Genomic DNA, 57474 nt, shown 5'->3' on the forward strand with positions numbered 1-57474 from the left:
GGTTCCGTCTCACGACGGAACCGACCCTCGGTAGAGCGACGAGATCGAAAAGAGATCAGAACAGCAGGTCGGTGACACCCAGGAGGTCGCCGCCGGGCAGGTGCGCGTCGTGGACGGTGTCCGTGACGTTGCTCACCACGCCGCCGAGCCCGGTGGCCGACGCCAGGTCGCCGCCGACGGAGCCCAGGGTGTCCGCGCCGAGCGGCGCGGAAGCCGTGAAGGCGACGTCGTCGAGACCGCCCAGGTCGAGCGTGTTGCCCAGGTTGACGCCCTCGGTGAGGCCACCGGTCACGCCGTCGACGACACCGTGGAGCGTGTCGACCGAACCGAACACGGAGCTGGTCAGGCCTTCCGTGCCCGGCAGCAGCGAGCCGGTGACCCCACCCGCGGTGGCGGTGGCGCCGTGGAGTGCGCCCGTCGCCGAGTCGGCGAGGTCGTCGACCTGGCCGTGCGCGGTGTCCAACGTCCCGTCCAGGGAGCCGGTCACGTCGTTCACCGCGGAGAAGTCACCGGGAAGAGTGATGTCGGCCGCGCCGGACGCGTCCGCCAAGCCCCACGCCGAGAGGCCGGTGAAGGCCTCCAGGCCGTTCTCGTCCGCCGCGATGGCACCCGTGGCGGCGAGGTTGACGTCCGTGGTGCTGACACCCACGAGCTGGGTGACGGCGTGGAGCTGGCTGATAGCGGCGGCGGGGCCGTCCACGTCGATGTCGAGGGGCAGGTCGTCGAGCACGGAACCGTCGAGGGCGGGCAGGCTCCCGGCGGGCACGTAGTCGAGGACCAGGGGCAGAACCTCCTGGACGTCGAGTGCACTGATGTCGCCCAGTCCGGCCGCGCCGAGAACACCCTCGGCGTCGTTCTGGAAGTCGGCCAGCGCGGTCGGGTCGCTGAGCAGACCGAGGACGAATTCGTGCAGCGTGTTCGAGCTCACTGGTGTTCTCCAAGGGTCATGCGGGGTGTCGGGGAGCCGGGTGTACTGCGGGTCCCGGCACTGGGGAAAAACCTACGAGCTGGGGGACGCCCCGCCATCGGGGATGACTCCCAGTAGATGCCGTATCCACGATGGGGTGATTTTCGTTCACCCCCTAGGGGATTAGGGGACGCGCTTGTGAGCCAATGAGCACCGGTGTACGTACAGAGGACTGGTACGAACAGGTGAGTGAGGAGTCCCGGAGTTGCCCTATGTCCTTGGGGTCGATGTGGGCACCACCCGCACCGCTGCCGCGATCTGCCGCCTCGCCCGCGTGGGCAGGCCGGAGGTCGAGCTGGTCGGCCTCGGCGGGCCCGGCGGCGGCGTCGCGTCGACGGTGCGGATCACCGAGGACGGCGAGTACGCCGTCGGTGAGGCGGGTGACCCCTGGCTCACCGCCACCGGCTTCGCGCGGCGGATCGGCGACGAGGTCCCGGTGCTGCTCGGTCAGGACTGGGTCACCCCGGAGGACCTGACGGCGCTGCTGGTCGTGTGGGTCGTCGGCCAGGTCGCCGACCGCGAGGGCGAACCGGCCGCGCACGTCGCCGTGACCCACCCGCCGGAGTGGGGAGCGCACCGCAAGGAGCTGTTCCAGGAGGCGCTGCGGCACGTCGGCCTCGACCGCTGCTCGCTGGTCGCCGAACCCCTCGCCGCGGTGGAGAACCACTTCGCCGCGGGCGGGAACGGTGACGTGCAGGCGGTGTTCAGCCTCGGCAGCCACGCCGTCTCCTGCTCCGTCGTCCGGCGGTCGCTGGACTCGGCGCCGGAGCTGGTGGGCACGGGCGAGGGGCACGACCACCCGGCGGGCGTCGACTTCGACGACGAGGTCCTCGGGCACGTGCGGGCCGCACTCGGGCGGGAGCTGGCGGACCTGGACCCCGCCGACCCGTGGACCGCGCAGGTGTTCGCCCGGCTGCGGTTCGACGGCGAGGCCGCCAAGCGGGCGCTGTCGGGCGTGGCCGAGGTCGTCGTTCCCGTGCACCTGGCCGAGGGCGTTCGCGAGGTCGTCCTCACCCGACCCGGCTTCGAGGACCTGATCCGCCCCGCGGTGGAGCTCGCCGTGGACACCCTGGTCCGCACGACGGTGGCGCACGGTGAACCGGACGTGGTGCTGCTCGTCGGCGGCAGCGCCCGGATCCCGCTGGTCGCCGAGGTGGTGTCCGGCGCGCTGCGCGCCCGGATCGCCATCGAGGCGGCCCCGGAGACGTCCGTGGTCAAGGGAGCCGCCCTGCTCGCCCGCCGGGTCGTCGAGGGACCGGACGCCGAGCCCGAACCGCGGGAGACGTCCGTGCTGCGCCGCTTCGACGACCCGTCGCTGCGGTTCCCCGTCGGCGAACTGGGCCTGACCGACGACGAGTTCGCCGCTCCTCCACCCCGACCACCGGTGGACATCACCCCGCTCGACCTGCCTCGACGTTCCGTGAAACGCGTCGTGCGGGGCCTCAAGCCCGCCGGATCGCGCCGGAGCGCCCACCCTGCTGACGACGAGGACGGCCGTTGAGCCCCCGATCGACCACGCACCCAGCCCTGTTGCCCGACGAAGCGACCCGCCAGGTCCTCGCCGAGATCACCGCCGATCCTGGCGCGCCGATGCGGCTGGGGGTGGTCGCGCCCGGCGGGTACGGGAAGTCGGCGATCCTGCGGGAGGTGGAGCGGGTCTACCAGGACGCCGGGGAGTCCGTGCGCCTGGTGGACGACGCCCACCTGCTGGACGAGACCCGGCTCCGGGAGGTGCTGGACGCCGACGAGCCCCGGCTGGTGGTGGCCTACCGGCCGTGGCCCCGGCAGCGCGTGCTGGCCGAGTCGGCCGGGCGGTGGCGGGCGCTGATGCCGTCGGTGTTCTCGAAGGAGCAGGTCAAGGAGTTCCTGCCCGCTTCGGCCGGCCGGGCGGTGGTGGACTTCGTGCACCAGCAGACCGGCGGGGTGCCCCGGTTCGTGGAGCGACTGGCGGGGATCTCGTCCGCCGAGGTGCCCGCCGACGCCGTGGCCGCGTTCCGGCCGGAACTGGACTGGTTGGACGGCGACCTCCAGAAGTTCCTGCTGGCGGCGGAAGCCGGGGCCGGGTTGCGGCTGGACCTGCTGGGCGCGTTGCTGGGCAAGGACTTCGACGAGGTCGGTGAGGTCATCGAGGCCGGGCGGGCCACCGGGCTGCTCGGGCAGGACGGGACCCTGGTGCCGTTGGCCCGGCGGGCGGTCGCGGTGCTGAGCCGCGCCGAACGGCGGATCGCCGTGCGGCAGCGGTTGGCGGAGTTGCAGCTCGCCTCCGGCGGGCCGGTGCTGGACCTGGTGCGGCCGCTGATCGGCACCGGGGTGGGAGGTCCGGGCATCGCCGCCGCGTTCGAGGCGGCGGCCGGGGAGGCGATGGGCGCCGATCCCGCGCTGGCCGCTCGGCTGCTGGCCGCCAGCGCGTCGGGTGCGCCGCGGCCGGAGATCGCCGCCCGGTGGGCCGCGGCGTCGGCGATGGCCGGGGACCTGGACGCGGCGCTGAGGTTGGCGGACCAGGTGATCACCGGACCCGAGTCGCCGCACCGGGCGGCCGCGGCCGAGGTCGCGGCGGTGGCCCTGGCCCACCGGGGTCAGTTGGCGCGCAGCACGGAGCTGTACCGGTGGTCGGCCTCGTCGTCCGCCGGGGCGTTCGCGGTGGTCGGGCGGATCGGGACCGGCCACGCGCCGGAGGAGTTGGAGCTGCCCACCGCGCCCCCCACGTCGTTCGACGGGGCCGCGGCGCTGATGGCGCAGGGCATGAGGGAGTCCGTGGCCGCCGAGCCGATGGCCGCGCTGTCCACGCTCGTGCGGGCCTCCGGACTGCTGGAACCGGTGGGGAAGGCGGCCCTGCTGCCGGACAGCCCGGCCGCGTTGGCCGCGCTGGTGGCGCTGCACTGCGGTGAGTCGGGGGTGGCCGAGTCGGTGCTGGAGCGGGCCGCCGTCGCACGGGTCGGCGGGACGTTGATGACGGTCCGGCACGTGGTGCTGCGGGCCTGGATCGCGATGGTCCGCGGGCACCTGGTCGAGGCCAAGGAATGCCTGGTGGCGTTGAAGAAGACCGGGAAGAGGCTGGAGCCGCGGGACTGGCTGTTCGCGGTGGCCCTGGAGATCGGCGTGGCGCGGAGGAACTCCGACCTGGCGACGGTGAAGAGGACGTGGGAGCAGGCTTGTGAGGCGGTGCTCCGGCACCCGGTGGACCTGTTCACGTTCCTGCCGTTGGGGGAGTTCGCCGCTGCCGCCGCCCGGCTGAGGGACGAGCACCGGCTGGCGCCGCACCTGGACGCCGCTCGGGTCCTGCTGCGGGAGTTGGGGGATCCGCCGTTGTGGGCCGTGCCGCTGCACTGGGGCGGGTTGCACGCGGCGATCATCGCGGAGCAGACGGGCGTGGCCGAGGAGCACGCGGCGGCGTTGGCCGTGCACCGGGGGCGCACGCGGTACAACGCGATCGTGTCGGACGCGGCGGAGAGCTGGTTGGACGTGCTGGCCGGGAAGGTGGAGCCGGACCGGGTGGAAGAGGCGGCTCGGGGGTTGCACGCCGCGGGGCAGTGGTGGGACGGGGCCCGGTTGGCCGGGCAGGCCGCCATCCGGACCACGGATCGGCAGGCGATGGTTCGGCTGCTGGATTGTGCTCGGTTGTTGCAGGGGCGGCCTGTTGGGGGGAAGAAGGCTGAGGCTGTTCAGGTGGCTGAGGTCGGGCAGTTGAGTGATCGGGAGAGGGAGGTGGCGGAGTTGGTTGTGGGGGGGATGACTTATAAGCAGGTGGGGGATCGGTTGTTTATTTCGGCGAAGACTGTGGAGCACCATATGGCTCGGATTCGGCAGAGGTTGGGGTGTAGTAGTCGGGGGGAGTTGTTGGCTCAGTTGAGGGAGATGGTGGGGTAGGGGTTGGTTGGGTTGGGTCCGGTTGGGGGTCCGGTTTGGGGGCCGGGTTTGGGTGGGTGCCGGGTTTTGTTGGTGGGGTGGCCGATTTGACTTGGGGCCCCTAGATTTGCCCCTTCGTCGGACAATAAAGGGCAGAGGGTGAAGCTGCCGTCCGACGCAAGTTTAAGGGGCAAATCCCCCAAGTAAAATCGGCCACGGTTGGGTGGGCGGCGTGCGGTTTGTGGGTGGTTGGGGGATTGGCTGCCGGTTTGTGGGTGGGGATTATGGTTGCCAGAGCCAGAATTCTATTCCCTGGTTGTCTGTGCATTCTGCTGATTGGCCGTATGGTTGGTTTTCTGGGTTTCCGGTGGTTCCTCCGTGGGTCCTTACTGTTTCTAGTGTGGTTTCCAGGTTTTGTACTGCGTACATCAGTTTCCAGCCGGTTGGGCCCTGGCCGCCCCATAGGCCTGCCATGTGGCCTGCGCCTTCGATTTGCCAGCCGTTTTCTACCCTGCCTGGGGTGAAGTGCCAGCCCAGTACGGCTCCGTAGAAGGTTTTTGCGGCTTCTGCGTCTGGCACTTGGAAGGTGTGGTAGCCGAGTTCGCCGTGGGTTGGGGTTGGGTTTTTTGGGGGTGTGGTCTCGGCTAGTATCCAGCGGTGGCCGAAGGGGTCCAGGATTGTGCCGCCGCGTCCGTGGCCTGTGTCGGCCACTGGGCGTAGTATTTTTGCTCCTTGTGCTGTTGCTCGGGTTATCGCTGTGTCTACGTCGGGTACTTCCAGGCGGTATGACGGGTGGCTGGTGGTGGGGGCTTTGTGGCCGATTTCTGGGAATTCTTCCGCCAGCATGATGGTTGTGTTTCCGAAGGTTAGTTCGGCGTGGCCTATTTTTCCGTCTTCCATGATGATCGGGTCGCCGTGTTGTACGGCTCCCAGCGCTTCTACGTAGAAGGTGATGGCGGCGCGGGCGTCTGTCACTGCCAGGTAGGGCGTGAGCGTGGACTGTGTGGGGGGTGTGGTCATCGTTGTTGGCTCCACTCCTAGTACGGCCTGCTCCAGGCGCGCGCGCAAGGTTGCGGCGAAGGTCGGGTCCGGGGTTGTCGGGGTGTTCGGCAGGTGTAGGGCGTTGAACGGGTCGGTCATTGTCGACCCCCGTTGTGTGCGCGTCTGAATGCGGTTCTGGCCCTGGTGAGCAGGGCTTCTGCGGCGTGGACGGTTCTGCCTAGGTGGGTGGCGACCTCGGCGACGGGCAGGCCGTCCAGGTAGCGCAGGGTGAGGGCGCTCCTGTGGTGGGCGGACAGTTGGGCCAGTACCGCGTGGGCGTGCAAGGCGTCCACCTCGGTGTCCCAGGGGTCGGTGAGGGGGTCTTCGTGGAGTAGTCGCAAGCCTCGTCGTTCTCGTTCTCGGCGGCGCCAGTGGTCGATGAGCTTGTGCCTGGCTATGCCGATCAGCCACGGCGTGCTGACCTGGCCGCCGTTGCGGGCGGCCTGCACCGCGGCCAGGAAGGTCTCGGAGGTCAGTTCCTCCGCCTGTGCGCGGTCGCCGCACCTGGGCAGCAGGTACCCGTAGACCTGCGGTAGCGCTGCCTCGTAGAGCTCCAGCAGCGCGAACGCCGGATCGGGGTGCGCCCGCGGTTCGCTCACAACCCATAGTCGTCCCGGACGGGGCAACTCCGTCGGGTGAAGGCCAAGATTGCTCGGGCGTGCTAGGTTTTGCTCATGCGAGCAAAGTCCAGCTCAGGTGAGCTGACGGTGACGGAGCAGGCGCGGCGGGCGCAGATCGTCGGTGCCGCCATTCGGACCGTGGCCGAGCTGGACTACGCGAGCACCTCGTTCAAGCGGATCGCGGAGCGGGCCGGGTTGAGCAGCACGGGGTTGATCTCCTACCACTTCGCGGGCAAGCAGGAGCTGGTCGACGAGGTGTTCAGGGAGGTCCTAGCGGTCTTCGGGCGGTTTGTGCTGGAGCGGATGAACCTGGGCGGGTCCGCGGCCGGGGAGTTGCGGGCGTTCCTGCTGGCGAACGTGGAGTTCATGCGGCTCCACCCGGATCACCTGCCGGCGCTGGTGCGGTTGCGGGAGCACGTGACCGTTGGGGACGGTGCGGACTCGGACCACGTGGCCCTGGCCGCCCTGCTCCGGGAAGGGCAGCGGCTCGGGGAGTTCCGCGAGTTCGACGTGGACGTGATGGCGCTGTTCATCATGGCGCTGCGCAACGGGATCGTCGTGAGGGCGGCCGTGGTCGACCTGGAGGTGTGCGGGGCCGAGCTGGTCGAGGTGGTGGAGAGGGCGACGAAGGAGGGCTGAATCGTGCGTCGGGGGATGGTGGCACTGGTGGCTGTTCTGCTGGTCGGCTGCGGGGAGGCTGTTGTGGAGGACGACGTGGTCCGGGTCGAGACCGGTGAGGTGCGGGGGTCTCGGCAGGGGGATCTCCGGGTGTTCCAGGGGATCCCGTACGCGGCGCCCCCTCGCGGGGAGCTGCGGTGGGCGGAGCCCCGGCGGGCGGAGCGCTGGGAGGGGACCAGGGACGCGACCCGGCCGGGAAGTCCGTGCCCTCAGGTCGGGTCGTCCTATTCGGACACCCGCAGCACGAACGAGGAGTGCCTGTTCCTCAACGTGACCGCGCCCCGGTCCGGTGGTGGGAAACCGGTGATGGTGTGGATCCACGGTGACGGGGCGATCGGTGCGGGCCACTTCTTCGACGCGGCGCGGTTGGCTTCGCGCGGTGACGTCGTGGTGGTGACGGTCAACTACCGCATGGGTGTCTTCGGCGGGTTCGGGATGCCCGGTCTCGCGGGCTCCGGGACGTTCGGGCTGATGGACCAGCGGGCGGCGTTGGAGTGGGTGGGGCGGAACGCCGCGGCGTTCGGCGGTGATCCCGGCAACGTGACGCTGTTCGGCGTCTCCTACGGGGCGACGTCCGCGGTCGCGCACCTGGTGTCGGAGCGGTCGAGGGGGCTGTTCCACCGGGTGGCGCTGCACAGCGCGTTCGCGCTCGCGGACGTGCCCGCGGGAGCGTGGTTCCCGGACCTCGGGGCGCTGCCGTCGTTGGCCTGGCGGTCGGTGTCGGAGGTGGAGGGGCTCGGCGCGGCGGTCGCGGGGGAGTTGGGTGCGGCGGACGTCGACGCGCTGCGGCGGCTGCCGGTGGAGCAGGTGCTGGACCACCCGCTGGTGATGAACATCTTCCAGGCGTTCGGGTACGGCGGTGAGGTGCTGCCGAAGCTCCCCGGTGACGCGCTGGCCGCGGGGGAGTTCGCCCGCGTGCCGGTCCTCGCGGGCGCCACCCGTGACGAGCACCGCAGCTTCGTCGGGTTGTTCCGCGAGCTGGCCGGTCGGCCCGTGACCACCGAGCAGTACCCGGAGCTGCTGGCGACGGCGTTCGGGGCGGACGCGCCCGCCGTCGAGGCCGAGTACCCGCTGTCGGACCACCCGTCGGCGAGCGCGGCGTGGGCGGCGCTGCTCACCGACCGCGTGTGGGCGAGGGCCACGATGGGGCAGCACCGGCTGCTGGCCGCGCACAACCCGGTCTACGCCTTCGAGTTCGCCGATCGCGGCGCACCGTCCGAGGTGGAGGTGCCCTCGCTGCCCATGGGCGCGTCGCACAGCTCGGACATCGGCTACCTGTTCCCGACGGCCGAGTTCGACGCCCGGCTGACGGCCGGGCAGCGGGCGCTGTCCGACACGATGATCGACTACTGGACGCGGTTCGCCCGCACCGGCGACCCCAACGGCGAGGGGCTGCCGGAGTGGCGGCCGTTCGGGGACGGCGAGTTCGTGAACTCGCTCGCGCCCGGCGCGGTCCGGGGCGTGGACTACTCAGACGAGCACCGGCTGGCGTTCTGGGCCGGAAGGTGACCGCCGAGTAGGTGAAATCCACTCGCACGGGCGACATTCGTAGGTTGTGGGTGGGTCTCGCGGGTAATGTTCCGCGTCGGCTTGGGCCTGGTGAGACGTGTCCTTGCGTGGAACCGGTGTCCAGGGACGAGGTGGCATGAGCGCGGCCCTCCCCGGTGGTGAGCGGATCGCTCCTGGCGTTGGGCGTCGGGAGCGGCGGAAGCTTGCGCGGAAATGGGCGGTCGCCGTGAGGGCCACGGCGTACGTTCCGCTGCCTGCTGAGGAATTGGTGCACGACCTTCGCCAGTTGGTGCACCGGTTGCACGACGCGGTGCTCTCCGAGCCGTTCGCGCCGGAGCAGGCGTTGGTCGTCGGTGCGCGGCTGGTCGACCTGCGTTGCACCGGCGCCGCCAGTTTGGGGAAGTCGTTGCCGTTGTTGGGCGGTGCGTTGTTGGCGTCGCCCGAGTTGCAAGGGGTTGACGGGCACGCCAAGCGGGTGATGGCGGTGTTGGGGGCGGTTGCCGCCGGGTATGTCGAGGCCGTTCGGGTGTTCGTGCTCGACCAGCAGGAGAGCGTGAGCCAGGCGTTGCTTCAGGCGGCGAAAGCCGCGCAGTGGAATCTCAACGTGAGTGAGGCGTTGGCGGACGAGGTGTTCACGTCGTCCGCCAGCGGTATCGCCGTGACGGAGTTGGACGGCTCTGTGGTGCGGGCCAACGCGGCGTTGGCGGGAATCCTCGATCGTGAGGCCGGTGCGTTGGAGGGGGTCGACCTCTCGTCGCTCGTGCACGAGGAGGACGTGGAGGAGTTGCTCGCCGCGTTCCGCGACCTGCTCGACGGGGTGCGTCGGCGGGTGCCGTTGCGGCCCAGGTTCGTTCGTGCGGACGGTGAGGTGGTGCGCGGCACGCTCGCCGTGGCGCTGCTGCGGGACGCGGAGGGCGAGCCGGGGCGGTTCGTCGTGGTCGTCGAGGACGTCAGCGAGTTGGCGCTGCTCGGCAGCAGGCTCACCCACCAGGCGCTGCACGACGCGCTCACCGGTCTGCCGAACCGGCAGTTCTTCACGACGCGGCTGGAAACCACGCTGCCGCTGGCGAACCCGGCCTTGGGGGTGACGCTGTACCACCTGGACCTGGACGTGTTCTCGGTCGTGACGGACGGTCTCGGCCGCCGGGTCGGCGACCACCTGCTCAAGTCGGTCGCGAACCGGCTGCGCGCGGTGTTCGCCGCGGAGAAGGCGATGGTGGCGCGGCTGGACGGTGACGAGTTCGCGGTGCTGGTGGAGAACGGCGAGGGCACGCCGAACGTGGTCACCACGATCGGCCGGATCAACGACGAACTGGCCGAACCCGTGTACGTGGACGGGCAGGGCATCGCCGTGTCCGCGTGCGTCGGCGTGGTCGACCGGCCGTCGCCGGGGTTCGACCCGGCCGAGCTGCTGCGCGCCTCGCACATGGCGTTGCGCCGGGCCAAGAAGAGCGGGCGCAGGCAGTGGGGGCTGTACGACGCCTCGCGCGACGCGGCGGACCGGGCGCGGCTCGCGCTGGCCGCCGTGATGCCCGGCGCGTGGGAGTCCGGCGAGATCGACGTCGTCTTCCAGCCGGAGCGCTCGCTCGCCGACGGCACGACCACCGGTCTCACCGCCCTGCTCCGCTGGACGCACCCCGAGCACGGCGAGATCGGGCACGACCGGTGCGTGGAACTGGCCGAGGAGACCGGGTTGATGCTGCCGCTCGGCACGTGGCTGCTGCGCGGCGCCGCCGAGCAGCTCCGGTGGTGGCGCCAGCGCACCGGCGAGGACCTGCCGCTGTCGGTGGGGCTCTCGGTGGGCCAGGCGACCGACCCGGACCTGGTCGGCGACGTGCTGCGGGTGCTGGAGGACACCGGGCTGCCCGCGGGCGCGCTGCGGCTGGGGGTCCCGGCGGCGCTGCTGGTCGCGGACCACGAGGACGCCGTGGACAACGTGGTGGTGCTGGCCGACGCGGGGGTGCGGACGGCCATGGGCCGCTTCACCGGTGCCGCGGGCGAGTTCGCCTGCCTGGAGGCGCTGCCGGTGCGCGAGGTCCGGATCCCGAGGTGGGCCGTGTGCGCGGAGCGGAACCCGATCACGACCAGGGTGCTGGCCGACCTGGTCGCGGTCGCCCACCTCGCGGGGGCGACGGTGCTCGTCGACGGGGTGGACACGCCGGAGCTGGCGGACTGGTGGCGCACCTCGGGCGCGGACGCCGCGACGGGCTCACACCTCGGGGGCCCGTCGGCGCTGATCGACCTGTGAGCCCCTCGCCCGCGAAGGCGAGGGGGAGGTGGGTCAGGCCTTCTCGCGACTGGTCGCGTACACCAGGACCAGGCTGATCCCGGCGATGATGAAGTTCTGCAACGCGGCTTGCAGGCCGTTCCAGGACTTCGACTGCCACATCACGAACCACTCGCCGCCGATGGCGATGAACCCGCCGCCGAACAGCAGCAACTGCATCACCAGACCGGCGGACGACCACTGCCTCGCGGTGGTCGCGTCCCGACCCCGGAAGATCACCCCGATCCACGCGGCGACACCGGCGGCGAGCACCAGCGCGGTCACCGCCTCCCACGCGATGATCAGGACGTACGCGATCGTGACGAGCGCGGGCGAGGTGATCGCGCGCCACGTCGTGTCCGGCGACTGGAACGTGGTGTCCATCGCGAAGACGTGCTCCACGAACGCGCGGTTCGTCCCGTAGTCGGTGATGTTGCCGAACACGACGAGGAGCAGGTAGAGCGCGGTGATGGCGGTGACGACCGCCGCCACGGTGTGCGGGCTGCCGACCCTGGCAAGAAGACGCATGATCCGGACCCTACGCAGACGGCTTGAGCCCGACCGCTATTCGGACTGAAGTGGCTTCGGCACCCGTTCGGCCCAAGATCACCTCACTGTGGGTGAGGGGCCACTCGCGCTAGGTTGGAAGAGCCGTGTGCCGTCCAGCCGGAGGAAGCTCATGCCCCTGTTGTCCGTGCTCACCACCGCCCAAGCCGGACGGGCCGGGTTCCTGGTGGAGGCGGGCGAGAGCCTGGCCGCCCAGGAACTGCCCGAGGGCTGGGAGTTCGAGTGGGTCGTCCAGGAGGACGGGCCCGAACCCGCGCTCGCCGACGTGCTCGCGCCGTTCCCGTTCGCCCGCTACTCGGCCAACGGTGAGAAGCTCGGCATCGGCACCACCCGCAACGTCGCGCTGGTCCGCGCGGGCGGCGAACTGGTCCACGTGCTGGACGACGACGACCGGCTGCTGCCGACCGCGTTGGCTTCGGCCATCACCGTCCTGGCCGACCACCCGGAGGTGGCCTGGGTGGCCACGCAGGCCGACGACCTGTTCCAGGGCGACCTGCGCCTGCCGTACCCGCCGTCGCTGACGCCGGGCGTCGTGGACCGCGGCGTCGTCGGCACGTTCGTGCTCGACCACGGCCACACGCCGGTGCTGTGCGTCGGCCTCACCGTCCGCACGGACGCCGTCCGCGCGCTCGGCGGCTGGGTCGCGCTGCCGCGCGGCGAAGACCTGTCACTGGTGGTGGCGCTCAACGAGCTGACGCCGGGTTACCTGCTGCCCGAGGTGACGTACCTGTACCGCAGGCACGCGGACCAGATCACCCGGCAGGCTTCGTGGCCCGCGCTGCACCCGGAGTCGATGACCGCCGTGCGCCAGCGGCTCGCGGCGCTGCGGGCGCTGGCGGCGGGCGCGTGACGCGTCGGGTCGTCGACCCGGTCCTGGGCATCGACCTCGTCGCCGAGCGCACCCTCGACCGGCGCAACGCGACGGTCAGCGTCGTGGTGCCCGCGCACGACGAGCGCGCCACCGTCGCCTCCGTCGTCGCGGACGCCCGCAAGGGGCTCGCGGACCTCGGGGTCGAGGGCGAGGTCGTGGTCAGCGCCAGCGGCTGCCACGACGACACCGCGGAGGTCGCCGCCGCGGCGGGGGCCCGCGTGGTGGAAGCGCCCGTGGGCAAGGGGAACGCCATCACCGCAGGCGTCGCGGCGAGCACCGGCGACGTCGTCTGCCTGGTCGACGGCGACCTGAGCTACTTCGGCGACCGGCCGCTCGTCGCGCTGCTGGTCGAGCCGATCCTCTCCGGCGTCGCCGACGCGACCGTGTCCGACCTGCACTGGCGGCCGATCTACCCGCAGCTCTGGCTCAACGGGTTCTTCCTGCCGCTGGCCGGGCTGCTGTACCCGGACCTGGTCGTCAGGGTCGGCTCGACGCCGTGGTCCGGGCAGCGCGCCGCGGTGCGCGAGCTGTGGCCCGCCGAGCTGCCCGCCGACTTCACCGCCGACCTCGCGCTGCTGCTGCACTGGAACGCGCACGCCCAGTGCCTGCGGCCGGTGCTCGCCGACGACTGGACGAACCCCCAGCGCCCCAAACCGGACCTCGTGGCCACCGAGTTCCGGTTCCTCGTCTCGCACGCCGTGGCGGACGGCCGGATCACCGAGGACCTGGTGCCGGTGCTGGACGAGTGGTTCGAGGGCGCGCACGACCGGATGGCCGACTACCGGCACGGCCACCACGAGCCGCGGCGGTTCGAGCGGTGGTTGCTGCTGGACTCGTTGCGGGAGCTGCGTTCCGGGTTGAGCGGGGCGTAGCCCGCGCTACGGGCAGGGCGGGTCGTAGTCCAACTGCGGCAGGTACTGCCGCCACAGCTCCTCGGTGAGCACGCCCCTGGTGTTGGTGCAGATCCGGGTGATCGCCTGGTTCTCGTCGAGGTCCCACAGCCGGACCGTGGCGTCGCCGCTGGTCGACGCCAGGCTGCGCGCGTCGGGGCTGAACACGATGTCGCTGACGACGGCGTCGTGCCCGGTGAGCGACTGGCCGATCGGCGTCGCGCGGGCCGGGTCGCGCACGTCCCACAGCCGGATCGTCTTGTCGTCGCTGGTGCTCGCCAGCCTGGTCCCGTCCGGGCTGAACGCGACCGCCACCGACGACTCGACGTGCCCGGTGAGCGGCGCGCCGAGCTGCCGGACCCGGCTGCGGTCGCTGATGTCCCACAGCCGGATGGTCTTGTCGTCGCTGGTCGTGGCGAGCGTGCGGCCGTCGGTGGTCATGGCGCCGTCGCGGATCGGCGCGGTGTGGGCGGGCACGACCTGGCCGAGCGGGCGCACCGAGTTCGGGTCGTGCACGTCGTAGAGGCGGATGCCCCGGTCGGCGCTGGCGGTCACCAGCGTCCGACCGTCCGGGGTGAACTCGGCGTACGCGACGTACCCCTCCGCCCCGGTGATCGGGTCGCCGAGCTTCCTCGGCCGTTCGGGATCGGTGATGTCCCAGAGCTGCAACGAGATGTCGTCGTTGCCGGTGAGCAGCGTGCGCCCGTCCGGGCTGAACCCGACGAGCGACGTGTACCGGGTCTGCAACGCCAGCGGCGTCCCGACCGCCCGCGGCCGGGTCGGATCGCTGACGTCCCACAGCCGCACCGTCCTGTCCTCACCGCCGGAGGCGAGCAGCCGCCCGTCGGGGCTGAGGGCGAGCTGCCACACGGCCGCGTCGTGCGCGGCGACGGGCGGCCCCAGCGGACGCGGGGCCGACCGGTCGGAGAGGTCCCACAGCCGGATGGTGCGGTCCTCGCTCGCGGTGATCAGCAGCCGCCCGTCGGCGCTGTAGGTCGGCGCGCTGGTCTGCCCGCTCTGCCCGACCAGCACCGACGGCGGCAGCGACCACAGCCGCACGGTCTGGTCCGCGCTGCCGGTGGCGAGGCTGCGGCCGTCCGGGCTGAACCCGACGGCGAACACCGTGCCGTTGCGGCCGGTCAGCGGTTCGCCGAGCGCCTGGGGCTGGGACGGGTCCGTCACGTTCCACAGCCGGGCGGTGCTGTCCGCGCCGCCGGTGGCCAGCAGCCGCCCGTCCGGGCTGAACGCCACGGTCCAGACGCTGCCCTTGTGGTCGGTGAGCGGACGGCCGAGCAGTTTCGGGTCGGTCGGGTCGGCGACGTTCCACAGCCGCACGGTCCGGTCGTCGCTGCCGGTGGCGAGCGTCCTGCCGTCCGGCGAGAACGCGACCGAGTGGACGGTGGCGTCGTAACCGGTCAGGGTGCCGATCATCGCGGGCGCGGTGAGGTCCGCGACGTTCCACAGCACGATCGTCGCGTCGTCGCCGCCCGCCGCGAACAGCCTGCCCGTCGGGTCCCAGGCGATCGAGCGGACGCGGGCGGTGTGGTTCCCGAGCGGCGCCCCGAGCGGCTTCGGGTGCTCCCGGTCGGTCACGTCCCAGAGCCGGGAGGTCATGTCCTCGTTCGCGGTGGCCAGGGTCTTGCCGTCCGGGGAGAACGCGAGCAGGTAGATCGTGCCGTTGCCGCCCTCCAGCGGAGCGCCCAGCGGTTTCGGGTCGGCGAGGTCCGAGAGGTCCCACAGCCGCACGGTCCCGTCGTCGCCCGCGGAGGCGAGGGTCTTGCCGTCGGGGGAGAACACGGCGGAGCTGACCCAGCTCTTGTGGCCGAGCAGCGGAGCGCCCAGCAGCCGGGGGTTCCGGCGGTCGGCGACGTCCCACAGCCGCACGGAGTTGTCGTAGCTCGCGGTCGCCAGCGTCCGGCTGTCCGGGCTGAACGTCGTCAGGTACACGGCGCCCGTGTGCCCGGTGAGCGGGATGCCCAGCGGTGACGTCTCGGTCGACACGAGCCGCGTGTAGACGTCCAGGTCGTCCGGCCGCATCCGGTGCGCGACCAGGTCGAGCTGCGCGGACAGCGACGGATCGGTGTCCTGCAAGCGGTTCGCGTCCGCGACGATCCCGCGGAACACGGCCTCGTCGCGTTCCCGCACGGCGACCACGGCGGCCGTGACCGCGATCAGGGCGAGCACCACGACCACGGACACGGCGGCGCGGCGCAACCACGTGGACCGCTTGCGCTGCTGGCCCGACACGGCGAGGAAGGCGCTCGCGGTCGCGGTGAGCGAACCGGGCCCGGCCCCGTCGGCCCAGTGCCGCGCGGTCTCCAGCCGAGCGCCGCGGTAGAGCAGCGAGGAGTCCTTGTCCTCCGTTGCCCACGTGCCCGCGTCCTCTTCGAGGCGTTGCCGCAGCAGCGCGCCCTCGCGGTCCTGGTCGACCCACACCCGCAGCCGCGGCCACGCCTGGAGCAGGGCCTCGTGGGTGATCTCGACCGACCCGGCGTCCAGCGTGACGAGCCGGGCCCTGGCCAGCACCTCCAGCGCCTCCTCGGCAGCGGACCGGTTGGCGGCCTGCTCCACCAGTTCGTGCCGGGTCGAGCGCCTGCGGGTGTCCTGGGTGTCGTCGCCGACCCGGACCAGCCGCAGCAGCAACGGGCGCGCGGCCCGCTGCGCCGCGGGGGCGAGGTCGGCCCACGCGCGTTCGGCGGTGGCCGCGACGGCGCCCTGGATGCCGCCCGCGGCGCGGTAGCCGCTGATCGTGAGCTTCCCGCCCTGCCTGCGCTGCCACGTGGCGAGCAGCGCGTGCGACAGCAGCGGCAGCGCGCCCGCGTCGTACGCGCCCTGCCCGCCCTGCGGCCGTCCGCCGCGCACCCCGAGGTCGCGCAGCATCAGCTCGACCAGGCCCGGCTCCAGTTGCAGCCCGGCCGCCTTCGCGGGCCGCGACACCGCTTCGCGCAGCTCGGCTGACGTCATCGGGCCGAGCACCATCTGCCGGTTCTGCAACGCGTCGGCCAGCTCCGGGTAGGCGAGGCAGCGGCCGTAGAAGTCGGCGCGGACGCCGAGCACGACCAGCACCGGCGGCGTGCCACCGGGGACCGTCGGGGTGCACGCGGCGTGCAGCGCCTGCACGAACAACTGGAGCCTGGTCTCGTCGCCGCCGAGCGTGAACGCCTCCTCGAACTGGTCCACGACCAAGACGAGGCGCTCGGCGCCGTGGTCGCGCGCGTAGGCCGCGAACGCCGCCCGGATCTGGGCGGAGAACCGGACGATCCCCATCAGGGTGTGGTTGATGAACGAGTCCAGCCCGGCGGCCACGTCGTGGTCCAGGCCGTCGTGGTCGAGCGCGAGGTCGAGCGCGTCCGACAACTCCGGCACCTGGTGGGCCAATTCCTTGAGCGGGTCGGCGCCCGGCGTCATCAGCACCACCGGCCAAGCCGCGGAACCGTCGACGCCGAGATCGCCGCGAGCGATCGACGGAATCATCCCCGCCCGCATCAGCGACGATTTACCGGCACCGGAAGCGCCGACCAGCATCACGATTCCACTGGTGTCCGCGGCATTGCCCAAACGACTCATCAACGCGGCCGTGCTGCGTTCCCGGCCGAAGAACCACCCGGAATCCTCGGGGCGGAAAGCGGCCAATCCGCGATAAGGGCAAAGACCCGATTCCCCGATGTGGGAATCGTCGTATGAGGAATCGGCGACGCCGACCGGGCTCGCCTGAGCCTCCTCCCACAGCGCCCGCCACGCGGCCATGTCGTAGAGGTCCGGCACCGCGGGTGTCGACCGCACTTTTCGGGCTTCACCGATCAAGATCTCCAGGACCACGGACAGCGCGGCGAAGCGGGCCGGCACGTTGCGACCACGGCGCCAATCGCTGACCCGTTGTGCCGTCGCGCGCACGGGCCGGTCCTTCTCGTCGGTGCGGCGGGCCCGCGTGACCGACTCGGTGACCTTCTTCAGCGGCGGGTCACCCGCCTCCGCGTAGAGCAGGGCGAACCTCTCGGCGAACACCCCGCGCGGTCCAATCGCCGGACCGGAACTGCTCATCCGCTGGCCTGCCATCCGTTGTGGATCCGGACCGGAAAACCCGACGAGTACATGTGATCAGGTCTTTTGTCGGCCGTGGAAACTCTGGGCACTCCAGCCTATCGACTTCCCCTGTCAAGCTGCTCCACGACGTTCCGCCCATCCGTCGGCAGTGCGAAGGAGACCTGATACCAGTGGTTTCGAAGTCGGCCGTCGAATGCGGCGGGTCGTTCTCCGCTGAGGGGTCCTGGGGGTCTTCTCAGCGGGCACGTGCCACGCGACCCGGTCGCTGGCACGGTGCGGCCACCTGACCGGAGGCCGCTCGGTCCTGCGGCGGTCCTACCCACCGCCGACGGAGCTCGGGTGTGCCCGGTGCTCCGGCTCGTCCTGGATTCGCGGACCCGTGGACGGGTCGACATCCCGTTGGCGCGGTTGGCCCGTCTGGCCACCGCGCGGTGAACGCCGGAGTGTCCGCTGTGGGAACCCCCGTGTTCCCGCAGCGGCCCCGGCGACTTATCGGCCGTTCCCGACGACCGCGTCGACCGCGAGCGCGAGGCTGTCGCCGGTCGCTTTCGGGTCGTCCAGATAACCGCCCACCATCGCACCGTCGCGCAGCATGACCACCGCGCGCGCCGCCCGTTCGGGATTGGGATGCCCAATGGCCCGGACGAGTTCGGTAACAGCGTTTATGAACCAGGTGCGGTGCTCCGCCACGACTTCCCGAACGGGGTGCGCGGAGTCCGGGTACTCGGCCGCCGCGTTGATGAACGGGCAGCCGCGGAAACCGGGCCCGCAGATCTGGCCCTCCAGGCCGACGACGAGCAGCCGCAGCGCGTCGGCGGGGTCCTCCGCCGTTCTCGCCGCCTCCCCGACCCGTGCGCGGATGGACCGGTCCTCCTCCTGGAGGTAGGCGCGGACCAGGTCGTCCTTGCCGGGGAAGTAGCGGTAGAAGGTGGCCCGGCTGACGTCCGCCTCGACGATGACCTCGTCGACGCTGATCCCGTTGATCCCCCTGGCGTAGAAGACCCGGCCCGCCGTCTCCAGCAGGCGTTCGCGTGCCGCTGAGCGGCGGCCGGTGGTGCTGGTGCCCATGAGATCAGGATAACAGAACGTTCTGTCTCGTCTTGGCTTGACGACGTGGTCGCGACGGGTCTACCTTCACGTCCAGACGAAACAGAACGTTCTGTTTCATGAAGGTTAACGGGAGCGCCAGCCATGAGTGCCGAAACCATCCGCCCGACCGCGGAAGCCGACACGATCGTCCTGGTCCACGGCCTGTGGATGACCCCGCTGAGCTGGGAGAAGTGGATCGAGCGCTTCGAAGGCCTCGGGTTCACCGTGATCGCCCCGTCGTGGCCCGGCCTCGAGGGCGGCGTCGAAGCCCTCCGCCAGGACCCCTCGCCGCTGGAGGGCCTGGGGATCGAGGAGATCGTCGACCACTACGAGAAGGTCATCCGCGCGCTCGACAAGCCGCCGATCATCATGGGCCACTCGTTCGGCGGCGTGTTCACGCAGTTGCTGCTCGACCGCGGCCTTGGCGTCGCCGGTGTCGCCATCGACTCGGGCCCGGTGAAGGGCGTCCTGCGCCTGCCGCTGTCCACCCTGAAGTCCGCCTCGCCGGTGCTCGCCAACCCCGGCAACGTGAAGCGCGCGGTCCCCCTCACACCCGCCCAGTTCCACTACGCGTTCACCAACTCGCTGACGGAGGCGGAGTCGCGGGAGGTCTACGACCGGTACCACGTCCCGGCTGCGGCCCGCGTGCTCTTCCAGGGCGCCTTCGCGAACTTCAACCCCAAGGCCCCGACGAAGGTCGACTTCACCCGCCGCCGCGCGCCACTGCTGCTCATCGCGGGCGGCGCCGACCACATCGTCCCGCCCGCGCTCAACAAGGAGAACGTCCACCGCTACCGCAAGTCCCCGTCGGTGACGGAGTACGTCGAGTTCCCCGGCCGCACGCACTACACCGTCGGCCAGCCTGGCTGGGAAGAGGTGGCCGACAAGGCCCTGTCCTGGGCAGTGGAACACGCCGGTGAATAATGGAGTGGTTGAAGCTGGGCTCGCGTGACCACCATGTCGTTTTCTCGCGAGCCATGCCCCCTGACCTCGCGCAGACTGGTCGTCATGCACACCGACCGCGAGCGTTGCGTCCGCGCCGTCCAGTCCAAGGACGAGCGGTTCGACGGCTGGTTCTTCCTGGCCGTGGTGACCACCGGGATCTACTGCCGCCCCAGTTGCCCGGTGGTGCCCCCCAAGGTGGAGAACATGGTGTTCCACCCGAGCGCGGCGGCGGCGCAGCAGGCCGGGTTCCGGGCGTGCAAGCGGTGCAGGCCCGACACGTCGCCGGGCTCGCCGCGGTGGAACGAGCGGGCCGACCTGGTCGCGCGGGCGACGCGGCTGATCGGTGACGGGCTGGTCGACCGGGAAGGTGTGCCGGGGCTGGCGGCGCACCTCGGGTACAGCGTCCGGCAGGTCGAGCGGCAGTTGCTGGCCGAACTCGGCGCGGGCCCGCTGGCGCTGGCGCGGGCACAACGGGCCCAGACCGCGCGGCTGCTGATCGAGACCACCGCGCTGCCGATGGGGGACCTGGCGCACGCGTCGGGGTTCGCCAGCGTGCGGACGTTCAACGACACCGTCCGCGAGGTGTACGCGCTGACGCCGAGCGAACTCCGGGCCCGCGCCCGGAAGCCGGGGGAGCAGACGCCGGGCGTGATCTCGCTGCGGCTGCCGTTCCGCCGCCCGCTGTGCCCGGACAACCTGTTCGGCCACCTCGTCGCGACCGGTGTGCCGGGGGTGGAGGAGTGGCGCGACGGCGCGTACCGGCGGACGCTGCGGCTGCCGCACGGGCACGGGATCGCGTCGCTGCGGCCGGGACCGGAGCACGTCGACTGCAAGCTCGCGCTGACCGACCTGCGCGACCTGGCCACGGCCATCAGCCGGTGCCGCTGGCTGCTCGACCTGGACGCCGACCCGGTGGCTGTCGACGACCAGCTCGGCACCGATCCGCTGCTCGCGCCGCTGGTGCTCAAGGACCCCGGCAGGCGGGTGCCGCGCACGACCGACCCGGAGGAGTTCGCGATCCGCGCGGTGCTCGGCCAGCAGGTGTCGACGGCCGCCGCCCGCACGCACGCGGCCCGGCTGGTCGCGGCGCACGGCGAGCCGATCACCGACCGCGACGGCGGCCTGACCCACCTGTTCCCGACCACCGACGCGCTGGCCGAACTGGACCCGGAGTCGCTGGCGATGCCGCGCACCCGCCGGGTCACCCTGCTCGGCCTGGTCGCCGCGCTGCCGGACCTCGACCTGAGCATCGGCGGCGACTGGGAGCGGGCCAGGGCCGAACTCGTGGCGCTGCCCGGCATCGGCCCGTGGACCGTCGAGACGATCGCCATGCGCGCGCTCGGCGACCCGGACGCCTTCGTGGCGACCGACCTCGGCGTGAAGCTCGCGGCCGAATCGCTCGGTCTGCCGACGAAGCCCGCCGACCTGGTCCGCCGGTCGGCGCGGTGGTCGCCGTGGCGCGCCTACGCCGTCCAGCACCTGTGGGCCACCGGCGACCACGCGGTCAACCGGATGCCCGCCTGAGCCTGGGCCAGACCGTTCGGTGCAGCTCAGGGGGCGCCCGCACGGGTTACGGTGGTGGCGTCGAGCGGCCTGGCGAACCGCTGACCGACCGAGCCGCGGGGTCCTCGGGGGAAAAGTCCGCGAGATTTTCTCGTTATCTCCGATCGCCGGGGACATCTCCTGGTCAGAGGACCTGGAAACCCGGCGAGTGAGGTGGGCATGGCGGTACCCGTGGAACCCGGTGTCGTGACGGTGGTGGCCGCACGCGACGGTGACCAGCGCGCCCTGGACGAGCTGGTCGCCGGGTACCTGCCCCTGGTCTACAACATCGTCGGCCACGCGCTGGGCGGTCACGCCGACACCGACGACGTCGTCCAGGAGACGATGCTCCGCGCGGTGAACGGGCTGGGTTCGCTGCGCGACCCGGCCGGGTTCCGGTCGTGGCTCGTGGTGATCGCGATGAACCAGATCCGCGAACGCCACCGCGCCCACCAGCGCGTCCCCGTCACCGGTGAGGTGCCGGAGGACCTGGCCGACCCCGGCGCCGACTTCGTCGACCTGACGATCATGCGGCTCCAGTTGTCCGGCCAGCGCCGCGAGGTCGTCGCCGCGACCCGGTGGCTCAGCGAGGACGAGCGCGAACTGCTGTCGCTGTGGTGGCTGGAGGCGGCCGGTCGGCTGACCCGCACCGAGGTGGCCGACGCGCTGGACCTCACGCCGCAGCACACCGCGGTGCGGGTGCAGCGGGTCAAGGGCCAGCTCGACGCGGCCCGGATCGTGGTGCGGGCGCTGGAGAAGCAGCCGCGCTGCCCCGAGCTGGCGGAGGTCGTCACCGACTGGGACGGCGACCCGAGCGCACTGTGGCGCAAGCGGATCGCCCGCCACACCCGCGGCTGCCGCCGGTGCGAGCGCGTGATGAGCGACCTCGCCGCCGTGGAGGGCCTGATCGCCCGGCTGCCGCTGGTGCCGCTGCCGGCCGCGCTCGCGTTCTCCCAGCCCCTGCTCGCCGCGACCACCACGTCCACCGTCCTCACCCAGGTCGGCACGGCACCGGTCGTCACCGGCAAGGTCGCGCTGTTCCTCCAGGGCGCGCTGGTCAAGCCGATCGCCGCCGCTGCCGCCGCCGTGCTGGCCGCGGGTGTCGCCGTGACCGTCGTGCTGCCGTCGGGCGAGGAGCCCGTGGCGCAGGCCGTGTCTGTGTCCGCCAGCGCCCCGGCCCCCACGAGCCTCCTGCCCGCCGAGGTCGCGCCGCCCGAGACCAGCTCGTCCGCGCCGCCGACCACGACCACGACGACCGCCCCCGCCCCGCCGCCCCCGGCCGAACCCGTGGTGGCGTCGGTGAAGAAGGGCGTCAGCACGTGGAACTTCGACGGCGTGACCAAGGCGCTCGGCGACGTGCGCGCGGGCTGGTACTACACCTGGGGCGCGACGCCCGAGGGTGTCGCGGCGCCGCAGGGCGTGGAGTTCGTCCCGATGATCTGGGGCGAGAAGTCCATGGACCAGGCCAACATCGACCGGGCGAAGGCGAACGGGAAGGTGCTGCTCGGCTTCAACGAGCCGGACTTCCCCGAGCAGGCCAACATGACGCCGGAACGCGCGCTCGACCTGTGGCCGAAGCTCCAGGCCACCGGGCTGCGGCTCGGCGCGCCGAGCGTCGGGCACAGCGGTGACAAGGAAGGCGCCTGGCTCGACCGGTTCATGACCGGCGCGGCCCAGCGCGGACTGCGCGTCGACTTCATCCCGATCCACTGGTACGGCCAGGACTTCAGCGCCGCGGCCGTCGGCCACCTGAAGAACTACGTCGAGGCCGTCCACGCCCGGTACGGCAAACCGGTGTGGCTGACCGAGTACGCGCTCATCGACTTCTCGAGCGGCACGCCGCGCTACCCGAGCCAGCAGGAACTCGCGGCGTTCGCACGTGGTTCCAGCGCGATGCTGGAAGGCCTCCCGTACGTGGAGCGCTACGCCTGGTTCGCCCTCCCCGCGGAGAAGCCCGGCACCGGTCTCTACGCGCCCGGCGGCACCCCCAACCAGGCGGGCGAGGCGTACCGCGACGCGGGCTGAGCCCTGCGCTTTCCCCTCCACACCCCCGAAGTACGTCATTCCTCCGGCATTCCCCCGTGCCTGTCGAAAGGACAGCCATGACCCACGTCCTGCCCCCGTCGAACTTCAAGCGCTGGCGAGTTCGCATCGCCGTGCTCTCCGCCGTGGTCGTCGCGGGTTCGGCGGTGACCGTCAACGCGATCTTCGCCGCGACCGCGCCGCCACCCCCGGACCTGCTGTCCAAGGGCAAGGCCGTGACCGCGTCCTCCATCGAGGGCGGCTCGTTCGCCGCCAACCGCGCCGTCGACGGCGACACCGGCAGCCGCTGGTCCAGCGCGTTCCAGGACCCGCAGTGGATCCAGGTCGACCTCGGCTCCGACGCGACCATCTCCAAGGTCGTGCTGAACTGGGAACGCGCCCACGCCAAGGACTTCACCCTCCAGACGTCCGCCGACGGCGCCAAGTGGGCCACCGTCGCCACCGTCGCGGACAGCAGGGGCGGGGTCGAGACCGTCGACGTCTCCGCGTCCGGCCGGTACGTGAAGCTGCACGCCACCAAGCGGTCCAGCCAGTACGGCGTGTCGCTGTGGGAGTTCGAGGTCTACGGCAAGGCGGGCGCCGTGAGCGGTCCGACCACGCCGCCGGCTCCGACGGGGTCGTCCTCGGCCGCGCAGTCGACGACTGCGGCGCCCACGACCACCACCACGACGACGTCGTCCGCGGCTCCCGGCACCACGACGGGCAGCCCGACGGTCCCGACCCAGAAGCCGATCCCGCCGAACGCCGTGCGCGTGGCGGAGTTCGTCGCGGAGTGCGGGTTCAGCCACCGGCTGCCCGACGACCCGATCGTCTTCCCGAAGCTCGCGGGCGCCTCGCACCTGCACACGTTCTTCGGCAACACCTCGACCGACGCGCACTCCGACACGGACTCGCTGATGGCGGCCGACACCAAGTGCAACCCGGTCGAGGACAAGACCGCCTACTGGACGCCGACCGTGCTGGTCGACGGTCAGCCGGTCGACCCGCCCACGTCGACGTTCTACTACCTCGGCGAGGGCGTGAACGACGAGGTGACCAAGCAGATCCAGCCGATCCCGCCGGGCCTGCGGATCATCGCGGGCAACGCGAAGGCCACCAGCGCCGAGGGCACCAGGACCCGCTGGGACTGCAACGGCGCGAACGTGGCCCCGTCCAGCGACTTCGTGAGCTGCCCCGCGGGAGCGAAGCTCCAGTCCTACCTGGACTTCCCGCAGTGCTGGGACGGCAAGAACCTCGACTCGGCCGACCACAAGTCGCACATGGCCTACCCGGTGCACCCCGGTGTGTGCCCGCCGACGCACCCGGTGCCGCTGCCCAAGATCCGCCAGGTCGTGAACTTCCCGATCTCCGGTGTCGACGCGTCGCGGATCAAGCTCTCCTCGGGTCCCGGCTACACGTACCACATGGACTTCATGAACGGCTGGCCCGCGGCGGAGATGGAGCGGCGGGTGCGCGACTGCATCAACCGCATCGTCAAGTGCGGCCACAACGGGAACCCGTGATGCGGGGGCTCAGCGCGGTGGTCCTGCTCTGCCTGCTGGCCGCGGGATGTGTTGGCACGGCGGAGGAAGCGGGCCCGGCGGGCGTGTCGAGCGCCGTCAGCACCCCGCCGTCCGGTGAGCTGACGCCGACCGACGTGGCGTTCGTCGAACTGGCGATCCCGCAGAACGAGTCCGCGCTGGCCGCCGCCCAGCTCACGCTCAAGCGGTCCGGGTCGAACCCGTCGCTGCTCGCGCTCGCGCAGCAGGTCGACAGCGGCTACCGGGCCGAGTTGGAGCGGCTCAACGGGGTCCTGACCGCCGCGGGCCTGACCAGGAGCGACCAGCACGACGGCCACGACATGCCCGGCATGATCACCGCCCTCGAGCTGGAAGCGCTGGACAAGGCGCAGGGCAAGGCGTTCGACGACCAGATGGGCGCCGCCTTCCGCGCCCACCTCCAGGAATCGCTGACGGTCGCCCAGTCGGAGCTGTCGGCGGGCACGGCCAAGCCCGTGCTGGAACTCGGCGCTGACATCGAGCGCACGCGCACGGAACTCCTGGGACGACTGGGAGCTCCGTAGGGGAAGCCGTGAGCGGTCGGGATTCACCCCTCGACCGCTCACGGCCCCTCCACCGGAGGCCTACGGCGAGCGTGTGTAGCGGTGCTTCACGCCGATGGGGAAGTACTCCGGGTCACCCGCCGGCTTCAGCACCACCTCGGGCGTCTGCCGTTCGGCGGGGACGTAGTGCGCGAACTCGCTGTTGAGCCGCACGAGCTGCCGCCGCACCGAGTCCGCCACCACCGCCGGGTCGCCCGTCCGGTCGGGAGCCAGTTCGACCGTGATCCGCAGCCGGGTGTTCTCGTCGCTGTCGGCCACGGTCTCCAGCACGAACTTGCCGGTGACCCAGTCGCTGATCCCCGGCTGCTCCAGGCCGACGGTCACGTTCTCCGGGTAGACGTTCGCGCCGAAGAACGACACGGTGAACAGGGACCGGCCGAACACGAACACGAACGGCAGGTCGTTGTCGGCCTCGGGCGTGAAACCGTTGCGGGCGCAGAAGTCCAGCATCTCCGCGGACGTGAGCACGCCGCCGTCGTCGGCGATGTGGTAGCGGATCAGCGGCACGCCGTTGTCGCCGGAGAACAGCAGGGTCCCCCCGTCGACCTCGAAGAAGCGGCTCGCCGGGTCGTACTGCACCAGCGTCGGCAGCCGGGAGTCGCCGAACAGCTCCCGCGCCAGGTCCGGGCGGGAAGCCAGGAAGCGCCGGATCGAGACCGACAGCGGGGTCTCGTTGCCGAGCACGCCCGCGTCCGCCGTGCCGTAGAGCGAGGCGGAATCCCGCACCGGGTCGGCCATCCCGGCCCGGCGGCCGACCAGGTCGCGCCACTCCTCGCTGAACACCTCGCCCGCCAGCACCAGCTTCACGGCGTGCCGCGACCAATCGAACCCGGCCGCCACGCCGGTGTCGACGACGTCCTTCACGAACGGCGGGTAGCCCAGCAGCACGACCTGGTCGAAGTGGTCGGCCAGCTCCGGCAGCACCCGCAGGATCTCGGCCTTGTTGTTGCCCGGCGCGACGACGGTGATCGGGTAGCCCTTCGCCGCCAGGTGCCGCGTGCAGGCCAGCGTGAACAGCCCGCCGACCCACGTGCCCAGCGGGAAGCAGACCACGGCCAGCGTGCTGCGCTCGTGGGCCTGGAAGCCGTCGCGGAAGACCTGCTCGAACCGGCGGGCGATGGCCAGCTCGTCGACCAGCGACCGCGGCCACACCGTCGGCCGCCCGCTGGAGCCGGAGGACACGGCGATCACGTCGCACCCGTCCAGCCGCCCGTCGCGGCACAGCTCGGGCAGGGGGTAGCGGCGGTGGTAGCTCTCCTTGTCGATCATCGGCAGCGCGCGGAAGTCGTCCATCGTCACGACGGACGCGGGGTCGACGTCGTGCTCCGCCAGGAACTTCCGGTACGCGGGCACGGTCGCCGCCACGCGCCGGAACAGGTCCAGCACCGATTCCTCGGGACGATCGTCCGCGAAGAACGACTCGAACCCCTCGACCACCCGCGCCCCGCGCTCGACGTCCACCCGACCACCCTAGGGTGAGGTCGATGTGGCGGCGGATCCCGATCGACGACCAGGTGCTCGGCAAGCCCCGGAAGGTGCGGGGGATCGCCAGCAGCCCGCGCTCGCGGGTCTGGTCGGCGGAGTTCGACGGCACGCCCGCCGTCGTCAAGCAGACCGTCGGCGGCCCGGACGCGGGACAGCGGTACGAGCGGGAGCTGACCGCGCTGCGGCTGGCCGCGCGGGCCGAGCCGCAGCTCGCGCCGACGGTGCTTGCGGCCGACCCGGACCGGCGGGTCGTGGTGCTGCAACGCCTGCCGGTCCGCCACCGCACGATGCCGGACTGGGTCGTCTACGCCGAGGGCCTCGCCCGCCTGCACCAGGTCACGACGGCGGCCGACGCGGGCGCGCTGCCCGCCGCGGACGTGCCCACCGACGCCGACCTGGCCGCGTTCCGGGCGCTGTGCGCCGACTTCGGCCTGACCACCCCGGACGACGAGCTCGACCCGCTGCCGCGGCGGCTCGCGGGCGGGCACCAGCTCGTCCACGGCGACCCGTGCGTCGGCAACGCGCTGCCCGTCGACGGGCGGACGTGGTTCCTCGACTTCGAGCACGCGGCGTTGGGCAACGGGCTCACCGAGCTGGCGTACCTGCGGATCGGGTTCCCGACGTGCTGGAACCTCAACGTCGTGCCCGCGGACCGGCTGGCCGCGGCGGAGGCCGCGTACCGCGCGCTGCGCCCGGACGTGACGGGCACGGTCGCCGAGCACTGCGTCGGCTGGCTGCTGCGGGGTGACGCGCTGGTCGAACGCGCCCACCGGGACGGCCGCGACCACCTCGGCAGGCTGCTGCGCGAGGACTGGAAGTGGGGTTTCGTCGGCGCGCGGGCCCGGTTCGCCCACCGGCTGGGCGTGGTCGGGTCGCTGACCGAAGCCGAACTCGCGGGCACGGCGCGGCTCGCGCGGACGTTGCGGGACCGCGTGCTCGCGCGGTGGCCGGAGGCCGCCCGGCCACCGCGCAAGGCGGCTCAGACCTCGGTGTGATCCAGGATCGCGGGCACGACGACGTCCCACGACGACTTGGGCAGCTCGTGGCCGACACCGCGCAGGACGACCAGGGTGGCGTCCGGGATGAGGTCCACCAGCGCGTCGGCGTGGGGAAGGGCGAAGAGCGGGTCCCGGTCGCCGTGCAGGACGAGGGTCGGAGCGGTGACGGCCTCCAAGCGCCCCTCCCAGTCCGGGCCGCCGTGCAGCAGGTCGTGGTTGCCGGCCGACTGGAAGCTCGACGTCCGGTCGTGGTCGTGCTCGATCGCGGCCCGCACGGCGTCCTCGTCGAACTCGCCGACCGTGAACCAGCGCTGCACGCCCACGAAGTGCTCGACCACCGACGCGCGGTCCGACCAGTCGGGCTGGGACAGGGTGGTGAAGTACTCCAGCGCCTCCGGTGAGAGGCCCGGGAGGTCGCCCGCGCCGGGCGCGGCGGGGCTGGTCGCGATCAGCGTGAGCGTGGTGACCCGGTCCGGGTGGTCCACGGCCACGACCTGGGCGATGCCGCCGCCCATCGAGAGGCCCACGACGTGCGCGGAGGCCACGCCCAGCGCGTCCAGCACACCGACGGCGTCCCCGACCAGCTCGGGGAACCCGTAGCCCGGTTCGCCCGGCGGGTAGGTGACCGACCGGCCGGTGTCGCGGTGGTCGTAGCGGATCACGTGCCTGCCGGTCAGCCGGGCGCAGAACTCGTCGGGCCAGGACGTCAGCGAGCTGTTCGACCCCGCGATCAGCAGCACCGCGGGGTCGGCCGGGTCGCCGGAGGTCCGGACGCACAGCTCGACCCCGTTGACGGGGAGCAGTCGTTCGACGGTCATGGGGCAGAGCTTGGCCGACGACCCGGTCGGCCGCATTGACAAGTCTTATTTTTATGTACAAACTGGTTTTTGCGATGAGAGACGTCCTGTACCTGGATCGGCTGGAGCAGGCCGAGACCCTGCTCAAGCCGCAGCGCGTGGAAGTGCTGCGGCAGCTCGCCGAGCCGCACTCGTGCGGCGAGGTGGCCGGGCAGCTCGCCCAGACCCCGCAACGGGTCTACTACCACGTAAAACGCCTGGTCGAAGCCGGTCTGGTGACCCAGGTGTCCGAGCGCAAGGTGCGCGGCGTCCAGGAGGGCGTCTACCAGGCGGCAGCCCGCTCGTACTGGCTGTCGCCCCGCCTGGTCGGCGTGCTCGGCCCGCGCCGGGCGCAGGACGAGCTGAGCCTCGGCCACCTGCTGACCCTCGTGGAAGAGGTGCAGGCGGACATCGCCGACCTGGACCGGACCGCCCCCGAGTTGCCGTCCATCGGCGTGTCGGGGGAGATCAGGGTCCGGCCTGACCAGCGCCAGGAGTTCCTGGACGACCTGAAGACCGTGCTGCGCGACCTGTTCACCCGCTACGGCGGCGCGGAGGGCGACGCGTTCAAGCTCGCCGTCGCCTGCTACCCGAAGGGAGACCGTGATGACTGACCCGATGAGGATGACGGCCCGCGTCGAGGCGCCCCTGTCCGACGTGCGCGCGGCGCTGACGGACCCGACGGCGTTGCGCACCTGGCTGGCCGAGCACGCCGAGGTGGAGCTGCCGGGGACGTTCGAGTTCTGGGGCCGCTACACGCCGGAGGGCGACGCGCCCCACCAGCGCCTGCTGCACGTCGACGACCGCACGCTGCGGTTCTCGTGGCTGATCGGCGGCGAGGACACCACCGTGGAGATCGCGCTCGCCGAGGAGACCGCGGACACCACCACCGTGACGCTGACGCAGTCGCACTTCCCGGACTGGGAGGTCGTCATGGCGGGCACCAGCCCGCTTGGCGTGCTGCACACGTTCTGGGCGCTGTCGATCGTGAACCTGGTCGACCACGTCGAGGGCCGCGACCTCACCCCGAAGTGCGACTTCACGTCCACCGACCTGAGGGCCGAGCTGTTCGTCGACGCCTCCCCCGAGGAGGTGTACGCGTCGCTGGTCGACCCGGTCGCCTTCAGCAGGTGGTTCGGCGCCAAGGTCGACATCGAGCCGCACGTCGGCGGCCGGTTCGCCATGGGCGGCTTCGACCTGGAGGACAACCCGGCCAAGATCCTCGACCTCGACCCCGGCCGCCGCGTCCAGCTCGCGTGGGACGGCGGCGACGGCGTCGTCGACACCTGGGAGCTGGCCGAGTCGAACGGCGGCACCAGGCTGACGTTCGTGCAGAGCGGCTTCGACGAGCCCGACTTCGGCGCGTGGGCGGGCTGGCTGGGCGGCGTGGCCGAGCTGCGCCGCTACCACGAGCTGCCGGACTGGCGCCCCCTCTGGCTGTCCGTCGAGGTCGCCGGACTGCCGGAGGGGATGCTCACCATCGGCGAGTAGCGGTCAGCTACGGCTGGAGAAGCGGATCGAGTTGCCGGACGGGTCGCGGAACGCGCAGTCCCGCACCCCGTACGGCTGGTCGATGGGCTCCTGCATGACCTCGGCGCCGGACGCCCGGATCTTCTCGAACGTCCCGTCGAGGTCGGTGGTGGTGAAGATGACGGTGCTCAGCGAGCCCTTGGCGAGCAGCCCGCGCATCGACTCGGCGTCCTTCTCCGGGCGGCCCATGCCGACCGCCTCCAGGACGATCTCCACGTCCGGCTGCTCGGACGGCCCGACGGAGAGCCAGCGGTACTGGTCGAAGGGCTGGTCGACGCGCAGCTCCAGGCCGAGCACGTCGCGGTAGAACACGAGCGCCTCGTCCTGGTCGTGAACGGGGATGAAGGTGTGCGAGAGCTTGAGGTCCATGCCTGAGAACGTAGGTCGGGACCACGGGTTCGCGCTTCTCAGATCCTGCTCGGTCTCGTCATGGTCTTGGAGTAGCAGGCGGGAACCGGGGCCGCGGCCGTGTGGTCGCGGGTCCGGTAGGCGCTGGGCGTCTCGCCGACCAGCTCGGTGAACCGGGAGCTGAACGACCCGAGCGACGTGCAGCCGACCTCGACGCACACCTCCGTCACGCTCAGGTCCCCGCGCCGCAGCAGCGCCATGGCCCGTTCGATCCGCCGGGTCATGAGGTAGTTGTAGGGCGTCTCCCCGTACTCGGCCCGGAACCGCCGGGAGAAGTGGGCGGACGACATCAGCGCCGCCCTCGCCATCGTGGGCACGTCCAGCGGCCGCGCGTACTCCCGGTCCATCAGGTCGCGGGCCCGCCGCAGGTGCGCCAAGTCCTCGAACGCCACCGGGACAGCATTCCACCAGCGCCGCTCGGACGACCCGTCGGACGACCGGGCGACTGCTAAATTCCGATCGTGACCTTCCAACGGGCTCGCCGACCGGAGCAGGTCCAGGCCAGGCGAGAGGCCATCCTGGACGCCGCCTCGGCGATGCTCGCGGAACGCCCGGTGGCGGACATCAGCCTCCGCGAGCTGAGCGCGCGGGTGGGCCTGGCGAAGTCGAACGTCATGCGCTACTTCGACAGCCGGGAAGCGATCTTCCTTGAGGTCCTGGACGTCACCTGGCGGGCCTGGCTGGACGACGTCGACGTCGAGCTGCGCGCCCTCGTCGTGGAACCGGGCGAGTACGCGACGGAGACGGCGGTGGCGCGGGCCATCGCCGCGTCCCTGATCGGCAGGCGGCTCCTGTGCGAGCTGATGAGCACGATGGGCGGGGTGCTGGAGCGCAACATCTCCCACGAGTTCGCCAGGGTCTTCAAGCGCCGGGCCGTCGACAACACCGCCCGCCTGGCGGGGCTGCTGGTCCGCGAACTCCCCGCGCTGGGCGAGGAGCGGGCCACCCACTTCGCCGGAGCCGTCCTCGTGCTCGTGGCGGGCCTCTGGCCGTACGCGAACCCGACGGCGGAGGTGGCGGCCGTGACGGCGGAGATGGGCATGCCCCACGGCGCCGACCTGTTCACCTCGGCGCTGTCCGACGGCCTCGTCTACCAGCTCATCGGCCTGATCGCAGCACCAGGACGCTGATCTCGCTCGGCGCGAAGACCCGGAACGGCGGACCCCAGAAACCGGAGCCGCGGCTCGTGTAGAGCTGCGTGCGGTCGCCGTGCCTGCTCAGGCCCTGAAGCACGGGCTGGTCGGTCAGGACCAGGTAGTGGAACGGCCAGATCTGCCCGCCGTGCGTGTGGCCGGACAACTGGAGGTCCACCCCGGCCTCGACGGCGGCGGGCACCTGCTTGGGCTGGTGGGCCAGCAGCACGACCGGGTCGTCGGGGTTCGTGCCCGCCAGCGCGGCGGCGATGTCCGGCCCGTGACCGGTCAGCGTGGACCCCGTCCCGGTGGGGTCGTCGACGCCCGCGAACACCAGCCGGTCGCCGCCGCGCTCGACGACGCGGTGCCGGTTGTGCATCGGGTCCCAGCCGAGGCTCTCCATGTGGTCGAGCCAGCCCTGTGCCTCGTTGTAGTACTCGTGGTTGCCGGTGATGTAGAGCTTGGCCGTGGACGCCCGCACGGTGCCCAGCGCGGCGACCTGCCCCCGGCGCTGCTCCACCATGCCGTCCGCCAGGTCGCCGGTGTGGCAGACGACGTCGGCGTCCAGCTCGTTGATCTTCGCGGCGAGGCCCTCGGACCACCTCGTCCGCTCCAGCGGCCCGTAGTGGGTGTCGGTGATGACCACGACCCGCAGCCCGTCGAGCCCGCGCCCGAGCCGGGGGAGCACCACCTCGGTCGTCCGGACCCTCGGCACCCGCATCGCCTCGACGTACCCGTAGACGAGGAGCGCCGCCACGACCACGAGCGTCACCACGACGGCGATCCGCGCCCGGTCGGGGTTCTCCACGCCCGCCAGCGCCAGCACGGGCCGCAGCAGCAGGCCGAGCAGCGTCCACACGAACAGCACCCAGACGGCGCCGAGCGTCGTGTCGGCGATCTTGGCCGCCCAGTCCGCGTGCCGCCGCCCGTGGCCCCTCATCATGAGGAAGGGGAACCCGACCAGCGCCACCGCGAACAGGGCCGTGCCGAGGGCGAAGACCGGTGTCGGCCAGTCCGGGCCGACCGCGACCAGCGCGGCCCACGGCGTCCCGAACAACAGCGCCAACACCAGGACGAGCACCAGTCCGCGGCGCATGGGTTCCTCCGGCTGAAGTGGACGTGTGGAGACGTCCACACACGTCCAACGGTACGGAAGGCGCGAACCGCTCCAGACCCCTCGCCATGCCGTCCAACGGTGAATTGTGAACCGCCGGGCGCACCGCTCCGTAGTAACCGTCGTGGACCAGCAAAACCCGCAGGTAACGGCGATCTTCCGGTCGTGGAGGGTCGACGCACGCTCAGTAGTGGACCCTAGGTCAAACGTGACGAGCGTCACCTATAGGGTGTCGACCGGTTGCCTTAGGCAGTGACATCAGGTTACGTTCCCGGCCGCAGGTCACGGTTCGGTCACTGAATGGACACGGCAGTCGCCCCCCGAAGCGGCTCCACCTGGATCCCCCGCCAGGAGTCCTCTCGGCCGAACTCCCCGACGCAGGAGGATCGTTTGTCCCGGCATGGAAAAGCCGCTGGGCGCACCGTCTACACGGTCGCTCCCCAGCCAGCGGCCGCAGTCGCTTCCCGTCCTGCCTCGCACCGCGTGGAAACCGACTGGGCGCCCCTCGGCACCAAGGTCTCCGCGTTCGTCGTGGCCGCGGGCGTGCTAGCCGGCGCGGGTGCCGCCGCCAACGCGATGACCAAGGTCGGCGGCCCAGCTTCCGGCGCCGCGATGGACCTGTCCGCGAGCCCGGAGATCCAGACCCTCTCCTCCGACGTCCACGCGAAGACCGCGTCGCTGAAGACGATCCAGATCGCCAACCCCGCGATCGAGGTCGGCAAGCTCCTCCAGCTCGACAAGCGCCAGGCGATCCAGCAGTTCCAGACGGTCGGCAAGTCCGCAGCCGACCAGGTCGAGACGAACCGCAAGGCCGAAGAGGCCCGCATCGCCCGCGAGAAGGCCGACGCGGGCAAGTCCCCGCACCAGCGCCAGGTGGAGGGCTGGATCCGCGAGGCCATCACCATCCTCGCCGCGAACGGCACCGCCATCGACGAGAACAGCGTCGACGAGATCTACCTGATCATCCAGAAGGAATCCGGCGGCAACCCGAACGCCGTGAACAACTGGGACTCCAACGCCGCCAAGGGCACCCCGTCAAAGGGTCTGATGCAGTGCATCGACTCGACGTTCAACGCCCACAAACTGCCCGGCCACAACGACATCTTCAACCCGGTGGACAACATCATCGCCGGCGTCCGCTACACCTACGACCGCTACGGCGGCTTCGAAGGCCACCCCGGCCTGGCATCGATCAGCGTAGGCGGCGGCTACCAGGGCTACTGACGGACAACGTCAGAGGGGCGTGAGGGGCAGTTCCACTCCCTCACGCCCTTTTCTGCTGTCACAAGGCTGACAGCTCCCAGCCGATTGCCCGTCACACGGACCCACCCGCGCATCTTTCCGGGCCCCCGGCCTCAACCGGCACACGACCTCACGCGACGCCCCCAACTGGGCCCCCGGCCTCAACCCGCCCCGGGCCCACCCGCACATCCCAACTGGGCCCCCGGCCCCAACCGGCCCCCAGCCTCACGCAACGTCCCCGACTGGGCCCCCGGCCTCAACCGGCACACCACCCCACCCAAGCGCTCCGTCAGCCCTTCCAACCCCACCCCCGGCCGGACCCCGATTTCCAGCGCACGTCATGCCCGCTGGGGTTTGTCAAGGCATCTTTCCCGCCTTGACAAACCCCAGCGGGCATCGACACACTCGCGCATCGGGGTCTCCCCCTCCGGACCCCACCCACCCCTACCGAGAAGACCCGACCAACTGATACCCCGCATGCGCCGAGAAGTCGGCCGTGAGCGCGAACCGATCCCCCCGCACCACCGTGTGCCGCCACTCCACCGCCCTCCCCTCGGCAAACCCCAACCGGTTGATCGAAAACGCCGCGGCCCCCACCGGACACTCCAACCACCCCCGCTCCGCCGCGGTCGGCACAACCGCGTGCACATCCTCCCGCCCACGATCCAGCCGCACCCCGGCCCGCTCCCGCAGCTCCGCGTACAAACTCGTGTGCGTGAAGTCCGCCGACACCAACGGCGCAGCCAAATCCGCGGGCAACCAAACACGATCCAGCGCCAACGGCACCCCACCCGCCAGCCGCAACCGTTCGAGGTACACCAGCGGGGCGGACCCCTCCAAGTCCAGCCGCTCGGCAACCACCGCGTCCGCCCGCACGTCGAGCCTGCGCACCACACTCCGCTGCGCCAACCCGGACGCCTCAACCGACGCGAACAGGCTGTACAGCGCACCCATCGGCTGCTGGATCTCCGGTGGTGCCGCGACGCGCGGGCGACGGCCACGCTCGGCCACGACCACCCCGTCGGCCCGCAACCCGCTCAACGCCTGCCTCACGGTGTGCCTGCTCACGCCGTAGTGCTCGACCAGCGCCAGCTCGCCGGGGAACCGGTCGGTGAACTCGCCCGCTTCCATGCGGGTCAGCAGCTCGCGTTGCAGTTGCCGCCACAGCGGCGTCGATCCGCCGCGGTCGAGCGCCATGTCCCCTCCTCGGGTCGGGCCGAACGCTACCGGTTGAGAAATGTCCGTACATATCGTACTTTCCCGGTACGGACATTGAGGGGTGAACGGTGCTGGTTACGAGGGAGTCCCGCCTCCTGCGCACGGCACCCGGCCTCCTCCTCGCACTGGGGATCGCCGCCGTAGCCACCGGGCTGGGCAGGCTGGTCCCGGTCGTCGGCGGCCCGGTCTTCGCGATCGTGCTCGGCACGCTCGCCGCCACCCTCTGGAAGCCCCTGCGCGACCCCCGCCTGACCCCCGGCTACGCCGCCGCGTCCACCACGGTCCTGCAACTGTCCATCGTGGTCCTCGGCACCGGGCTCCAGGTGCGCCAGGTGATCCAGGTCGGCACCGAGTCGCTGCCCGTCCTGCTCGGCACCCTCGCCATCGCGCTCGGCGGCGCCTGGCTGCTCGGCGGGCTCCTCCACGTCCGCGGCGACACCCGCACCCTCATCGGCGTCGGCACGGGCATCTGCGGCGCGTCGGCCATCGCCGCCACGACCGCCGTGATCAAGCCGAAGCAGACCCACGTCGCCTACGCGCTCGGCACGATCTTCGCCTGCAACATCGCCGCCGTCCTGCTCTTCCCGCCGCTCGGCCACTTGCTGGGCCTGAGCCCGCACGCGTTCGGCCTGTGGGCGGGCACGGCGATCAACGACACGTCGTCCGTCGTCGCCGCCGCGTACGCCTACGGGGGTGACGCGGGGGAGTACGCGCTGGTCGTGAAGCTGACCCGGACGCTGACGCTGGTCCCGATCGTCACGGTCCTGGCGATCCGGGCCAACCGCCGCGGCGCGCTGCCGTGGCATCGCCTGGTCCCGCCGTTCCTGCTCGGCTTCATCGCCGCGGTCGTCCTCGGCAGCCTCGGCGTCCTCCCGGCGGGCCTCTCGGCACTGGGCCCGTTCCTGATCACCACGGCACTCGCGGGTTTCGGCCTGTCGCTGCGCCCCGACGACCTCCGCCGCGCGGGTGCCCGCCCGCTGCTGCTCGGCGTCCTGCTGTGGCTGGCCGTGGCGGCGGGCAGCCTCGGGCTGCAAGCGCTCACCGGCACCCTCTGACGGCCTAGCCCGCCGCGGGTTCGCGGCGCGCCAGCTTCGCCGTCAACTCCTCCGCGTCCGCGAGCCGGAGTTCCCGGTAGAGCCGCGCCGCCGACTGCCAGTGCGGTGTGGCGACGTGGATCCCGCCGATCTGCTCCAGCGCGTCCCCTATGGCCCGGTGGCACGCCGCCGCCTGGTACTGGTCACCCAGTTCCTCGGCGAGTTCCAGGCCGTCCACCTGGAACTGGAGGGCCTCCGCGGTCCGCCCGAGCTGCCACAGCGCCGACCCGGCGGTGTGCAGCGCGGTCACGTGCGACGTCGACAGCGCCACCGACGCGAGCAGCCACAGCGCTTCCTTCATGCACTGGAGCGCTTCCTCGGCCTCGTCCATCCCGAGCAGCACGTTCGCCAGGTTGTTCAGCACCGTGGCCTGCGCGCGGACGTCGCCGATGTCGCGGGCGATGGTCAGCGCCTCGGTGGCCCGGTCCCGAGCCTTCTCGTACTCGCCCGCGGCGAGCAGGCAGTAGCCGAGGCTGTCGAGCGCGGCGCACTGGAGGTGCGGGTCGCCCGCGGCGAGCTGCACGGCGCGTGAGCTCTCCCACACGGCGTCCTCCAGCCGTCCGAGGTCGGCGAGGGTGGCGCCCATGCGCAGCAGCAGCGTCGCCTCCGCGTGCTCGTCGTCGAGCGCGCGAGCGGCGTGCAGGCCGACGCGGAACGCGTTGAGCCGGTCGACCCGGTTGCCGCGCCGGAAGTAGAACGCGTCCAGGCACAGCGCGAGCTTCCACGTCCGCTCGTGCTGGCGGCTGTTGGCGGCGATCTCCAGCACCAGCCGGAGGTTCGCCTCCTCCAGCGTGAACCACCGCACGGCCTCGTTGTGCGAGGTGAGCACCGGGAAGCTCGCGGGAGGGTGGACGGGGTCGCCGAACGGCCGTACGTGGTCGGCGAGGTGCGCGCGGGCGGTGTCGGCGACGTGCAGGTAGTAGTCGAGCAGCCGTTCGGTGCTGATCGCGTTGTCCTCGCCGGACTCGGTGATGACGAGGTGCCGGGCGAACAGCCGGACCAGGTCGTGCCGGGAGTACCGGTCGGGCGTCGACTCGTGCAGCAGGTTCGCGTAGGCCGCCGTGCGCAGGTGGGTGCGGGCGGTGGCGACGTTGATGTCCAGCAGCGCGGCGGCGGCGTAGCAGTCGAGGTCGGTGCCGGGGTGCAGGCCGAGGCGGCGGAACATCCGGGCAGCGCCCTCGGGGAGTTCGCGGTAGCTCACGGCCAGCGCGGCCCGCACGCCCCGCCGGGCTTCGGGCAGGGACAGCGCGGCGAGCCTGCTCTGCTCGTCGTGCAGTTCGTCCACGAGCGACCGGATCGTCCAGCGTGGACGGGAGGTCAGGCGGGCCCCGGCGATGCGCAGCGCGAGCGGCAGCCGGTCGCACAGCTCGACCAGTTCCGCGGTCGCCTCCGGCTCCAGGTCGGTGCGCCGCCGTCCCAGCATCCCGACGAGCAGGTCGGCGGCGGCGGATTTCTCCAACGTTGCAACGGGCACGACGGAGGCGCCCTCGGTGACGACCAGGTCGTTGAGCCCGTGCCTGCTCGTGACCAGCACGAGGCAGTGCGCCGAGCCGGGGAGCAGCGGCCTGACCTGCCCGACCGACCGGGCGTTGTCCAGCACGACCAGCACCCGCTTGTCCGCCAGCAGCGACCGGTACTGGGCCGCCTGCTCGTCCAGGTCGGTGGAGATCTGCGAGTCCGCCAGCCCCAGCGTGCGCAGGAATCCCATCAGCGCCGTGCGCGGGTCCACCGGCTCGGTCTCGTCGAACCCGCGCAGGTCGAGGAAGAGCTGGCCGTCGGGGAACTCCGACGCGACCCGGTGGGCCCAGCGCAGCGCCAGCGCGGTCTTGCCGACGCCCGGCGGCCCGACCAGCAGGCCGATCGCGGAGTCCTGCCCGGTCAGGCAGTCGTCGAGGTCCGCCAGTTCGGTGTCGCGCCCGACGAACCCGCGGTGCTCGCGCGGGAGCTGAGCGGGGCCGCCGGTGATCTCCGGCAACGCCTCGACGGCCAGCACGGACTGGTAGGCGGCTCGCAGCTCGGGGCCGGGGTCGACACCCAGCTCGTCGACCAGCCGCTTCCGCGTGCGGTGGAACAGGTCGAGCGACTCGGCCTGCCGTCCGGCGCGGTGCAGGGCGACGACCAGCTTGGACACCAGCGGTTCGCGCAGCGGGTAGCCCTCGGCCAGCGGTGCCAGCGCGGCCACCGCCTCGGTAGGACGGTCAAGGCGCAGCAGCCGCTCGGCCATGTCCTGGACGGCCACCAGCCGCAGTTCCTCCAGTTTGGCCGCCGTCGCCTCGCCGAGCCCCGGCGACGGCACGTCGGTGAGGAACGGGCCGCGCCACAGCTTCAGCGCGGCGGTCAACTGCTCGACGGCGGCCTGGTCGTCCGCTTCGCGGGCGTCGCGCACCAGGTCCTCGAAGACGAAGACGTCGACCGCGCTCCGCTCGCCCTCCAGCAGGTAGCCGGGCGCGCGCGTGACCAGGTCCAGCCCCGGTCCGAGCACCTTGCGCAACTGGGCGACGTGCCCCTGGAGGGCCGCCTTCGCCTGCGGCGGCGGTGAACCATTCCAGACGAGTGCCAGGAGCCGATCACCTGAGACGACCCGGTTGAGTTCGAGCGCCAGCGCCGCGAGCACCGTGCGGCGCTTCGCGGCACCCAGTTGAACCGGGTCACTGCCAGCGGAAACGAGCTCAACAGTGCCGAGCAGGTTCACCCGCATCCGGAAATCCTATCGGCCATAGATGAAGTGCTGACGCAATATTGGCACAGCCGAACCCACCGACCGCGCGTTGGAGACACGTTGGTGGGGCGTTGGCGGTTCAACGGAAGCTGGACCCACCACCGGAGAACCGTGCCCGCAGGGGGACACCCGCATGCAGAACACGAATGACGCCTCACCCCCGATCACCGACGCCCCACCCCCGACCCCGACCATCAACGGTCAAGCTATCGAGTTGAGCGAGAACATCAAGTCCGGCAAGGTCCTGCTGGACCCGGCCACGGGCGAGGAGCTGCGGAAGCTGCTGCTCGAGCAGGTCGAGCAGGTCGACTCCTGGCTCGCCCGCGCGGGCAGGCTGGCGCGTCCCGCCCCGCTGGGCGCGAACCCCGTCGGCGACGCGATGGCCTCGAAGTTCGAGGGCCGCGCCGAGGGTGAACCTCACTCGTTCGTGAACGTCATGTCCGCGTACCGCACCGTCTTGCAGGACACGCACGACCAGGTCAGCGCGGCCATCACCAAGTACCAGCAGGTCGACGAAGACCACCGTGCCGCACTGACCAAGCTCGAAGGCATCTGAGGCGAGAGGCGCACCGCACCATGACTCCCGAGGTCGACCCGGTCCCCGTCCTCACGGACACGCAGAACTGGGACTCGCACTCCCACCGCACGCTCTACGAGTCCGTGCACATCAACAACGATCCCGGCCAGTCCGGCGAGATCAGCGCGGAGTGGGCCCAGTTCGCCACCGAGCTGGCCGAGTCGGCGCAGGTCATCACGGAACGCATCGTGGCGACCGAGAGCGGTTGGACCGGTGACTCGGCCGACGGCGCGCGGATCGCCGTCAAGAAGCTGTCCGACTGGATCTCCGGCACCGCGCAGACGGCGGGCCAGGTCGGCGACCGGGTCGCCGACCAGGGCCGGGTCATGCAGGACGCGCGGGCGAGCATGCCGGAACCGGTCGACTTCTCCTGGAGCGGCTCGACCGGCGTCATGGTCGGCGGCGGGATCTCCACGCTGCTCGCGTCCACGGCGGACATCCAGGCCGCCAGCGCGAAGTCGCAGGCGGCGAAGGAACTGGCCGTCACGGTGATGACGAACATGGAGTCCAGCTCCCGCGCCATCGACCAGTCGACGCCGGTGTTCACCGCTCCGTTCAACCCGACGACGGGTCGCACCGAAGAACCCCAGATGGTGGCGCTGCGCAGCGTGCAGGCGCCCACGGCTGGCGGTGCGGTCGACGGCCTGGCGATGACGGGCACGCAGGGGACCGCCGTAGGCACCCTGCAAGCGGGCGACATGCAGTCGCGGCAGGCGCTCCAGGGCATGGACGCCGGTGTGTCTCAACAGGACGCGTACGCGAGCGGCCAGACCACGGCCGCGGCGGCCGCGATGGCCCCGCCCGTCGTGCCCGGCACGTCGTTCGACGCGGGCTCGTACGGCGGCGGCGCGGGTTCCGGCGGGTACTCCGGTGGCTCTGGTGGCTCCGGTGCCGGTGGCGGCTTCGCGGGCGGCGGTGGCTTCGCGGGTGGTGGCGGTGCCTACTCGGGCGGCTCCAAGAGCACCGGCGGCGGGTTCTCCAACGACGACGTCGACGAGTTCGGCCGTCCCAGGGGGACGACCAGCGCCTCGGACGTGGCCGCGTCGATCCCCGTCGCGAACGGGTACCACCCGCCGGTGGTCGGCGGTGGTGGCGCGGGCGGTGGCTTCGGCGACTCGTCCGGCTACGGCGGGGGCGGCACCGGCTACGGCGGTGGTTTTTCGGGCAACGGCGGGAAGGGCACTGCCCCTTCGCGCAATCCTGCCCCCGGTTCTGCAGGCAACCCTGCCGGTTACCTCGGCGCCCCCGGTTCGAGGCCTCCCGGTGTGCCGATCGAGGGCATCGGCGGTTCGACCGGACGCGGCCCGGGTGGCTTCGGCGGCGTTGGCGGCGGTGGCGCGGGCGGTGGTGCAGGCGGCTTCGGTGGCGGCGGCGTGGGTGGTGGCGGCGGCGGGGTCGGCGCGGGTGGCTTCGGCGGTGGCGCGGGAGCCGGTGCCTTCGGCGGCGGCTCGGGCGGCGGTGTCGGTGGTTCCGGTGCCGGTGTCGGTGGTGCCACCGGCGGTTCGACCGGTGTCGTGCCCCCCGGCGGGCGTGGCCCGATGCCGACCGGCGGGTTCCCCCTCGGCGCCGCTGGTGCCGCGGGTGCCGCGGGCATGGCCGGTGCCCCGATGGGTGGCGCCCCGATGGGCGCGGGCGGGCGCACCGAGGAGGACAAGGAGCGCAAGTCCGCGTCGTACATCATGGGCGGCGACCTCTTCGACGTGCCGGGTGAGAACCTGCCGCCGTCGGTGATCGGCGGGGTCAAGCCGAAGAAGAAGAGCGGTGAGCAGTCTTGATCACCCCGGAGTTCCTGCTGAGCCCCGCTGAGCTGGACGTGCTCTGGCACGACCTGGAACTCGGCAGGATCCCGTACCCGCTGGACACCCCGAGCCTCGGCAGCACGATGGAGGAGCGGGCGCGGCTGCGGCTGGACGTGCTGGACGGCCTGGCGCAGCGCGGCTTGGCGAACGACCGCAGGCTCCAGGACCTCCTGCGGCTGCTGGGCGACCACGAGGTCGCGGTCGACGCCGTGGCCAACCTGGAGCAGCGGCCCGTCCGGGCCGTCGCGGCGTCCGACGGCCGCCAGGCGGTGCTCGCGGTCGTCGACGAGGACCAGATCGGTCTCGTCGAGGTCAGGCCGACGTCGCTGGCGAAGTCCATCGTGGGGGTGCTGACCGACGGCTCCGCCGGTCCGGGCAGCGCGCTGTCGCTGAGGCTGGAGACGTTGGCCTCCGCCGTGGCGATCCACGACGAGCCGGACGAGTCCGACGACCCGTGGGGCGACGAGGACCTGGACGAGAAGCAGGCGCTCCAGCGCGCGGGACTGTCCAAGCAGGACGCTTCCGTGATCAGCGAGCTGGCGGAGAACCGCGTGGCCGGTGGGCAGTTCGGCGTCACCAGCCGCGGGGGCAACCGGTACCGCACCGAGCGCGCCGGGGTGTTGATCAACTGGTTCGACACCCCGCAGGGGCGTTACCTGATGGTCCGCGAGAACGGCTGGCTCAGCCTGTCTCCGACCGACAACGAGCGGATCGCGAGTCGCATCGACTCGGTGCTCGCGACGGTCTGACGCGCGGCCTGCCGAGCCTGTTCGACACGAGAGGGAAGACGTGGACCCGGATCAGTGGCTGAGGGACGTGGAGACCAGGCTCTCCGACCTCAAGCAGAAGTCCGCCGACCTGGCGGAGAACCTCGCGACGGCCACTGTCGCGGTGACGTCGGACGACGGCGCCGTGAACGTCACCATCTCGCCCAGCGGCGCGTTGCAGAACCTGGAGCTGACGCAGCGCGCCGCGGGCATGAGCCCCGGCAGGCTCACCGCGTCGATCATGGAAGCCATTCGGAGGGGGCAGCGGGCGGCGTCGGCGAAGATGCTCGACGCGTTCGCCCCCCTCGGCGAGGGCGTGGAGTCCACGACCCTCGTGCAGAGCTTCCTGCCGCAGGAGGAGGACGAAGGTGAAGAGGAGTCCGAAGAGCGCGACCTCAAGGCCGTCGACGCCCTGGACGAGGAGTCCGCGCCGCCGCCGTCCTACCCGCCGCGCCCGCCCGCGCCGCCGCAGCCGGCTGCTTACCAGCAGTTCGTGCCCCCGGCCCCCGCGCAGCCGACACCGCCTGCTCGTCCCGCGCGCGGTCAACCGGACCTCGAAGAAGACGAGAACCACCCCTGGTGACCGACCGCCGCCGCGGCGCTCGACGCCCCCGGTCCTGTCACCACCCCTGTTCCCCGGAAAGGTCCTGATCATGGTCGATTCGCCCCCCGGCATGGAGATCACCGAGGAGAACAAGTTCAAGGGCTCCTTGTTCATCTCCGCCTACGCCGACCTGATCGAGTCGGTCGGCAAGGACGCCGAGTCGGAGACCGAGCAGGTGCTGGACATCACGTTCGCCGCGATCGGCGCGGCGTCGTCGACGGCGATGCTCGCGATCGACCCGTTCGGCACCCTCCTCGGCGCGGGCATCGGCTGGCTGATCGAGCACGTGAGCTTCCTCAAGGAACCGCTCGACCAGCTCATGGGCGACCCGGACGAGATCAAGGCCAACGTCGAGGCGACGAAGAAGACCGCGGCGGAGATGGCCGTGCTGGCCGAGACCCACCGCAACACCCTGGCGCAGCCGCAGGGCTGGACCGGCCAGTCGTCCGAGGCGTTCAAGGCCAACATGGAGACGCTGGGCCAGGAACTGGACGCGCTGGCGGGCGCGGTCGAGAAGAAGGCGAAGATCGTCGCGATCTGCGGCGTGCTGGTCTCGGTGCTGCGCGACATCATCCGCGACCTGATCGCCCAGTTGCTCGGTTCGCTGCTGGCGGGCGCCATCGCCGCCGCCGCGGCCGCGTTCTTCACGTTCGGCGCCTCCATCGTCGCGTTCGTCGGTGTTGCGGTCGGCAAGGCCGTCGCGCTGGGCGTGAACATCGCCTCGCGCATCGCGCGGCTGGTCGGGGCCATGTCCCGGCAGATGGGCCGGATCAAGAACCTGGACGAGATCACCGACAACGTCGGCAAGGGCTGGAAGCGCTTCGAGGGCGCCGCGGACGTGGCGGAGGTCAGCTACGAGTCGTGGAAGGCCCAGAACCAGGTCGACAAGGCCGTCGACAAGGCCACGGCCTAGCCCCCTCCTCCCACTTCCCCTGCGACCTCGAAGGTTCGACATGGCGCGCTCAGGACCAGGCAGTCCGGACACCAACACGAACACCAATCCCGGCAGCACGCCGCCTGCGGCGCCACCGCCCCCTCCGCCGTCGGCGCCGACCGGCCCGACCGGGACCGCGGGCTTCTCGCTCGGCGAGTCGTCGATCGCGACGCTCCAGAAGCACGCCAACGACCTGGAATCCCGCTACGAAGGGGTTTCGGCGCAGTTGTCGTCGCAGACGCTGGCCTTCAACGCCCTCGGCATGTTCGGCATCCCGATGGCGGCCGCGGTGAACGGCTCCAACTCGAACTCGGTCGGCAAGGCCAAGGAGGCCGCGGCGACGATGGCCAAGGTCAACGACGGCCTGAAGGCGACCGCGGAGACGCACCACAAGACGGACCAGTTCATCGCCGACCAGTTCGCCAAGATCGTCCCGGACTCCGGCGCGAAGAACCCGAACGGCAGCCCCGGCCCGGCCCCGAAGCCGCAGACCCAGGACGGCCCGCAGGTGTCGAAGGTGGACCCGGTGCCCGGCGCCCCGGCCGCACCGCCACCCGCCCCGCCGACCCAGGACGGCCCGCAGGTGTCCAAAGTGGACCCCGTGCCCGGTTCGCCCGCCGCTCCGCCGGTCGCTCCGCCGACCCCGGAAGGTCCGCAGGTGTCCAAGGTGGACCCGGTTCCCGGCTCCCCGGCCGCACCGCCGCCCGCCGCGCAGACCCCCGACGGCCCACCGGTGTCGTCCTTCACCCCGCCCCCTGGCGCGACCGCAACGCCGCCACCCGCCTCGCCGTCGCCCACGGGTCCGCCGGTCTCGTCGTTCACCCCGCCGCCCGGCAACGCGGACACCACCACGACGACCGCCGCGACGCCCCCGCCCGCGCCGCCGATCACGCCGCCCCCGAACATCCCCGGCACGCCGGGCGCGATGCCGCCCCTGGCGCCCCCGCCCGTCGGTGCCATGCCGCCCATCGGCGCGGTGCCGGGCATGCCCAGCCCCAAGGGAAATCCCGCGCCGCCGGTCTCGAAGGACACCACCGTGTCCGCGGCACCGCCGTCCGGTCCCAAGCCCTCGTCGGTCCCGATCATGCCCGGCGCGCCCGGCGGCAAGGGGCCCGTCGCCCCGCCGGTCACGAAGGACACCACGGTGTCCGCCATGTGGCCGCCCGCCGGTCCTCGGCCGGGATCGGTCCCCAACGTGCCGGGCGTGGCCGGTCCACCCCAGGGCATCTTCTCGCCCACGCCGCCCGCGGCGGACTCGTTGCGCCCCATCGGGGACGCCAACCCGCCGTCGCCCAAGCCACCGGTGTCGCCGCCCGCGCCGCCCGTTGCCCCGCCGCCGCACTCGGGCGTCCCCGGCTTTAACCCGAAGGGCGACGCCGCGCCGCCGGTCGTCACGGGTGGTGCCGAGCCCGCTCCGCCGAAGGCGCCGTTCGTCCCGCCGGTGCCGGGGGAGTCCCCGACGCCACCGCCGGTCGCGCCGGTCAAGGCCCCGCCGAACATCCTCGACCTGCTCGACCCGAGGGGTTACCCCGGCGGCGCGAACCTGCCGGAGTCCGGAGGCCCCAAGGCCGACGGTGCCTGGCCCGCCACGACGATCGACGGCAAGCCGTGGGCCGACCTGTCGAGCCTCACGCCGGAGCAGAGCCAGAAGTGGATCGACAACCTGCGCAACATCCTGTCCACCAAGGAGGACGGCGCGTTCTTCTGGTCGGGCAGCGTGTACGACTCCGACGGCAACCGGGTGTCGGTGATGAACGAGGCCGAGTACATGGGCAAGGCCGACGGTCGCAACACCCTCGAAGGCACGCTGGACGACAAGGCGATCAAGCTGCCGGGGTGGGGCAACACCAGCCCCGAGGGGAAAGCGGTGTGGGACAGCGTGTCCGCCAGCCTGGCGCACGGCTCCAGCGGTGACGTCTACGTGCTGCTGGGCCCGGCCAGGCGCCCGGACAACGTGTTCCACATGACCGAGTTCCCGATCCTCCAGCAGAACCCGAACGTGAACCGGGTGATCGCGATCGACGTGCAGACCAAGGAAGAGACCGTCATCTTCACCCGCCCCTGACCGACCGGAGAGGTAAGAAGTGGACCCGCTGGGCCCGATTGACGCGAACCGGATGAAGAACGTGGATCCGGATCAGTGGATGAACGACATGCAGGCGAGGCTCGCCGACCTCAAGCAGAAGTCCGAGGACCTGGCGGAGAACCTCGCGACGGCCAGCGCCACCGTGACGTCGAACGACGGCGCGGTGAAGGTGACCATCGCGCCCACGGGGGCGTTGCAGAACCTGGAGCTGACCCAGCGGGCCGCGGGGATGAACCCCGGCAAGCTCACCGCGTCGATCATGGAGGCCGTCCGGAAGGGACAGCAGGCGGCGTCGGCGAAGATGATGGAGGCGTTCGCCCCCATGGGGACGGGCACCGAGTCGATGGACCTCGTGCGGAGCTACCTGCCGCCCGAGGAGGACGACGAGGACGAGTTCGAGGAGCGCGACCTCGAAGCCGTCGACGCGCTGGACGACCCGCCCCCGCCGCCGCCCCCGCCCGCGGCGCAGCAGCACCCCCAACAGCAGTTCTACCCGCCGCAGCACCAACAGCCCTACCCGCCGCGGCCCCCGATGCCGCCGCAACCGCCCGCGCACCAGCCGTTCCCGCCGCCACCGGCACAACCACCGCCACCCCCGGCGCGTCCCAACCGTGGGCAGCCCGACTTCGAGGAAGACGAGAACCACCCGTGGTGAACCCCGCGGGTGGACCACCAGCGCTCACCGAGAGAGGGCAGACATGGCCGCTGGCTACGAGGTAAAGCCGGACGACCTCGACACGTTCGCGACGAACTTGCAGGCGATCGTGGACAAGGTCGCGGAGTCGAAGACCGCCATCGACAACGTCGCGTTCCACCCGCTGGTCTGGGGCATCGTCGGTCAGGTGTGGACCTTCCACATCCGCCTCAACCAGCTCCCGGACGCCAAGGACGCCATCAGCAAGTACTCGACCTCCCTCGGCACCGCCAAGGAGAACACCAAGTTGACGGCCCAGCAGTACCGGGACACCGATCAGACCATCTCAGAAGGGTTCAAGGGGTGAGTAATGGCTGACAAGATCCCCGGCCTCACGCTGACCCCTGGGTTCGGCGAAGGCACGGAGTGGACCGACGGCCTTTCCGGCGCGGGCATGGCGGACACCATCGCCGGCCTGGTCAAGGCCAGCAAGGACGGCAACGAGGCCGCGATGGCCGCGTACGGCGTGGGACTCGCGTTCGACGTCGTCGGCGCCGTCCTCAACCCGCTGGGCGCACTGCTCGGCGCGGGCGTCGGCTGGCTCATCGACCACCTGTACTTCCTCCGCGAGCCGCTCGACCTGCTCATGGGCGACAACATCGCGGTGCGGCAGGAAACCGCGAAGATCAAGGAAGACGCCGACAAGTACAAGGACCTCGCCACGAACCACGTGGAGGCCCTGAAGAAGCTCGAGAGCTGGACCGGCGCGACCGCCGACGCGTTCAAGAAGAGCATGGCCCAGGTCTCCGACGAGCTCCTGGCGATCGGCCTCGGCATGAACGGCCTCGCCGAGATCATGTCCACGATGGGCGCGTGCCTGACCGCGTTCCGCTCGCTGGTGCGCGACATCATCGCCATGCTCATCGGCAACCTGATCGGTGGCGCCCTGGTCGCCGCCGGTCTGGCCCCGATCACGTTCGGCGCCTCGATCGTCGCGTTCGTCGGCGTCGCCGTGGCCACCGCGCTGGAGGCGGTCGGCCGCTGCCTGCGCCACATCACCAACCTCAAGTCCCTGTTCACGGCCAACAAGGCCGCGGCGGGCCAGCTCACCAAGGCGCTGGGCAAGGTCGGCGACGACGCGGGCCGCTTCGGCAAGGGCGGCGGCGCGGGCAAGCCGAACGACATCCCCATGGTGAACCTCCCGAACAGCAAGCCGCCGGACGTTCCCGGTGCCCCCGGCGGGAAGCCGCCGGACACGACGGTGCCTGCCGGTGCTCCGGTCAACAAGCCACCGGAGGTTCCGGGCGCGGGCGCACCGCCGCCCAAGCCGCCGGAGACGCCACCTGCTCCGCCGGTGAACAAGCCGCCGGAGATCCCCGGTGGCGGTACGCCGCCGCCGAAGCCGCCGGACACGACGGTTCCCGCCGGTGCTCCGGTGAACAAGCCGCCGGAGATCCCCGGCGGTGGCACGCCTCCGCCCAAGCCCCCGGAGACGCCACCCGCTCCGCCGGTGAACAAGCCGCCGGAGATCCCTGGCGGCGGTACGCCTCCGCCGAAGCCGCCGTCGACCCCGCCACCGGCCCCGCCGGTGAACAAGCCACCGGAGATCCCCGGTGGCGGCACCCCGCCGCCCAAGCCGCCGGACACGACGGTTCCCGCCGGTGCTCCGGTCAACAAGCCACCGGAGATCCCCGGCGGCGGCACGCCACCGCCCAAGCCCCCGGACGGCACCACCACGCCCTCGGGCGCCCCGGTGTCGAAGCCACCGGAGATCCCCGGCGGCAGCACGCCCCCGCCGAAGCCCCCGGACCCGGCGCCCTCGGGCGGCCCGGTGACGAAGCCCCCTGCCACGCAGCCGCCCAAGTGGTCGATGCAGGACATCAAGGACTTCGCCACCAAGATCAAGAACGGCCGCAAGGACGGCATGGAGCAGCTAGGCAAGATCGGCGAGGGCAAGCTCCAGTCCAAGCTCACCGGTCCGCCGTACAACAAGACGCCGCAGGAGGCGGCCGACATCACCCGCTGGGTGAAGAACTTCGAGGAACTGGCGGCGCCAGGTGGCACCGTCAACATCGGTGGCAAGGCTTTCGCCACCGGCACCCTGCTCCACCTTGCCCACGAACTGTGGAAGGAAATGGCGCCCGACGTGGCCAGCAAGAAGGAGAACGAAGGCTTCATGGGTGACCTGAAGGACTACAACAAGAAGACGTAGTACCCGCACTTCCTGGCAGCCCGACCCCCAGCGGCCTGCCAGGGCCCCGAAGGCCCCAGGCACCACAGCCTGGGGCCTTCCCTATTTGGGCCTGGTCACCACGAACACCGAGTACGTGTCCCCCAAATCAACCACCATGCTCTCCACCACCCCAAGACAACACGCAACACCACATCAGCCCACAACCACCACCTCAACGATCTCCACCAGATCCCAAACCGACTCCACACCCCGCTCGACCGCGTCCACGAACTGCGTCGCCTCGACCTCCGCGACCACCGACACCGTTGACGTGGACCGCCCCCATGCCCACCGATCCACGGCCCAGCCGCCCCAACCCCAGCCCCCGCCTGTCTGCCGCCAAGCGATCACGACACACCCTGCCTACCATCGGTTTTCCGATGCCCGAACAGGAGCCGATCGTGGTATTTCGCCGCAGCTTGGAATCCCGCGAGGCCAACATCGCCCGCGAGGTGTTCGGCGACGCACTGGACACCAGCGCACTACGCCTGTCAGAAGGCGGCCTACTGGGCAGCTTCGGCGTAGCCCGCACCCTGCCAACCCTCGTCACCTTCCCCAAGGGCATCCTCACCACACCCCAACACCAGGCCAGGTACGAACGCTGGCTGGTACACGAACTGACCCACGCCTACCAGTACTAGCACGGACACAGCGTCCTCAGCCTGATACCAACCGCGCTGGCGGGCTTCTTCAGGAAGGGCCTATACGACTACGGCGGCCCAGAAGGCTTGTGGGGAAAAACCTTCACCGACTTCAACACCGAACAACAGGCCAACATCATCGCCGACTACTACTACCTGCACACGTACGAACCCCACCACGACCTATCGGCCTACGAGCCGTACATCACCCACGTGCGATCACAGCCAACCTGACCACCCGAACACGCCCCGTCACCGAGTCCACGACAGCGGCATACGGCTCACCCGCGAAAAGATCAAGCCCCGAGCACGTTGCCGCTGCTCAGGGCCTGATTCACCCGGCGAAAGGTGAGTGCCCCCGGCAGGATTCGAACCTGCGACACACGGTTTAGGAAGGCACATCGCACAAGCGGTCTTCCGTACCCCGTGACCTGCGGTCGAGCGGCCTACGGGCCCTCCCGCACGACGAGCCGTTTCGTAATGGCTTCGCGTTGCGCGAACCGCTACTCCTAGGCCGTCGGCCCGACCAGAAGCCGCTCATGCAGGGCAGCGGCATCGGGTCAAGGTAAGCCTCCCAGGCTTGACGGGGTGCTGCTGGTGGTGTGGCCGTCCTGGTGAGTCGGGTGATCGCCTGCTACCCCTCGCAGGCCCTCGATCCCGAGCCTCTCTATCCCCCGTTGGCAAGGCGGCGAAGCCGTCGCGCAGTCGATCGCCATGACCCATTCCGCAGTGACAACGGACGCTCATAGGGAGCTACTGACGAACGGCCTCATGGGTCAACATGTCCTCGGTCGCCCGGCGCAGCGAGCGGATGCCGGGCGTGCCGGGACGGATGTGGCCATGCTGCTGGCGCAAGCAGCCCGCATGCGCCGCCGGAGGCGCCCTTGACGCGCTGGCTACGAAGCTTGATGGCAAGTCCGCGGCTGCAACCGTGTACTCGCGGAAGTGCGTGGTGCTGTTCAACCTGTTGGCGTTGGCAGTCGAAGGGGAGTTAATCCCGGACAACCCACTGAACCGGATCAAGCGCAAGGTCGCGAAGCTTGTGGCGCCGGTGGACCCGCGTGCGGTGGCCAATCGTCGGCAGATCGAGGAGCTGCTTACAGCTGTGTCGTATGCCGGGCGGAGGAACGCGGATCGGGGCGCACATGTCAAAGCGTTCTTTACCACCTGCTACTACGCGGTGGCGCGGCCAGATGAAGGGCTTGGGCTCAAGCTGGACGACTGCACCCTTCCCGATAAAGGCTGGGGGTTGCTGATATTCAGTGAGTCTCGGCTGTCGGCGGGAAACGATGGACGGGTACTGGGGAGGTGCACGACCAACGCGGTGAAGTATCGGAGCGTGAAGGATGTGCGGCCTGTGCCGATTCCGCTTGTTCACGTGCGGCGGCTTCGAGACCACATCGACCGCTTCGGAGTGGCCTCAAATGGTCGACTGTTCTGGTCGCCGAACGGTGGAGTGGTGTCGTCCTTGACCTACTACTGAGTCCGGCGAGACGCCATGAGTTCGCACTGAACCCTGACGGGTGGCTTCGTCCCTCGCAGGGCGACCGTACGACCTGAGGCACACGGCCGTATCGCTTTGGCTCAACGGAGGTATCCCAGCGACAGAGATCGCGGTGGGCGCTGGGCACTAGGTGGAGGTGCTTCTCAAGATCTATGCGAAGTGCATATATGGGTAACGAGAGATGATCAACAACCGCATCGAGGTGCTCAAGTCGATGTAACGATCGTGTTTCGTTTCTGTATGACCCCCAAGGCATGATCGTACGACGCGGTGTAGTCTTAGCGGTCGTTTGTGTTCAATCGGTTTAATGCTGCCGCCTTGACGAAAGTGGTTGCCTTAGATGCCAAAGCTCCGCCCGTTCAAAAGCTTGTATTTCGGTGAAGGTGCAGCTGAAGATGAGGCCGTCAAGTGGCCAGAACTCTTTGTGAAGAGCTTCTATGATCCAAGAGGAGCGGTTGGTGAAATCAAGAGTGGCAATGCCTTCCTGTTGATCGGACCTAAAGGTATTGGCAAGTCAAGTTACATGGAGTACATGAGGTTAACGGCGGAGGATAAGTATGATACTTTCGTCGATCGGCGGGATCTTGGAGAGTTGCGAGGTGCGCTTAAGGCCGATGTCTCCCCGGTATCTGAGGCGGATTCTGAAGTTACCGAGATGGCTTGGTCTTCCTGGATTTGGTGCCAGTTCTTCGATTCTTTGATGCGTGATCAGGGATCATCTATTCAGTCTGACCTTGATATGGTCAGTTTGCATCAGGAATTGACGGCCGCTGGTATTGCTGGTGGAACATTTTCTAGTGTTATCGGGGAAGTGCGAAAAAGGAAGCACAAGTTTAGTGTGCCAAAGATCTATGAGTACGCTACTGAAGGAGACGGGGCTAGGCGTGTTCATTTGGTGCAGATTCGAGATTTTTTGGCAAAGGTTGTGTGTGATGCTGTAACTGAGAGTCAGCACATATTGGGGCTAGATGGGCTTGATAGCGCTGAAATCGGTACTAACGCTTACTGGAGGCAGCTCGGTTCCCTCATGCGTGCTGCAACGGCGATTCACCGTCGGCTTCGGCAAGCTCGGTCTATGGTTCGACTGTGTGTAATGTGTCGAAGCGATGTGTTCCTGAAAATTCAAATTCCTGACTCAAACAAGATTCGGCACGGCTGGGGTGTAGAGCTGGACTGGTCTTACGGCTTGGATACGCCGGAAGATTCAGAGATTTGGGGTCTTCTGGAAGCGAAGGTTGCTGCCAGGGGAAGCAAGATTGACGGCTTGATCGACTTGTACTTTCCGCAGTACATGGAGGTCGGTGCTCGCACTGCTTCAAAACGTATTCGTATGCCGAGGTACCTTCTTGATCTTACCAGGAATACGCCGCGAGACATGATCATGCTTATGAAGAGCATTCAAGTAGAGCTGTATCCCGAGCAGGAATTGACTGTTGATCGGGTTCGTGCTGGCGTAAATCGGTACTGTAGAAAATATTTCGCGGGCGAGATGTCGAACGAGCTTGTCGGAATGGTCGGCGACGGGGTTGCTCGTGACGTTGTGAGCTCTATGTCGAGGCTTCCCGGTCGGGGTTTCACTAGGGAGCAGTTTATTGAAGTTTTTTCATCCAAGCTGGAAAAGAATGACCTCGCGGTGGATGAGGTGCTGGGACAACTCTACCTTGCGGGCGCGATTGCTAGTGTTAAGCAAGGTGCATCTGAAGACTATGTGACTTTCTATCATCGCAGGGACTACGCGGAACTTGACCTAAGCGGTCCATTTCTCATTCACAACGCTCTTGCTCTGGCGGTGGGTGTGCGGTGGGCCCGGGCTTACTGACACCCCTGAGATCTCGGTTAGGTCCGAGACGTTCCCGCACTCACGCTGGCCAGGTGGCAAGACTGAGGCTGCCGCCAAGGCGGGGTCAGGTAATGAGGCTTGGCCTGTCCTCTGTCTTCGGGACGGATCTGTTTCGAGATGGTTTCGCAACGGCGGCAAACAGGGCAAGTCTAGGCTCACAGTGATGGACGCCGAGGCCTGGAAAAGATCAAGCCTTGAGCGCGTTGCCGCTGTTCAGAGCCTGATTCACTCGGCGAAAGGTGAGGACTCCCGGCAGGATTCGAACCTGCGACACACGGTTTCGGAAGGCCCATCGCGCAAGCGATTCCTCATACCCCGTGACCTGCGGTTGAGCGGTCCTCCAACCCTCCCGCCCACGGTGCCAGTCCATCAGGAGTCCGTACTTGCACCGCTGGCCACCGTGTCATTGGTGAGGCTGGCGGGCTGCCCGCTCTGAAGTCGGCAAGCCACTCGGCAACCTGTTCATCGGTATGCAGTAAGGCAGACCTGGGCCATGCCGGAGATCCACTCCCAAGAGGCGGCCAAGCGCCGTCCAGACTCCTTCGTCCGTAACGTCGAAGTCCTCAGTGACGAAACGCCCAGACCAGCGATCGATCTCGTCGCGACTTGCCTCCCCGCTGAGCAGGCGCACGAACTGTCGCTCAACGTCGGATCTGGACGGCCCGGCTGACATCACTGACCTAGCCTGCCACGGCGTACCTGAGCACAGCCATGTCCAGTGGCAAGGCGGCGAAGCCGTCGCGGCAGTCGAGCGCCGTGCCCAGTTCCGGAGTGACCACTTGGCGCTCGTAGGAAGCTGCCGATGAACGGTCTGGCGTGCTCGATACGTCGCCCCGGCCCCTGCGTCCAAGCGCGGCGCTCCGCGCTACCCGGTCGCCCGGCGCAGCGAAGCGGATGCCGGGCGTGCCGGGATGGATGTGGTCAAGTTGCCAGCGCAAGCGTGCCCGCACGCGCCGCCGGAGGCGGCGCTCTTGATCCTGTAGAGCCGAGTTCGGCAAAAGTCCAGCTCAAGAACCTGTGCGCGGCTGTGCGGCTGCCGGTCGGCAAGTCTGGTGGCAAGGTGTAATACACTAAATCAGCTACTAGATTTTCCGTATTACGTAAACTAGGATGGTGGCGTGCCAGCGGGCGAAGACGACTACGAGGGCGTGGTGTATGCGGATCTTGTTTTCGGGGATGTGGACTGGTCGCAGGTAGGCGATCATGATCCGGCTCGAAGGTCAGAGCGAAAGGACTCCGCGAAGGAACGGAACGTCCACACGGAGTGGGCAACCGAAGCATGTCAAGACGAGCGGCGTTGGGTTCGGTCTGCTGGCAGCACTTCAGGGCTAACGGTGAAGGTCACCGGCTACTCGGAGATGGCTGGGTTCGTCGTGACGGTGGTCGTGGCTCCGAAGCATCATCCACCCCAGGTCGAGTGGTGGGGTGCGACGGCCTGGGCGGCAAAAGCTAGTGAGATTAGGGCTTATGAGGAGGGCGGATGAGCGAGAGCTTGCGGGACGTGCTGGCGCGGGAAGCCGCCGAGGCCGAGGCACGTGCTGAAGCGGAGGAGCAAGGGGAAGTTGCTCCTCCGCGTGGTCAAAGAGGGCGAAAGAGGTCGGAAGATCCGTCACAGGTGTACGCGGTGCGCATCCCTGTTTCTCGACTGAAAGAGCTTCGCCAGTTTGCGGATGGAGTAGGTGAGGCACCGAGTGCACTGATTCGGCGGTGGATTGTTGAGCGCCTAGACGCGATGGCGGCTGAGACTGCCGATGGTGATATGTCTGCTTCTATCAATGAGTCGGTAGGAGCGCCACTTGAACCTGGGAAGGTCAGATTGGGATCGCCTCGGAGGAAGGTAGTGGAGCGAGAGTCGAAGCCCGATACGGTTTTGCGGAGGCGAAAGTATGCCTGATCCTATTTATGTTCCTGTTTTGAAAGCGCGTCAAGCTGAACTTGCGGCACTCAGTGAGATTCAGCCTGCGACACGGAAAGCTATTTTGCCCGTCCTTGAGATTGCGCCTTCTGAGGTCGATGACCCTCAAGTGGTAAGCGACGCTGTCGATCGAATCTCTAAAAAGCTTGAGGTTTGGGGTGGCAATGAGCTGATTGTTGACGCTGGTTTCCTGTCTGCGGGAATCAGGTTGCCCAGCGGGCAGGGGGCGACGATGTACGCAACCGCTAAAGCGCGCTCTCTTGGTATTGGCGCGATACCCGTTGCTAGGCTTTCTGATGGAGATTCGGCTCGCGCCGATGTTAGAAATCTACAAGTTGAGTACGATTGCGGGGTTGCAGTGCGGCTCAGCATGGAAGACATGGATGAAGATCCAGAAGAATTGGATTCTTCGATCACTGCTCTTCTTGGTGATGTCAGCGTCCGTCGCGATCAAGCGGATCTCATCCTGGATCTTGCTTCCGTGCAGGGTGACATTGCGGTTCGCGGTGGATCTCGAATAGTTCTTGACGTACTGCGTGAGCTTGAGAAAGTCGAACAGTGGCGGAGGGTGATTGTCACTTCCGGAGCGTTTCCGGTCGATCTATCTTCGGTCGTGCCGTGGGTGCAATCTGAATTTCAGCGCTACGACGCTGCCCTTTGGGATGCGATACGTGGGCGCAGAAGGTTGCCAAGGATTCCCATTTATGGGGACTATTCGGTTGCCTTCCCGCTTCTGGTTAGTGGGCCGCCGTTCGCTCCTGCGCCACAGTTGCGGTACACCTTGGGAGATCGTTGGCTCTTCCTCAAGGGAAGGAAAAACGATCCTCGCGGAAGCGAACAGTTCTACGAAGTATGCGAGCAGGTTGCTATGCACTCCGAGTTTGCTGGGGCTGCACTGGGTACCGCAGACGCTCGAATTGCGAGTCCAAGGGAGCATGGCCCGGGCAATGGCTCAACCTGGCGCAAAATTGGCACAGTGCATCACTTGGACTTTGTTGTGGGCCGTATCACCACTCTTGGCGAGCCTTGATAGTATTGCGTACTTCGGTCTGAAGGATTTTTAAGGGCAACTCTGAAGCCATTGTGTTCCAGAGCTTCCATCGGGTAGCCGTTCGGAGGCCGCTGTGGAGGTCCTGTCGTCGCAATATGCTATATGCTTCATCGCGTCGGACTAGTTGAGCGATAGCAAGTGGATCTGGCGAGGGGTTTCCTGTTGTCGGTCGCACAATTATGATTCGCGGGCCTTTTGAGGAACCGATTGCTTGCCATATTCCCCACCAGTCAGGGATAAGCATTTTTACTCGCTCAACCGCTTTGTCACCTTCTATTACAGCTACTGCGGTGTCGAGGACAGCGCTGTAAGATTCTACCTGGGATGCTAGTCGTGAAAAGTTGTCCCGTGAGCTCTTGATCTCGCAGCCTGTCATCTTCCCGTTGATGGCTGCGATGTCCACGCGGGTGGCTCCTGCGGCGATGCTCCACTCGCGGCGATAGACCGTGCGACGTCCCCGGTGGTCTCGCCGGAGGCGCTTCTCCACAGCAACGAGGATCTCAGGCGCCAGCACGCGGGCGAGTGTACCTAGTCTGATCTTCGTTGGCCCAACTAAGTATGGTCAGTTGTATGAGCCTGATCACGGCCTCCAGGGACACTGCTTGCGCTCGACTTGCGACCGCCCTGCCGCAACGTTGGGCGCATGTCCAAGGTGTCGGACGGCGTGCAGCTGAAGCAGCGCGGCTCTTCTCGTTGGAGGAGGCAGAGTTGCTCGTTGCCGCAGCATTGCTGCATGACGTCGGGTACGCGCCCGACCTTGCTGTAACAGGGTTTCATCCTGTTGACGGTGCGAACTACTTGCGAGATCAAGACTTTCCGGCACGACTGTGTGCACTCGTAGCGCATCACTCTTGTGCTTATCGAGAAGCTGAGCTTCGCAATCTGACCGCGGAGATCGCACAGTGGACAGACGAACAGACGATGCTTCGGGATGCCCTGTGGTGGGCAGATATGACCACCACGCCAGATGGAGGCACAACGAACGTGCACGGTCGGATTGAGGAGATCCAGGAGCGGTACGGGCCTGAAGACCTCGTTACGTTCTTCATCCGTCAGGCCAAGTCGGAGCTTGTTGCTGCTGCTGAGCGGACAGAGAAGGCACTGCGCTTGGCGGGGATCGACTACACCGCGAAGTAGGAGGTTGAGCGCTCTTCGAACCCGTGCTCGATCCGAAGCTGGATGGAGGGGTGGATGTTGAGTGTGTTGAGGTCTCCTCGGCTTACCCAGTGGACCTCGATTGACTCGTTGCTAGTCCGCAGCTCGCCACCGATCAGCCGTGCCCGGAAGCAGATGGAGAACTGCTGCCGCACCTCGCCGTCCGTGTACGCAATGACGTGCGCAGGGTCAGAGTAGATGCCGATGATGTCGACGGGCTCGACGTCGATCCCGGTCTCTTCCTTGACCTCGCGAATGACGGTGTGGCCGATGGTCTCGCCGACGTCCTGCGCCCCGCCGGGGATCGAGTACAGGTCGTTGTCAGTCCGCCGGATCATCAACAGTTGTCCGTGCTCGTCCTGGACGAACGCCGTCACCGCTACGACGATGGTGGTCGCCTTCGGTGCACTCGGGTCGTTGTAGTGATCAGTGCGAGCCATACCTACTGCCTACCACTTCGATGGCTTCGCGCCATCCCAGACGCCTTGGAAGCTCTCTGCGTAAGTCTCGAACAGATCCCCACCGGACAGGCGGCGCAGGTGCAGCACAGGCGCGTGACCAGCCATGAAGCCGTGCACATGGGTGTTCACCAGCATTTCGTCATCGAAGCGGTAGATCGAGTTGTAGAGAGTGGTCTTGTGGCACCTGATCTCGGCGTGGCCGCTGTTTGCCAGCGGCTTGAAGAACGCGAGGGCGTTGCGGACCTTGGCGGCGAGGGTGCCCTTGCCGATGCCTTCTTCCACGCTGCGGCGGGCTACCTCGCGGCTGGCTGGGTCGCCCAGCAGTAGGCGGATCTTGACGCCTTCCTCTGCCTTCTGGCGCATGGTGCGGATCAAGGCCGGGTTGTCCGTGAGGAACATTCCTGAGTAGACCAGGACTGAGACGTTGAGCCTGGCCTGGCTGAGCAGGTGTGCCCAGACGTCTTGGTTGATCGAGTG

The 57474-nt window shown here is 69.6% G+C and carries 50 protein-coding genes and 1 pseudogene (1 of these 51 running past the window's edge); 34 read left to right on the forward strand and 17 right to left on the reverse strand.

What is annotated here, in order from left to right:
- Positions 1–55 precede the first annotated feature (55 nt).
- Positions 56–928 carry an IniB N-terminal domain-containing protein gene (locus NZH93_RS19320; RefSeq protein ID WP_259624506.1) on the reverse strand — a complete coding sequence of 291 codons (873 nt, stop codon included), beginning with the start codon at positions 926–928 and terminating at the stop codon, positions 56–58.
- A gap of 244 nt (positions 929–1172) precedes the next feature.
- On the opposite strand from NZH93_RS19320, the gene NZH93_RS19325 reads away from it, so the two are divergent.
- Positions 1173–2468, forward strand: a complete 1296-nt coding sequence (locus NZH93_RS19325) for an Hsp70 family protein (RefSeq protein WP_259624507.1) — start codon at positions 1173–1175, stop codon at positions 2466–2468.
- A 29-nt stretch (positions 2469–2497) separates the two neighbouring features.
- Entirely contained in the window at positions 2498–4834 is a 2337-nt protein-coding gene (locus NZH93_RS19330; protein WP_308214215.1) for a helix-turn-helix transcriptional regulator, read from the forward strand.
- Positions 4835–5095: 261 nt separating this feature from the next.
- On the opposite strand, the gene NZH93_RS19335 is transcribed toward NZH93_RS19330, so the two are convergent.
- Complete coding sequence (locus NZH93_RS19335; protein WP_259624508.1) at positions 5096–5953, reverse strand: VOC family protein; 858 nt, start codon at positions 5951–5953, stop codon at positions 5096–5098.
- Positions 5950–6453: an RNA polymerase sigma factor gene (locus tag NZH93_RS19340; protein WP_259624509.1), complete on the reverse strand. Its 504-nt coding sequence runs from the start codon at positions 6451–6453 to the stop codon at positions 5950–5952. The genes NZH93_RS19335 and NZH93_RS19340 overlap by 4 nt, the downstream gene beginning before the upstream one ends.
- Positions 6454–6528: 75 nt before the next feature.
- On the opposite strand from NZH93_RS19340, the gene NZH93_RS49875 reads away from it, so the two are divergent.
- The 3 genes from NZH93_RS49875 to NZH93_RS19355 all read left to right on the forward strand — a co-directional run bounded on the left by NZH93_RS49875 (position 6529) and on the right by NZH93_RS19355 (position 10909).
- Complete coding sequence (locus NZH93_RS49875) at positions 6529–7113, forward strand: TetR/AcrR family transcriptional regulator (RefSeq protein WP_276023684.1); 585 nt, start codon at positions 6529–6531, stop codon at positions 7111–7113.
- A gap of 27 nt (positions 7114–7140) precedes the next feature.
- Positions 7141–8661, forward strand: a complete 1521-nt coding sequence (locus tag NZH93_RS19350) for a carboxylesterase/lipase family protein (protein ID WP_259624510.1) — start codon at positions 7141–7143, stop codon at positions 8659–8661.
- 268 nt (positions 8662–8929) lie between these two features.
- Complete coding sequence (locus NZH93_RS19355; RefSeq protein WP_259624511.1) at positions 8930–10909, forward strand: putative bifunctional diguanylate cyclase/phosphodiesterase; 1980 nt, start codon at positions 8930–8932, stop codon at positions 10907–10909.
- 33 nt (positions 10910–10942) lie between these two features.
- Here the strand turns inward: NZH93_RS19355 and NZH93_RS19360 are convergent, their stop codons facing one another.
- The gene (locus NZH93_RS19360) at positions 10943–11455 is read right to left on the reverse strand and encodes a DUF2165 domain-containing protein (RefSeq protein WP_259624512.1); all 513 of its coding nucleotides are present in this window, start codon (positions 11453–11455) and stop codon (positions 10943–10945) included.
- Between the two features lie 151 nt (positions 11456–11606).
- Here NZH93_RS19360 and NZH93_RS19365 point away from each other — a divergent pair, with 151 nt between their 5' ends.
- A complete protein-coding gene (locus NZH93_RS19365; protein WP_259624513.1) occupies positions 11607–12344 on the forward strand; it encodes a glycosyltransferase family 2 protein in 738 nt (245 codons plus the stop codon).
- Complete coding sequence (locus tag NZH93_RS19370) at positions 12341–13237, forward strand: glycosyltransferase (RefSeq protein WP_259624514.1); 897 nt, start codon at positions 12341–12343, stop codon at positions 13235–13237. The genes NZH93_RS19365 and NZH93_RS19370 overlap by 4 nt, the downstream gene beginning before the upstream one ends.
- Positions 13238–13243: 6 nt before the next feature.
- Here NZH93_RS19370 and NZH93_RS19375 read toward each other — a convergent pair whose 3' ends face one another.
- Together NZH93_RS19375 and NZH93_RS19380 are read right to left on the reverse strand one after the other, a co-directional pair.
- Positions 13244–17311 (reverse strand): NACHT and WD repeat domain-containing protein, encoded by a 4068-nt coding sequence (locus NZH93_RS19375; RefSeq protein ID WP_259624515.1) that lies wholly within the window; start codon positions 17309–17311, stop codon positions 13244–13246.
- A gap of 477 nt (positions 17312–17788) precedes the next feature.
- Positions 17789–18367 carry a TetR/AcrR family transcriptional regulator gene (locus NZH93_RS19380; protein WP_259624516.1) on the reverse strand — a complete coding sequence of 193 codons (579 nt, stop codon included), beginning with the start codon at positions 18365–18367 and terminating at the stop codon, positions 17789–17791.
- 123 nt (positions 18368–18490) lie between these two features.
- Between NZH93_RS19380 and NZH93_RS19385 the strand changes: the two genes are divergently transcribed.
- The 5 genes from NZH93_RS19385 to NZH93_RS19405 all read left to right on the forward strand — a co-directional run bounded on the left by NZH93_RS19385 (position 18491) and on the right by NZH93_RS19405 (position 24980).
- The gene (locus NZH93_RS19385; protein WP_259624517.1) at positions 18491–19312 is read left to right on the forward strand and encodes an alpha/beta hydrolase; all 822 of its coding nucleotides are present in this window, start codon (positions 18491–18493) and stop codon (positions 19310–19312) included.
- Positions 19313–19396: 84 nt separating this feature from the next.
- Positions 19397–20857, forward strand: a complete 1461-nt coding sequence (locus NZH93_RS19390) for an AlkA N-terminal domain-containing protein (RefSeq protein WP_259624518.1) — start codon at positions 19397–19399, stop codon at positions 20855–20857.
- Between the two features lie 198 nt (positions 20858–21055).
- Positions 21056–22900 carry a sigma-70 family RNA polymerase sigma factor gene (locus NZH93_RS19395; RefSeq protein ID WP_259624519.1) on the forward strand — a complete coding sequence of 615 codons (1845 nt, stop codon included), beginning with the start codon at positions 21056–21058 and terminating at the stop codon, positions 22898–22900.
- 77 nt (positions 22901–22977) lie between these two features.
- Positions 22978–24420, forward strand: coding sequence for a DUF1996 domain-containing protein (locus NZH93_RS19400; RefSeq protein ID WP_259624520.1), 1443 nt, complete (start codon positions 22978–22980; stop codon positions 24418–24420).
- Positions 24420–24980: a DUF305 domain-containing protein gene (locus NZH93_RS19405; RefSeq protein WP_259624521.1), complete on the forward strand. Its 561-nt coding sequence runs from the start codon at positions 24420–24422 to the stop codon at positions 24978–24980. The genes NZH93_RS19400 and NZH93_RS19405 overlap by 1 nt, the downstream gene beginning before the upstream one ends.
- Before the next feature lie 60 nt (positions 24981–25040).
- Here NZH93_RS19405 and NZH93_RS19410 read toward each other — a convergent pair whose 3' ends face one another.
- Entirely contained in the window at positions 25041–26480 is a 1440-nt protein-coding gene (locus tag NZH93_RS19410; RefSeq protein ID WP_259624522.1) for a phenylacetate--CoA ligase family protein, read from the reverse strand.
- A gap of 23 nt (positions 26481–26503) precedes the next feature.
- Here NZH93_RS19410 and NZH93_RS19415 point away from each other — a divergent pair, with 23 nt between their 5' ends.
- A complete protein-coding gene (locus tag NZH93_RS19415) occupies positions 26504–27499 on the forward strand; it encodes a hypothetical protein (protein WP_259624523.1) in 996 nt (331 codons plus the stop codon).
- On the opposite strand, the gene NZH93_RS19420 is transcribed toward NZH93_RS19415, so the two are convergent.
- The gene (locus NZH93_RS19420; protein ID WP_259624524.1) at positions 27484–28320 is read right to left on the reverse strand and encodes an alpha/beta fold hydrolase; all 837 of its coding nucleotides are present in this window, start codon (positions 28318–28320) and stop codon (positions 27484–27486) included. The genes NZH93_RS19415 and NZH93_RS19420 overlap by 16 nt on opposite strands.
- A 74-nt stretch (positions 28321–28394) precedes the next feature.
- Here NZH93_RS19420 and NZH93_RS19425 point away from each other — a divergent pair, with 74 nt between their 5' ends.
- Together NZH93_RS19425 and NZH93_RS19430 are read left to right on the forward strand one after the other, a co-directional pair.
- On the forward strand, positions 28395–28952 hold the full coding sequence (locus tag NZH93_RS19425) for a helix-turn-helix domain-containing protein (RefSeq protein WP_259624525.1): 558 nt from the start codon (positions 28395–28397) through the stop codon (positions 28950–28952).
- On the forward strand, positions 28945–29829 hold the full coding sequence (locus NZH93_RS19430) for an SRPBCC family protein (protein WP_259624526.1): 885 nt from the start codon (positions 28945–28947) through the stop codon (positions 29827–29829). Before NZH93_RS19425 ends, NZH93_RS19430 begins: the two co-directional genes overlap by 8 nt.
- A gap of 3 nt (positions 29830–29832) precedes the next feature.
- Here NZH93_RS19430 and NZH93_RS19435 read toward each other — a convergent pair whose 3' ends face one another.
- Positions 29833–30237, reverse strand: a complete 405-nt coding sequence (locus NZH93_RS19435) for a VOC family protein (RefSeq protein WP_259624527.1) — start codon at positions 30235–30237, stop codon at positions 29833–29835.
- A 38-nt stretch (positions 30238–30275) separates the two neighbouring features.
- A complete protein-coding gene (locus NZH93_RS19440) occupies positions 30276–30623 on the reverse strand; it encodes a helix-turn-helix transcriptional regulator (protein WP_276023764.1) in 348 nt (115 codons plus the stop codon).
- Positions 30624–30737: 114 nt separating this feature from the next.
- Between NZH93_RS19440 and NZH93_RS19445 the strand changes: the two genes are divergently transcribed.
- A complete protein-coding gene (locus NZH93_RS19445; RefSeq protein WP_259624529.1) occupies positions 30738–31406 on the forward strand; it encodes a TetR/AcrR family transcriptional regulator in 669 nt (222 codons plus the stop codon).
- On the opposite strand, the gene NZH93_RS19450 is transcribed toward NZH93_RS19445, so the two are convergent.
- Entirely contained in the window at positions 31375–32505 is a 1131-nt protein-coding gene (locus NZH93_RS19450) for a metallophosphoesterase (protein ID WP_259624530.1), read from the reverse strand. The genes NZH93_RS19445 and NZH93_RS19450 overlap by 32 nt on opposite strands.
- 876 nt (positions 32506–33381) lie before the next feature.
- Here NZH93_RS19450 and NZH93_RS19455 point away from each other — a divergent pair.
- Positions 33382–33747: pseudogene (locus NZH93_RS19455) on the forward strand (transglycosylase SLT domain-containing protein); the annotation flags it as partial.
- Positions 33748–34209: 462 nt separating this feature from the next.
- Here NZH93_RS19455 and NZH93_RS19460 read toward each other — a convergent pair.
- A complete protein-coding gene (locus tag NZH93_RS19460; RefSeq protein WP_259624531.1) occupies positions 34210–34962 on the reverse strand; it encodes a GntR family transcriptional regulator in 753 nt (250 codons plus the stop codon).
- A gap of 89 nt (positions 34963–35051) precedes the next feature.
- On the opposite strand from NZH93_RS19460, the gene NZH93_RS19465 reads away from it, so the two are divergent.
- Positions 35052–36038 carry a YeiH family protein gene (locus NZH93_RS19465; RefSeq protein ID WP_259624532.1) on the forward strand — a complete coding sequence of 329 codons (987 nt, stop codon included), beginning with the start codon at positions 35052–35054 and terminating at the stop codon, positions 36036–36038.
- A gap of 4 nt (positions 36039–36042) precedes the next feature.
- Here the strand turns inward: NZH93_RS19465 and NZH93_RS19470 are convergent, their stop codons facing one another.
- Complete coding sequence (locus NZH93_RS19470) at positions 36043–38775, reverse strand: AfsR/SARP family transcriptional regulator (protein ID WP_259624533.1); 2733 nt, start codon at positions 38773–38775, stop codon at positions 36043–36045.
- Between the two features lie 154 nt (positions 38776–38929).
- On the opposite strand from NZH93_RS19470, the gene NZH93_RS19475 reads away from it, so the two are divergent.
- The 13 genes from NZH93_RS19475 to NZH93_RS19535 all read left to right on the forward strand — a co-directional run bounded on the left by NZH93_RS19475 (position 38930) and on the right by NZH93_RS19535 (position 52394).
- Positions 38930–39352 (forward strand): hypothetical protein, encoded by a 423-nt coding sequence (locus NZH93_RS19475; protein WP_259624534.1) that lies wholly within the window; start codon positions 38930–38932, stop codon positions 39350–39352.
- A 20-nt stretch (positions 39353–39372) separates the two neighbouring features.
- Positions 39373–41148: a PPE domain-containing protein gene (locus NZH93_RS19480; RefSeq protein ID WP_259624535.1), complete on the forward strand. Its 1776-nt coding sequence runs from the start codon at positions 39373–39375 to the stop codon at positions 41146–41148.
- Positions 41145–41921 (forward strand): ESX secretion-associated protein EspG, encoded by a 777-nt coding sequence (locus NZH93_RS19485; RefSeq protein ID WP_259624536.1) that lies wholly within the window; start codon positions 41145–41147, stop codon positions 41919–41921. Before NZH93_RS19480 ends, NZH93_RS19485 begins: the two co-directional genes overlap by 4 nt.
- A gap of 40 nt (positions 41922–41961) precedes the next feature.
- Positions 41962–42522, forward strand: a complete 561-nt coding sequence (locus NZH93_RS19490) for a YbaB/EbfC family nucleoid-associated protein (RefSeq protein WP_259624537.1) — start codon at positions 41962–41964, stop codon at positions 42520–42522.
- A gap of 70 nt (positions 42523–42592) precedes the next feature.
- Entirely contained in the window at positions 42593–43456 is an 864-nt protein-coding gene (locus NZH93_RS19495) for a WXG100 family type VII secretion target (protein ID WP_259624538.1), read from the forward strand.
- A gap of 40 nt (positions 43457–43496) precedes the next feature.
- On the forward strand, positions 43497–45542 hold the full coding sequence (locus tag NZH93_RS19500; protein WP_259624539.1) for a hypothetical protein: 2046 nt from the start codon (positions 43497–43499) through the stop codon (positions 45540–45542).
- Positions 45543–45621: 79 nt separating this feature from the next.
- Positions 45622–46218 carry a YbaB/EbfC family nucleoid-associated protein gene (locus NZH93_RS19505; RefSeq protein WP_259624540.1) on the forward strand — a complete coding sequence of 199 codons (597 nt, stop codon included), beginning with the start codon at positions 45622–45624 and terminating at the stop codon, positions 46216–46218.
- A gap of 43 nt (positions 46219–46261) precedes the next feature.
- Positions 46262–46564 carry a hypothetical protein gene (locus tag NZH93_RS19510; RefSeq protein ID WP_259624541.1) on the forward strand — a complete coding sequence of 101 codons (303 nt, stop codon included), beginning with the start codon at positions 46262–46264 and terminating at the stop codon, positions 46562–46564.
- 3 nt (positions 46565–46567) lie between these two features.
- On the forward strand, positions 46568–48409 hold the full coding sequence (locus NZH93_RS19515; protein ID WP_259624542.1) for a hypothetical protein: 1842 nt from the start codon (positions 46568–46570) through the stop codon (positions 48407–48409).
- A gap of 401 nt (positions 48410–48810) precedes the next feature.
- Entirely contained in the window at positions 48811–49071 is a 261-nt protein-coding gene (locus NZH93_RS19520; RefSeq protein WP_259624543.1) for a hypothetical protein, read from the forward strand.
- A gap of 87 nt (positions 49072–49158) precedes the next feature.
- Positions 49159–49305, forward strand: a complete 147-nt coding sequence (locus tag NZH93_RS19525; RefSeq protein WP_259624544.1) for a hypothetical protein — start codon at positions 49159–49161, stop codon at positions 49303–49305.
- Between the two features lie 547 nt (positions 49306–49852).
- Positions 49853–50554 (forward strand): site-specific integrase, encoded by a 702-nt coding sequence (locus tag NZH93_RS19530; RefSeq protein WP_259624545.1) that lies wholly within the window; start codon positions 49853–49855, stop codon positions 50552–50554.
- A 361-nt stretch (positions 50555–50915) separates the two neighbouring features.
- Complete coding sequence (locus tag NZH93_RS19535) at positions 50916–52394, forward strand: P-loop ATPase, Sll1717 family (RefSeq protein WP_259624546.1); 1479 nt, start codon at positions 50916–50918, stop codon at positions 52392–52394.
- Between the two features lie 424 nt (positions 52395–52818).
- Here NZH93_RS19535 and NZH93_RS51460 read toward each other — a convergent pair whose 3' ends face one another.
- Positions 52819–53088: a YxzC family protein gene (locus NZH93_RS51460; protein ID WP_505011378.1), complete on the reverse strand. Its 270-nt coding sequence runs from the start codon at positions 53086–53088 to the stop codon at positions 52819–52821.
- A 445-nt stretch (positions 53089–53533) separates the two neighbouring features.
- Between NZH93_RS51460 and NZH93_RS19540 the strand changes: the two genes are divergently transcribed.
- Positions 53534–53899: a hypothetical protein gene (locus NZH93_RS19540; RefSeq protein ID WP_259624547.1), complete on the forward strand. Its 366-nt coding sequence runs from the start codon at positions 53534–53536 to the stop codon at positions 53897–53899.
- A gap of 402 nt (positions 53900–54301) precedes the next feature.
- Complete coding sequence (locus tag NZH93_RS19545) at positions 54302–55360, forward strand: beta family protein (protein WP_259624548.1); 1059 nt, start codon at positions 54302–54304, stop codon at positions 55358–55360.
- Here the strand turns inward: NZH93_RS19545 and NZH93_RS51260 are convergent.
- Positions 55338–55895 carry a sce7726 family protein gene (locus NZH93_RS51260; RefSeq protein WP_372506702.1) on the reverse strand — a complete coding sequence of 186 codons (558 nt, stop codon included), beginning with the start codon at positions 55893–55895 and terminating at the stop codon, positions 55338–55340. The two genes, NZH93_RS19545 and NZH93_RS51260, sit on opposite strands and share 23 nt — an antisense overlap.
- A 56-nt stretch (positions 55896–55951) precedes the next feature.
- Here NZH93_RS51260 and NZH93_RS19550 point away from each other — a divergent pair, with 56 nt between their 5' ends.
- Positions 55952–56518: an HD domain-containing protein gene (locus NZH93_RS19550; protein WP_259624549.1), complete on the forward strand. Its 567-nt coding sequence runs from the start codon at positions 55952–55954 to the stop codon at positions 56516–56518.
- Here the strand turns inward: NZH93_RS19550 and NZH93_RS19555 are convergent.
- Together NZH93_RS19555 and NZH93_RS19560 are read right to left on the reverse strand one after the other, a co-directional pair.
- The gene (locus NZH93_RS19555; protein ID WP_259624550.1) at positions 56503–56976 is read right to left on the reverse strand and encodes an NUDIX hydrolase; all 474 of its coding nucleotides are present in this window, start codon (positions 56974–56976) and stop codon (positions 56503–56505) included. The two genes, NZH93_RS19550 and NZH93_RS19555, sit on opposite strands and share 16 nt — an antisense overlap.
- A 9-nt stretch (positions 56977–56985) precedes the next feature.
- Positions 56986–57474, reverse strand: the 3' portion of a protein-coding gene (locus tag NZH93_RS19560) for a DUF5919 domain-containing protein (RefSeq protein ID WP_259624551.1). The gene runs 255 nt beyond the window's last position; the window shows 489 of its 744 coding nt (coding positions 256–744); its start codon lies off the right edge, out of view; its stop codon occupies positions 56986–56988.

The organism is Umezawaea endophytica (assembly GCF_025061645.1).
Lineage (GTDB): Bacteria > Actinomycetota > Actinomycetes > Mycobacteriales > Pseudonocardiaceae > Umezawaea > Umezawaea endophytica.

Coding starts and splice junctions, on each gene's coding strand:
- NZH93_RS19335 (WP_259624508.1), bottom strand. CDS start 5,953: ATGACCGACCCGTTCAACGCCCTACACCTGCCGAACACCCCGACAACC.
- NZH93_RS49875 (WP_276023684.1), top strand. CDS start 6,529: ATGCGAGCAAAGTCCAGCTCAGGTGAGCTGACGGTGACGGAGCAGGCG.
- NZH93_RS19360 (WP_259624512.1), bottom strand. CDS start 11,455: ATGCGTCTTCTTGCCAGGGTCGGCAGCCCGCACACCGTGGCGGCGGTC.
- NZH93_RS19365 (WP_259624513.1), top strand. CDS start 11,607: ATGCCCCTGTTGTCCGTGCTCACCACCGCCCAAGCCGGACGGGCCGGG.
- NZH93_RS19375 (WP_259624515.1), bottom strand. CDS start 17,311: ATGGCAGGCCAGCGGATGAGCAGTTCCGGTCCGGCGATTGGACCGCGC.
- NZH93_RS19380 (WP_259624516.1), bottom strand. CDS start 18,367: ATGGGCACCAGCACCACCGGCCGCCGCTCAGCGGCACGCGAACGCCTG.
- NZH93_RS19385 (WP_259624517.1), top strand. CDS start 18,491: ATGAGTGCCGAAACCATCCGCCCGACCGCGGAAGCCGACACGATCGTC.
- NZH93_RS19390 (WP_259624518.1), top strand. CDS start 19,397: ATGCACACCGACCGCGAGCGTTGCGTCCGCGCCGTCCAGTCCAAGGAC.
- NZH93_RS19395 (WP_259624519.1), top strand. CDS start 21,056: ATGGCGGTACCCGTGGAACCCGGTGTCGTGACGGTGGTGGCCGCACGC.
- NZH93_RS19400 (WP_259624520.1), top strand. CDS start 22,978: ATGACCCACGTCCTGCCCCCGTCGAACTTCAAGCGCTGGCGAGTTCGC.
- NZH93_RS19405 (WP_259624521.1), top strand. CDS start 24,420: ATGCGGGGGCTCAGCGCGGTGGTCCTGCTCTGCCTGCTGGCCGCGGGA.
- NZH93_RS19415 (WP_259624523.1), top strand. CDS start 26,504: ATGTGGCGGCGGATCCCGATCGACGACCAGGTGCTCGGCAAGCCCCGG.
- NZH93_RS19420 (WP_259624524.1), bottom strand. CDS start 28,320: ATGACCGTCGAACGACTGCTCCCCGTCAACGGGGTCGAGCTGTGCGTC.
- NZH93_RS19425 (WP_259624525.1), top strand. CDS start 28,395: ATGAGAGACGTCCTGTACCTGGATCGGCTGGAGCAGGCCGAGACCCTG.
- NZH93_RS19430 (WP_259624526.1), top strand. CDS start 28,945: ATGACTGACCCGATGAGGATGACGGCCCGCGTCGAGGCGCCCCTGTCC.
- NZH93_RS19435 (WP_259624527.1), bottom strand. CDS start 30,237: ATGGACCTCAAGCTCTCGCACACCTTCATCCCCGTTCACGACCAGGAC.
- NZH93_RS19440 (WP_276023764.1), bottom strand. CDS start 30,623: ATGGACCGGGAGTACGCGCGGCCGCTGGACGTGCCCACGATGGCGAGG.
- NZH93_RS19450 (WP_259624530.1), bottom strand. CDS start 32,505: ATGCGCCGCGGACTGGTGCTCGTCCTGGTGTTGGCGCTGTTGTTCGGG.
- NZH93_RS19460 (WP_259624531.1), bottom strand. CDS start 34,962: ATGGCGCTCGACCGCGGCGGATCGACGCCGCTGTGGCGGCAACTGCAA.
- NZH93_RS19470 (WP_259624533.1), bottom strand. CDS start 38,775: ATGCGGGTGAACCTGCTCGGCACTGTTGAGCTCGTTTCCGCTGGCAGT.
- NZH93_RS19475 (WP_259624534.1), top strand. CDS start 38,930: ATGCAGAACACGAATGACGCCTCACCCCCGATCACCGACGCCCCACCC.
- NZH93_RS19480 (WP_259624535.1), top strand. CDS start 39,373: ATGACTCCCGAGGTCGACCCGGTCCCCGTCCTCACGGACACGCAGAAC.
- NZH93_RS19495 (WP_259624538.1), top strand. CDS start 42,593: ATGGTCGATTCGCCCCCCGGCATGGAGATCACCGAGGAGAACAAGTTC.
- NZH93_RS19500 (WP_259624539.1), top strand. CDS start 43,497: ATGGCGCGCTCAGGACCAGGCAGTCCGGACACCAACACGAACACCAAT.
- NZH93_RS19505 (WP_259624540.1), top strand. CDS start 45,622: ATGAACGACATGCAGGCGAGGCTCGCCGACCTCAAGCAGAAGTCCGAG.
- NZH93_RS19510 (WP_259624541.1), top strand. CDS start 46,262: ATGGCCGCTGGCTACGAGGTAAAGCCGGACGACCTCGACACGTTCGCG.
- NZH93_RS19515 (WP_259624542.1), top strand. CDS start 46,568: ATGGCTGACAAGATCCCCGGCCTCACGCTGACCCCTGGGTTCGGCGAA.
- NZH93_RS19520 (WP_259624543.1), top strand. CDS start 48,811: ATGCCCGAACAGGAGCCGATCGTGGTATTTCGCCGCAGCTTGGAATCC.
- NZH93_RS19530 (WP_259624545.1), top strand. CDS start 49,853: ATGTCCTCGGTCGCCCGGCGCAGCGAGCGGATGCCGGGCGTGCCGGGA.
- NZH93_RS19535 (WP_259624546.1), top strand. CDS start 50,916: ATGCCAAAGCTCCGCCCGTTCAAAAGCTTGTATTTCGGTGAAGGTGCA.
- NZH93_RS51460 (WP_505011378.1), bottom strand. CDS start 53,088: ATGTCAGCCGGGCCGTCCAGATCCGACGTTGAGCGACAGTTCGTGCGC.
- NZH93_RS19545 (WP_259624548.1), top strand. CDS start 54,302: ATGCCTGATCCTATTTATGTTCCTGTTTTGAAAGCGCGTCAAGCTGAA.
- NZH93_RS19550 (WP_259624549.1), top strand. CDS start 55,952: ATGAGCCTGATCACGGCCTCCAGGGACACTGCTTGCGCTCGACTTGCG.
- NZH93_RS19555 (WP_259624550.1), bottom strand. CDS start 56,976: ATGGCTCGCACTGATCACTACAACGACCCGAGTGCACCGAAGGCGACC.